The following is a 54,392-nucleotide window of genomic DNA, read 5'->3' on the forward strand; positions in this document are numbered from 1 at the left end:
ACTGGCGCCAATGCCTGAGCTCGCGCCGCCCGCATAGCGGGTGCGGGACATTCATGATCACGAGCCGCGTCAGCGGGCGGACCTGCTGGATGGCGAATTGCCACGCCACCAGCGCACCCCAGTCGTGCGCCAGCAAGATCACTTCCTTCGCGCCGCTGACATCGATCAGGGCAGCCACATCGGCAGTCAAATTGTCGAGCCGATAGTCCTTCTTGCGCTTTGGTCGGCTGGTGCCGCCATATCCGCGCATATTGGGCGCCCACACCCGATAGCCCAGCTGCGCGAGCATCGGCATCTGGTGGCGCCAGCTGTAATGCAGTTCGGGAAAGCCGTGGAGGCACAGCGCCAGCCGTTCGCCCTGCCCCGCTTCGGCGACTTCGAAAGTGAGCCCGTTCGCTTCGATCCATTTGATCGAGATCCCGCTATCCGGCGCGGGTTGCCAGCTTGCCTGCCTGTCCATCTTGCCAGCTTAGCAAGCTGCGCGCAGCTGTGCTATGTAAGTTGCAATTGGAAATGGGAGAGAACGAGATGTCGGCATTCGATCTGATCATTCGCGGCGGCACTATCGTCGACGGCAGCGGCGCGGAGCGCTTCGTCGGTGACATTGCAGTGAAGGACGGCCTGATCGCGCAAGTTGGCGAAGTGCGCGGCGATGCGGCTGAGGAAATCGATGCCACGGGCATGATCGTGACCCCCGGCTTCGTCGACGTCCACACCCATTACGATGGCCAGGCCACGTGGGACCAGGAAATGGCCCCTTCGAGCTGGCACGGCGTGACCACCGTCATCATGGGCAATTGCGGCGTCGGCTTCGCCCCTGCCGCCCCGGACAAGCATGAATGGCTGATCGGGCTGATGGAAGGCGTCGAGGATATTCCCGGCACCGCGCTCGCCGAAGGGCTGAAGTGGAACTGGGAAACCTTCCCGGAATATCTTGATGCGCTCGACGAATTGCCGCGCACGGTCGATGTCGGCACCCATGTCCCGCATGGCGCGGTGCGCGCCTATGTGCTGGGTGATCGCGAGCGCCCCGGCGCAATCCCGACGGAGGATGACATCGCCAAGATGGCCGAAATCGTCGAGGACGGCGTGCGTGCCGGCGCGCTCGGTTTCTCGACCAGCCGCACTGTCCTCCACCGCGATATCGACGGCGAAGTGGTGCCCGGCACCACTGCCACTGCCGAAGAGCTGGTCGAAATCGGCCGCGCCATGGGCCGCGTTGGCTATGGCGTGTTCGAAATGGCTAGCGACATGCGCCGCGAATGGGACGAGTTCGGTTGGATGGGCAAGATGAGCCGCGAAACCGGCCTGCCGGTGACTTTCGCCGCGCTCCAGTCGATCGCCAAGGAAATGCCGCTCGACGAGCAGATCGAATGCATGCGGGCCGAGAATGACAATGGCGCGAACATCGTCGCGCAAATCGCGCTGCGCGGAAACGGCATCGTGATGGCATGGCAGGGAACGGTCCATCCGTTCCGCCTGCGCCCGAGCTATAAGGCCATCGCCGACCTGCCTTGGGAAGAGCAGAAGGCAAAGCTGCTCGATCCGGCATTCAAGGCGCAACTGCTCTCGGAAGAGAATGATTTCTCCGAGGTCAACCAGGACATTATCGGGCTGATCATGGTCGTCTGCGGCGGCTGGCCGATGCAGTTCGAAATGGATCCGGATTTCAACTACGAACCGACTGCGGACGAAAGCATCGCCGCGCGCGCGACAGCAGCGGGCGTTTCGGGCGACGAATACGCCTATGACCTGCTTTGCCGCGACGATGGCAAGGGCTTTATCTACCTGCCGATCCTCAACTATGCCGACGGCAATCTGGACTTCCTCGAAACGCTCCAGCAGTCGGACGACACGGTCAATTCGCTGAGCGACGGCGGGGCGCATTGCGGCACGATCTGCGACGCGGCTTCGCCCACCTTCATGCTCCAGCACTGGGTGCGCGACCGCAAGCGCGGGACGATCACCCTTGAGAATGCGATCAAGCGCCAGTGCAGCGATACCGCGCGGCTCTATGGCCTCGACGATCGCGGCGTGATCGCACCGGGCTATCTCGCCGATCTCAACGTGATCGACATGGATCGGCTCAAGCTCGGCAAGCCCTGGCTCGCGTTCGACCTGCCTGCGGGCGGCAAGCGCCTGCTGCAGAAAGCGGAAGGCTATGTCGCTACGATCAAGAACGGCAAGGTCACTTTCCGCGAAGGCCAGTGGACCGGCGAAGCGCCCGGCGGGCTGATCCGCGGGCCGCAGCGCGCAGAACTGGCCGAGGCCGCCGAATGAAGGCAATCCGCACGGGCGCGACGCCCTCGACGCTTGAAGCGCTTGAACTGGTCGAGCTGGGCGATGCGGCAGAACCCGGCCCAGGCGAGATCAAGGTCGCGCTCAAGGCCAGCTCGCTCAACTATCACGACTATGCCGTGGTGGTCGGGATGATTCCGGCGGCGCTGGGGCGCATCCCGATGTCCGACGGTGCCGGCGAAGTCGTGGCGGTTGGCGCGGGAGTGACCGAGTACAAGGTCGGCGACGCGGTCGTCAGCACCTTTTTCCCCGACTGGCTGGATGGAGCGCCGCCACAGACCGCCTTTACCCGCGTTCCCGGCGACGGGATTGACGGATATGCGCGGCAAGCGGTTACCACCCCCACCCACTGGTTCACCCGTGTTCCCAAGGGTTACAGCCATGCGGAGGCCTCTACGCTCACTTGCGCGGGGCTAACCGCGTGGCGCGCGCTGTTCGTCGACAATGCGATCAAGCCCGGCGACACCGTGCTGGTGCAAGGCAGCGGCGGCGTTTCGATCTTCGCCCTGCAATTCGCCAAGGCGGCCGGGGCGACGGTGATCGCAACCAGCTCGTCCGGCGAGAAGCTCGAAAGGCTGAAGGACCTCGGGGCGGATCACCTGATCAATTACAAGGAAATCCAGGCCTGGGGCGTCAAGGCGCTGGAACTGACCGGTGGCAAGGGCGTCGACTGCGTTGTCGAAATCGGCGGAGCGGGCACGCTCGACCAGTCGATGGTGGCAACCCGGGTGGGTGGCCATGTCGCATTGATCGGCGTGCTGGCGGGCTTCGCCGGTCCGGTGCAGACCGCCCTGCTCATGGCCAAGAACCTGCGCGTGCAGGGGCTGACCGTGGGAAGCCGGGCACAGCAGCTGGACATGATCGCGGGCATCGAAGCCAACGGAATCAGGCCGGTGATTTCTGATCACTTCCCGCTTGAGCGCCTTGCCGATGCTTTCCGCCACCAGGCGGCGAACAAGCATTTCGGCAAGATCTGCGTCGATATCTAGGGTTCGATCACGATCCCCTTGGCGGGATCGACCTGGCCCCCAACCATCTCGAGATAGGTCCGGCGTGCCGCTTCAAGCCCCCGGTGCCGTTCGACCGCGACCGACCCTGCAACGCTTGAAAGGAAGCCGTGCCAGGCCGCGGCCATGCGTTTGCCCGCCTCTTGCGGCCCCAGTTCCTTGAACAGCGCCACCGCGTGATCCGGCGCGAAGAACAGCGTCGGGGGCGGCCCCGGCAGATCGGTCTGCGAGCCGATCCCGCCGCCGCGCTCGTCGATATGGGTCACGCCGACGAGGCAGGAGTATTTGAGGCTGTCGCCAAGATATTCGTGGATTTGCCGGAGCAATCCCGCATTGCCCGCGAAATCGACCGAGACGCTGGGCGCCTTTGCGATCGAGCCAAGATCGCCATAGGCCACGACTTCGTCATAGAGCCCGGTGCCCTTCACGAAGTCGACATTGCCTGCCGAGGTCAGCCCGATGCGCTTGATCCCCGGCGAACTCTGCCTGGCAACGCTGGCAAGCCCCATCGCGGTCTTCGACGAGGCGCTGGTGAGAATCACTTGCGAAGCGCCGAACCAGTCCTGCCCGCGCATGAAATACTCGATCAGGAAGCCGGTCTTGAACAGCGGGCCGAAAATCATCCGCTCGGCTTCATGCGCCGGATCATGCTCGGGATCGGCCGCAAGCCGCGCATACTGGTTATAGATCGGGCTCATCGGCTGGCGATAATCGGTCATGTCGGTGAAGCCGCCGGCCGAGATTTTGCCGGGGATCACATCGAGCTGAGTCCCCATCGGCAGATAGCCATAGACGCGCTCACCCATCGCGATGTCGGGGCAATTGCTCTCGACAACCCGCGCATGCCCCCACATCGGCACAATGCCGAGGCCTGAGGGGGCCGGGAAGAAGTTCCAATATCCCACCATCTCGCCCACCACCGCATAGGTGATGTTGTTCGAAGTGACGGAGAAACTCTCGACCGCGAGCCGCACTGCGCCATCGGCGAGCGGCCCCGGCTCGATCGAGGCCATTTCGGCCTTGCTCAAATCATCGCGGCGGACATGAACTTGCTGAACGGTCATCGGCGGCTCTCCCTTGAAAGCTGCCTAGCACTGCAATCACGGCAATGCCATCCGGCCAGGCCGGATGGTTCAGACCCGCATCGGCATCAGCACATAGAGCGCCGGGCTCTTCTCGTCCTTGCGGATCAGCGTCGGCGCACCGGCATCGGCAAGGTGCAATTCCACCGTGTCGCTGTCGATCTGGCTGAGGATGTCCTTGAGGTAATTGGCGTTGAAGCCGATCTCGAGGTCGCCCGAATTGTAATCCGCCGCCAGCTCTTCGGCTGCCGTACCATTGTCGGGCGAAGTGACCGAAAGCGTCACCTTGTCCGCTTCCAGGCTCATCTTCACCGCGCGGGTCTTCTCAGTGGCGATCGTCGCCACGCGGTCCACGCCTTCATAGAAGCTCTTGGGATCGAGTTTGAGCAGCTTGTCATTGGCGGTCGGGATCACACGGCTGTAATCGGGGAAGGTCCCGTCGATCAGCTTGCTGGTGAGCACCACGCCGCCTTCGCCGCCCAGCGTGAAGCGGATCTTGCTGGCCGAAAGGTCGACCTGGACGTTCCCATCCATCGATTCTTCCAGCAGCTTGCGCAGTTCGGCCACGGCCTTGCGGGGCACGATTACGTCAGGCATGCCCTCTGCGCCATCGGGGCGCGGCAGGGTGAAGCGCGCAAGGCGGTGCCCGTCGGTCGCGGCAGCCTTCAGCACCGGCGTGTCGTCATCGGTCACATGCAGGAAGATGCCGTTGAGATAGTAACGAGTTTCCTCGGTCGAAATCGCAAAGCGCGTGCGGTCGATCAGTTCGGCGAACTGCTTGGCAGGCAATTCGAAGCTGGTCGGCAGGTCGCCTTCCACGATCACCGGGAAATCGTCACGCGGCAAGGTCGGCAGCTTGAAGCGGCTGCGCCCGGCCTTCACGTCCATGCGATTGTCTGCGGTCTCGAGGCTGACCTGGCTGCCTTCGGGAAGCTTGCGGGCAATGTCGAACAGCAGGTGCGCCGACACTGTGATGGCGCCCGGCTGCTCAACCGATGCGGCCGCCATGTTCTCGACCACCTGAAGGTCGAGGTCGGTCGCCATGACCCGCAGCATGCCGCCGTCGCTGGCTTCGATCAGCACGTTGGAGAGGATCGGAATGGTGTTGCGCCGCTCCACCACCGACTGAACGTGTGACAGGCAGCGCAGCAGCGTCGCGCGTTCGATTGTGGCCTTCATAGGTCCTTCTCAATCCCCTTTGGTGCGCGCTCGGGGCCGGAATCGCCCCACAGCGCCGGAATGTGGCTTTAGACCTTAGCGCAAGCGGCAGGAGCGGCAAGTTCGGGCCCGTCCCTTCCCCGATTCCTTGGGGAAAACGCAGCAATTTTCGCCATGCAGCTTGCCCCAGCGGGTCAGAGCATCGCCATGCCGCCGTTCACATGCAGCGTCGCACCGGTGATGTAGCTGGCTTCGCGGCTAGCAAGGAATGCAACAGCGGCGCCGATATCTTCGCCTTCGCCCATGCGGCCCATCGGGATGCGCGCGTTGAGCGCGTCCTTCTGCGCATCGGGCAATTGGTCGGTCATTGCGGTGCGAATGAAGCCCGGCGCCACGCAATTGGCGGTGATTCCGCGGCTCGCCACTTCCTGTGCGAAGCTCTTGGTCATGCCGACGATGCCCGCCTTGGCGGCGGCATAGTTCATCTGGCCCGGATTGCCGGTCGCGCCCACCACGCTGGTGATCGAGATAATCCGGCCGAAACGGTTCTTCATCATCGGGCGAGCCGCCGCGCGCATCAGGCGGAAGGTCGATTCGAGGTTGATGCGGATCACATCGTCCCACTCTTCGTCCTTCATGCGCATCGCAAGATTGTCGCGCGTGATGCCGGCATTGTTGATGAGGATGTCGATGCCGCCCAGCGTATCGACCGTGGCGGGGATCAGTTCCTCGACCTGAGTGGTGTTGGAAAGATCGCAAGTGATCTCGACATGCGCGCCATTGTCATGCGCGAAACTGTCGTTCAGCTCCTCGCGGAACGCCCGCAGCTTGGCGCTATTCGAGCCCGAAATCGCGAGCCGCGCCCCTTGGGCCGCCAATGCCTTGCTGATCGCCGAGCCGATCCCGCCACTCGCGCCGGTGACCAGCGCATTCATCCCCTTGAGTGAGAACATCAGCCGATCTCCTTCGCGAAATTCTCGATATCTTCCATGGTCACTAGGCTGGTCGTGCTCGCTTCGGGCGCGATGCGCCCCACCATCGGGCACAGCACCTTGCCACCCAGCTCTACGAAATGTTCGATGCCATCGCCGAACATCGCCAGCACGCTTTCGCGCCAGCGCACCCGCCCGGTGACCTGTTCGACCAGCAGGCGCTGCTCCTCGGCCGGATCGGTCACACGTGCGGCGGTGACATTGGCATAGACCGGCAGGGCAAATTGCCCCGGTGGCGTTGCTGCCAGCGCTTCGGCCATGCGATCGGCCGCGGGCTGCATCAGCGAGCAATGGAACGGGGCCGACACAGGCAGCAGCACGCCGCGCTTGATGCCATGATCCTTCACCAGTTCGACGGCGCGCTCGATCGCGCTCCTCTGGCCCGAGATCACCACCTGTGACGGGTCATTGTCATTGGCGACTTCGCAGACTTCGCCTTGCGCCGCTGCCGCAGCCAGCGCGCTCGCCTTGTCGATATCGGCACCGAGCAGCGCCGCCATGGCACCCTCGCCCACCGGCACCGCCGCCTGCATCGCCTGTCCGCGCAGCTTCAGCAGGCGTGCGGTGTCGGCCAGCGAGAAAGCGCCGACCGCGCAAAGCGCCGAATATTCGCCCAGCGAATGCCCCGCGACGCATGTGCCCTTTGCCGCGAGCGAAACGCCGAAATCCTCTTCCAGAACGCGCAAAGTGGCGATGGCATTGGCCATGATCGCAGGCTGGGCGTTCTCGGTCAGGGTCAGCTGGTCTTCAGGCCCATCGCGCATGATCGCCGAAAGCTTCTGCGACAGTGCATCGTCGACTTCCTGGAACACCGCGCGCGCGGCGGCGCTGGCATCGGTCAATTCGGCCCCCATGCCGACTTTCTGGCTACCTTGCCCCGGAAAGATGAATGCCCGCATATTGTTTCCCATTAGTTTGCCTTGCCACCCGCGCCCTCCACCCTTCCGACCGGTGCCTGCCGGGATATCATCCGGGCGGAAGGGTGGAGGGAGCGGGTGGAATTGTCCCGAAAATTATGACTCGCGGTTAGCCAGCGGTCGACGGACTCGCAAGGCCGAAGGGAACAATCCTGTTCTCTGGCGTGTGGCCGATCTCGGCCCGGCCGAGGTAAGGAATGCCGGCGCGCGCGCACCAGAACTTCGCGATATCCTCCACCGACTGGCCGAATTCACGGTCGTTCTCGGGCACATCGGTGACACTGCCGAGTCGCAGGCCCGCGACGCGCGGCAGCACATTGGCGAGGTGGAAGAACAGCCGGTCGACCGAATAGATGTGCTCGCTGACTTCCTCCACCATCACGATATGGCCGGAAAGGTCTGGCATGAGCGGCGTGTTCGCAATCATCGCCAGCGTGATGAGGTTGAACGCCACGGCGGGCGTCTTGCCATCGAGGCTGGGCTCGAGCCCGCTGCCATCGCCCGAAAACCAGCGCAACACACGGCGCAATGCCTCGCGCCCGCGCTCGGAGCGTGCGCTGACCGGCATCGAACCATGCACCGGCTGGCCGATGCCATTGCGGTAAAGTGCGGCGAGCAGGTATCCGATGTCGGAATAGCCGACATAGGTTTTCGACCGCGCAACATGGTTCATGCGCGCGACCGCAGCTTCGGCGATCCGGTTCGAGCCATAGCCGCCCTTGGCGAACCAAATGGCGTCGAAGGCGGGATCGTTGGCAAGTTCCACAAGCGCTTCCAGCCGCTGAATATCGGTCCCGGCGAAGTGCCCCGCATTCATGAAGCACTGATCGTGGAAGGTGATGCTGTGTTCGGGGAACTCGTCAGCCACGAGCTGTTGCGCGGCATCGGCCTGCTCGCGCGTGATCGGGGTGGCGGGGGCGCAGACGGCAATACGTGTCATGGCCCCAATTAGCCGCCTTGTGCTCCAACGCACAACTCAATACCGAGCGCGCATGAGCGAATTCCCCACCTATGACGAATTGCTGGTCCGTCCGTTCTTCTTTTGCGGCATCGGCGGATCGGGCATGCTGCCGCTTGCGCAGATCCTGGCCGGGCGCGGCGCAAGCGTCAGCGGGTCGGACCGCTCGAACGACCAGGGCCGCACGCCGGAGAAGTTCGCCGCGCTTAAAGCGCAGGGCTTTACCCTGTTCCCGCAGGACGGCAGCGGGATCACCTCGAAGGACCAGATCCTCGTCGCTTCCGCTGCAGTCGAAGAGACCGTGCCCGAGATGGTTCGTGCGAAGGAGCTCGGTTGCCTAAAGCTCACCCGCGCAGAGCTGAATTCGATCCTGTTCAACACCAGCGGCGCGGGAATCGCCATCGCCGGAACCAGCGGCAAATCGACCGTTACCGGCATGCTGGGCTGGATCATGCAATATGCGGGCCGCGAGCCCACAATCATGAACGGCGCGGTGATGAAGAACTTCGTCACGCCGGATCGCCCGATCGCCAGCGCCGTGGTCGGTTCGCGCAGCATCTTCGTCAGCGAAGTGGATGAAAGCGACGGCTCGATCGCGCTTTATCGCCCGGCGGTGGGCGTGCTGCTGAATGTCAGCCTCGATCACAAGAGCATGGACGAATTGCGCCAGCTGTTCGCCGACTACCTTGGGCGCAGCCGGCTTGCCGCGATCAATGCCGACGATGCAGAGGCCCTGGCCCTGCTCCCCAACGCAAAAGAAGTCGTGACCTTCGGGATCGAGCAGCCAAAGGCGCAGATCGGGATCGTTCCGGGAAGCATTGCCAACGGGCCGGTTCGGCAGGCCGCCACGGTGATCGACCGGCACGATGGCAGCGAGCACGCGCTGGTGCTGGGCATGCCGGGCAGGCACAATCTTTCGAACGCGCTCGCGGCGATTGCGGGCGCGGCTTGTGCTGGTGTGCCGGTGAGCGTCGCCGTGGAGGCGCTGGCGAGCTTTGCGGGGCTTGCGCGACGTTTCGACATCGTCGGGACTTCGCCGGGCGGCATCAGTGTGATCGACGATTTCGGCCATAATCCGGAAAAATGCGCCGCGACGCTGCGCACTCTCAAGGCATCACCCGACCGGGTGATCGCTTTCTTCCAGCCGCATGGTTACGGGCCGCTGAGGCAAATGGGCCATGAACTGGCGGCAACCTTTGCCTGCGAACTGGGCGCAGACGACATTACAATCATGTGCGATCCGGTCTATTTCGGCGGCACGGTCGACCGCAGCGAAGGGACCGAACGGATCATCGCCATGATCGCCGAGGCTGGCGGCAAGGCGGAATACATCCCTTCGCGCGAGGATTGCGGCGACCGGATCGTTGAACTGGCTCAGCCGGGCGACAGGATCGTGGTGATGGGCGCGCGCGATGACACTCTGACGGGTTTTGCGAAGTCCATCCTGGACAGGCTTGCCTAACTAGCCTTCCGCCTTCAGCGCCTTGAAGCCTGCATCCTCACGCGCCACGGCTCGCTTGTACGCTTCGCGCCCGGTCAGCCGCGCGCGATAGGCCTTGAGGCTATCGGGCACGCCCTCGTCCAGCCCCACGCTCTCCGCCAATATCAGCGCAAAGCCGCAGCAGATATCCGCGACGGTAAAGCGATCTGCGCAGAGGAACTCGCGATCCTCCAGCCTTTGCTCCAGCTTGACCAGCCGCTTCCAGAACCACTTGGCATAGGCATGCCCGGCTTCCTCCAGCCCGCGTTCCTTCTCGAACAGGGCGAAGCGCATATAAACCGTCTGCGGGAAAGTGATCGTGGCATCGGCGTGGTAGGTGAAGTCGCAATAGGCCGCATAGTCCGGCTCTCCCGGTGCAATTACCAACTCGCTCGGCCCGTTCTTCGACGCAAGGTAATGCGCGATGGCGCAGCTTTCGGTCATCCGCGCGCCACCGTCTTCTGGGCCATCGACCAGCATGGGCACAGTGCCAAGCGGGTTCAGCTCGAGATATTCGGGCGCGAGGTAGCGCGGCGGGAACGGCAATATCTTGAGATCGATATCGACCCCGGCTTCCTCCGCCGCCCAGGTGACGCGCAAGCCGCGCGAACGAGCGCAGGTGTAAAGGATCGGGCGTGCGCTCATCTCAATGTGCCTCCGCATGCGCGCCGAGCTTCAGCACATGGTGCAGCACGAACACGATCACCCCGCCCAATACCAGGCCGAACAGGGCGGAAATGCCCGCATAGCTCGCCCAGCCCAGCACGCCGGACAAAGCGCCTGTCGCCTGCTCTACCGCATGCTGCACGCCGTGCGCCCATTCGGCCGGAGCGTGGAGGCCGATCTCCTCAAGCCCGTGCAGGATGATCCCGCCGCCGACCCACAGCATCGCCACAGTGCCAATCGCCGAAAGCGCGACCAGCAGGCGCGGCATGGCGTGGAGCAGCATGCGCCCGACGCGCTTCGCCAGCCCGTTATTGCGTTCGGCAAGGTGCAGCCCGACATCGTCCATCTTCACGATCAGCGCGACCGCGCCATAGACCGCGAAAGTAATCGCGATGCCCACCGCCGCGAGCGCAGCGGCACGGACCCAGAAACTGTCCGAAATCGTCGCAATCTCGTTCAGCGAGATCGCCATGATCTCCGCGGAAAGGATCATGTCGGTGCGGATCGCGCCGTTGATCCGGTCTTTCTCGAACTCGGCCAGATCTTCGATCGGATCCTGCAGCGTCTGCCCGTGCTTGGGCTCGCCAAACTTCTCCAGCACCTTCTCCGCGCCTTCATAGCTCAAATAGCAACCCCCCAGCATCAGCAGGAAGATGATCGCCTGCGGCAGCAGCCAGCTGAGCAACAGCGCACCCGGCAGCAGGATCAGCAGCTTGTTCCTGAGGCTGCCCTTGGTGATGTTCCAGATGATCGGCAGTTCGCGCGCGGGGCTGAGACCGGTGACATAGCCCGGAGTAACCGCGGCATCGTCGATCACGACACCCGCCGCCTTGGTGCCGGCCTTGCCGGCTGCCACGCTCACATCGTCGATCGATGCGGCTGCGGCGCGCGCGATTACCGACACATCGTCAAGCAGGGCCATCAATCCGCCGGGCACCGCGCATCTCCATTGCTGTTCTTAGCCCAGCACTGCCCTTGCCCGCAGCGCCACGCAAGCCCCGCATTGGCCTTGCATTATGCGCCAATCCCGCTATGTGCGCGCATCCCTTGCGCCGGAACACCTGCAATTGGGGTACGAAGAAAGCCGGAGGGGCCCCCACGATCCGCGCGGAACGGCCAGCGATCGGCAGGAAGTGAAAGGACCAAGCACATGCCGCTTTACGAGCATGTATTCTTGGCGCGTCAGGACCTTAGCCAGGCCCAGGTTGACGCGCTCGCGGCGCAAGCCACCGAAATCATCGAATCCAACAGCGGCAAGGTCACCAAGACCGAGACCTGGGGTCTCAAGTCGCTCGCGTACAAGATCGATCGCAATCGCAAGGCGCATTTCGTGCTGCTCAACATCGAAGCCCCCGGCTCGGTGGTCGAAGAGCTCGAACGCCAGACCCGTATCAACGAAGACGTCATCCGCTATATGACGATCCGCGTCGACGAGCACGAAGACGGCCCGTCGGTGATGATGCGCAAGCAGGATCGCGAGCGCAAGCGTCGCACTGACCGTGAGGAGCGTGACTGATGGCCCGCCCGTTTTTCCGCCGCCGCAAGTCGTGCCCGTTCGCAGCCAAGAACGCGCCGCAGATCGACTATAAGGACGTACGTCTGCTGCAGGGCTTCATGTCCGAACGCGGCAAGATCGTACCGTCGCGTATCACCGCAGTTTCGGCCAAGAAGCAGCGCGACCTCGCCAAGGCGATCAAGCGCGCACGCCACATCGGCCTGCTGCCCTACATCGTGAAGTAAGAGGAGAAGAGACATGGATATCATCCTCCTCGAACGTATCGAGAAGCTGGGCACGATCGGCGACGTCGTAACCGTCAAGGACGGCTACGCCCGCAACTTCCTGCTCCCGCAGAAGAAGGCGCTGCGCGCCAACGAAGCGAACAAGAAGGTGTTCGAAGCCAATCGCGAACGTCTCGAAGCCGAAAACGCCGAGAAGCGCGTTGTGGCCGAGAAGCAGGGCGAAAAGGTCGCTGGCGCCGAAGTGGTGCTGATCCGCGCTTCGTCGAACGCCGGCCAGCTTTACGGCTCGGTCAGCGTACGCGACATCGTTACCGGCCTTGCAGACAAGGGCCACACGATCGACAAGAAGCAGGTGATCCTGGGCAGCCCGATCAAGACGATCGGCATGCACGACGTCACCATCGCGCTGCACCCCGAGGTTCACGTGACGGTGAAGGCCAATGTCGCGCGCAGCGACGACGAAGCCGAACTGCAGAGCCAGGGCGTCGACGTGCTCGCGCAGATGTTCGAAGACGAACAGCGCGAGATCGAGGAAGCCGCTGCGGAAACCCGCATCGAGCCGAACCTCGAACCCGGCGAAATCCCGGCCGAACTGCTTGAAGAGCGCAGCGAAGACGAAGCCTGAGGCTCTTCTTCAGGCTAACGCCAGAAACAAGGGGCGCGACCGCAAAGTCGCGCCCTTTCTCGTTCAGCCCTGCTCGCTATTCCGGCTTGCGCCTGAAATCGAGAACCTGCAGCTCCATCGACGTAATCGGGGCACGCTGCACCCTGCCCGCCACTGTGCCGCGCTCGCAAGTCCACTCGAAAGTGCCTTCCATCGCCGAAATCGGGCTGATGGCAGCCGAAGTGTCGCATGAGCCGACGTCGCTCTTGAGCGCGGCGAGGTCCGCCCGGCGATCGGCGATGTCCCGGTCAAGCGCCACATTCACTGCCAGCGGCGCAGACTCAGGCTCGCCGCTTTCCCACGCCGTGCGCGCAAAGCCATAGGCCGTCGCAAGACCGGGCGAGACGGCGATCGCGCGATCCGGAGCGAGCCCGTTGTTGCGCAGCAGGTGCAGCGCCTGCCGCACACCGCCCGAATTGCTGAAATAGGTGCGCGCGTTGAATGAAAACATGCCGATCCCCGCTTCGGGCATGAACTGCATGGTCGAACCATAGCCCGGATAGCCGCCATTGTGCTGCACCACCCGGCCAAGGTCGCAATCGTCGAAAACCACCAGTCCCATGCCATAACCCTGCCCTATCCGGCACGGCGGCCCCAGCTCTGCTGGCCTCATCATGCCCTGCCGCATGGTCACCCATTTGACCATCTCGCGCACCGATGAACGACGCAGCGGCCCCGTTTCGGGAGCGTCAGAAGGCGGCCATGCTGAAAGCAGGAACGCCATCCATTTGGAATAGTCGTTCGCGGTCGTTTCGACCCCGCCCATCGCCCCGAACGCGCCATCGGGCATGTCGGGCTCGCGACGGAACCCGTTGTTTTCCCAGCGATAGCCGATGGCGCGGCTTTCCTTCGGGCTTTGCAGCACGTCATAGCCGGTGCTGGCCATGCCCAGCGGCAGCATGATCTCTTCGCGGATATAGTCCTGATAGCGGCGCCCCGAAACATTGCTCACGATCCGGCCAAGCAGGGCGAAGCCATAGTTCGAATATTCGTAGCGGATGCCGGGCGTGGTCGCGAAGTCCATGCCGCTCGCGATCATCTGGCTGAACGCCTCTTCGGGGAGATATTGCTGGCGGTCACCCCACGGATTGTCCTCCACCAGCCCGCCCGAGTGATGCAACAGGTCGCCAATGGTAATCTCCGGGGCGTCGGCGGTGGGTTTCAGCCAATGCGCCATCTCCGGAACATATTTCACCGCAGGATCGCTCAAGGCGAACTTGCCTTCGTCGCGCAGCTTCAGGATCGCCGCCGCAGTGAACGCCTTCGACATCGAAGCGATGCGGAAACGGGTGTCTGCCGTGATCGGATCGACCGGCGCCGTGCCGATGTCACGATCGCCCATGGACCTGAACAGCACGAGTTCGCCATCCTTGACGATCCCGTAAACCAGCCCCGGAATATGGGCGTCCTGCTTGGCCTGGGCGAAGATCGCATCGATCTGCGGTGCAAGATCGTCGATCGAACCGGCCCGGGCCTTATCTTCCGCATGTGCCGGCGCGAGCCCGGCGCAAGCCAATGCAACCAGTCCCGTAACCGCGATAACCCTGCGTGCCATCCATTCCTCCCTGCTCGATCCAAACCGCAGCTTTGATCGCGCCATGCGCGCCCGTTGGCAAGGACTGCCGCATGCCCTGTCCTTGAATTGTTGCGCGAAATCGTTAGACGCCGCTCATGCAGACCTTTTCCAGAATCATTGAAGAAATTTCCGCGATCTACGACACCGCGGTGGCTACGCTGCGCGAAGACGTGCTCGAATATGCTCGCTCAGGCGCAATTCCGCCAGATCGCAAGCGCAATGACGGCAGCTATGCCTATCCCGAACTGCGGGTCCATTATTCGGGCAAGGGCTCGCCCAGCGATCGCACGCGCGCTTTCGGGCGGCTCGAGGAGCAAGGCGTCTATGCCACCACCATCACCCGCCCGGCGCTGTTCGAAGAATATCTGAAGGAACAGCTTGAGCTGATCACGCGCGACTACGATGTGCGGCTCGAAGTCTCACCGTCGCGCCAGGAAATCCCCTTCCCCTATGTGCTGGACGGTGAAGCGGGCGCGCTGATGGCGGGCATTGCCCCGCAGGAGCTTGCGAAGCATTTCCCCTCGACCGATCTGGCACTGATCGGGGACGAACTGGCCGACGGGAGCGACCTCAGGCCCAACCTTCCCATGCCGCTCTCGCTGTTCGACGGGCTGCGGACCGATTATTCGCTGGCGCGCCTCGCGCACTATACCGGCACACGGCCTGAGGACTTCCAGGACTTCATCCTGTTCACCAACTATCACCGCTATGTCGATGAATTCGTTGACTGGGGGGCACGGCAGGTAGGCAGCGACGGCTATCTCTCGCTGACCGGCGCAGGCGGCCTCGACATCAGCGAACGGACGACTGACGGGCGAGCGCAATTGTCGGACACGGCATGGCGCAAGCACCAGATGCCCGCCTATCACCTCACCCGCGCGGACAAGAGCGGGATCACGCTGGTCAATATCGGCGTGGGCCCTTCGAACGCCAAGACGATCTGCGACCATCTGGCCGTGCTGCGCCCGCATTCATGGCTGATGATCGGCCACTGCGGCGGCTTGCGCTCGACCCAGCGGATCGGCGACTTCGTGCTCGCCCACGCCTATTTGCGCGACGATCATGTGCTCGATGGTGTGTTGCCGCCGGAAATCCCGATCCCGCCGATCGCCGAAGTGCAGCAGGCGCTGGCTGGCGCTGCCGAGGAAGTTTCGGGAACGCAGGGCGCCAATTTGAAACAGCGCATGCGCACCGGCACCGTCGTCACCACTGACGACCGCAATTGGGAATTGCTCTATTCGCTCAGCGCCAAGCGTTTCTCGCAGAGCCGCGCAATCGCGATCGACATGGAAAGCGCGACCATCGCAGCGCAAGGGTATCGCTTCCGCGTCCCTTACGGCACGCTGCTGTGCGTAAGCGACAAGCCGCTCCATGGCGAGATCAAGCTGCCGGGGCAGGCGAACCAGTTCTATGAGGAAGCCATCGCCGCTCACCTCCAGATGGGGATCGTCGCTTGCAGGAAACTGCGCGACGAGGGTGACAGGCTGCATTCGCGCAAGCTGCGCGCCTTTAACGAGCCGCCGTTCAGATGACCGACCACACCTCGCATTCGCGCTCCGTTGCGGGCCGCGTCGCCATCGTCACCGGCGCAGCCAGTGGCATGGGTAAGGCAACCGCCAAGCTTCTTGCCAGCGAAGGCGCGAAAGTGGCGGTGACCGACCTCGACCTTGCCGCCTGCGAAGCGGTGGCGCGCGAATGCGGGCTCAACGCACGGCCTTACGCCCTCGACGTGTCCGATGCCGAAGCGATCAAGCGCGTGGTCGCACAGGTCGCGCAGGATTTCGGCGCGATCGATATCCTCGTCAACAATGCGGGTGTCTCGAGCTTCTGCGCGCTGGATGACGAGGCTTATGAAGACATCTGGCACCGCGCGCTGGCGGTGATGCTGACCGCGCAGCAGCGCATGGTCCGCGCTGCCCTGCCCTGGCTGCGCCAGAGCGACGCCGCGCGCATCGTCAACATCGCCTCGACCGAAGGCCTTGGCGCCACGCCGGGCGACACGCCCTATGTCGCCGCCAAAACGGGGGTGACGGGGCTCACGCGCGGATTGGCGGTCGATCTCGGCCCCGAGGGCATCACCGTCAATTGCATCTGCCCCGGCCCGATCCGCACTGCGATGACCGACAAGGTGCCAGAGGAGCACAAGGCGATCTTCGCCAAGCGCCGCACCGCGCTGAAGCGCTATGGCGAGCCCGAAGAAGTGGCGCACATCACCCTGTCGCTGGTGCTGCCCGCCGCGAGCTATATCACCGGCGCAGTGATCCCTGTCGATGGCGGGTTGATGGCGCGCAACGCGTAGTGGCGGGAATCGGGTGGAACGCGGGCACGGGCGTAAAGTGCCTCAGCCGCGCCGAACCTTGCGGAAACGCCCCAGTTTGTCCCGCCGGTAGTCGAGCCTCTGCGTGGGCTTGTTCAGCCATCGGAAGAAACGCCTGAAAACGGACTGGCCGCCCTGCATGCGATCATTCTGGGCCTGCTCGTCTGCGAAATCGGCACTCAGCCAATACACGAGCGCGCAAATGCCGAGGGCGCCGACAATCGGCACCAGCCCAATCACGATCAGGAATACTGTGAGCATGGCTCGGCCCCCACCTCGATCACATAAGTCTAGCCGATTTGGGGCAAAGCATCAAAACTCGGCAAACGCGGCCAGCCATCACTGCCGGCAAGGCGCACCCTCATACTCGGTGCGATTGAGCTGGTACTCCTTGCCGTTCCAGCGGATGATCGGGAAGCAGAAGCCTGGACCACCAACCTCGATATCGGGCCAACCCTCCACCCCTTTTGTCTCAAGGAACCTGGGAATTCCGATGCGCTCGTCCAGAATGCGCCAGCTACCATCCTTTCGCCGGGAGACGAGAGTGTAGCCATAACCCGTCATCCCGAAACAATAGGATCCGCCCTCGGTTACAAGCGCGTCGACAAGGCCATCGTCGTTGAAATCTCCACGTTCCATGATTGCGCCGGGCATATAGCTCATCGTTCCCGGATCGCCGCACTTGCGCCATGCTCCGTCGGAAAGCTCGAAGCCCGCCGCCTTGAATATTTCGTCATCGGCGACTGTTGCAGCCATCTCGCTCGATTTGCCTTGCGGGCTTTCCTGGGCACAGGCAACTTGCGGGAGCGCAAGCGCGGCGAGGAGCAACTGGGCGAGGCGCATGGGCTTCCTCCAATTTCCTTGTGTGGAAGCCGGAAATTACACCTGAACGACCGGCAAGACAATTCTTGCCCGGCAAGCGCGCCGCCAGCTGCCATTCCGATTTTCCTACAGCGCCGCCTTCTGGCAAAAGCACCACGCTCTTTGCCATCGCTGTATCGTCGCTCAAGCCAGACTTCCGGAAGGATCCGCGAGGAAGGTTTTTCTACCTAAGACACTGTCGCATGTGTCGCAATGGCCGGGCGAAAGCCCCGCAAACTGGCTATCCCTTGCCCTTGGTCTTGGTCTTCCCGGCCCTTGCGTTCTCTTCGATGAACTTGATGATCATCCCGGCCACGTCCTTGCCGGTCGCCACTTCGATCCCTTCGAGGCCGGGCGAGGAGTTGACCTCCATGATCACCGGGCCGTGGTTCGACCGCAGCATGTCTACCCCGCAGACGTTGAGGCCCATCCAGCGCGCCGCGCGCACTGCGGTCGAGCGTTCCTCCGGCGTGATCTTGATCACTTCGGCGCTGCCGCCGCGATGCAGGTTCGAACGGAACTCGTCGGGCGCGCCGCTGCGCTTCATCGCTGCCACCACCTTGCCGCCGACCACCAGCGCGCGAATGTCAGTGCCGCCGGCTTCCTTGATGAACTCCTGCACCAATATGTTCACATTGGCGCCGCGGAAGGCTTCGATCACCGATTTGGCGCTGGACATCGTCTCGGCCAGCACAACGCCGATGCCCTGCGTACCTTCGAGCAGCTTGATCACCACCGGCGGGCCTTTCACCGCCCGGATGATCTCCTCCGCCTGCTTGGGATCGTTGGCATAGGCTGTGAGCGGAAGCCCGATGCCATGCTTGGCCAGGATCTGCATCGAGCGCAGCTTGTCGCGGCTGCGCCCGATCGCCACGCTTTCGTTGAGCGGCCACACCCCGCCCATCTCGAACTGGCGCAGCACCGCCAGCCCGTAATGCGTGATCGAAGCGCCGATACGCGGAATGACCGCGTCGTAACGCGCCAGCGTCTCGCCATTATAGGTCACCGTGGGGCGATGGCTGGCGATGTTCACCGTGCAGCGCAAAGTGTTGAGCACATCGATAGTATGGCCGCGTGCTTCCGCCGCCTCGACCAGCCGCTTGTGCGAATAGAGCCCGGGATTGCGGGCCAGCATGGCGATCTTCATCTGTCTATCCTTGGCTCTTCAACAGCTTGCGCTCTTGCCGGGTAGATTGGAGATAGGACCGGCCCGGATCGACCAGGAAGCGGCTCTTCAGCGCCGTCCGGCCGATCAGGATCGGGAATTTCATGTCGGACCGGTCAGCCAGGCTGAACTCGGCCCGGAAAGCATATTCGCCCAGCACCAGCCGCGTCCGGATGATGAAGCGATCCTGCGCTTCGCCGTTCGAACTGGTGATGATGCGCCGGTCGGCCCTTGGCACTTCGCAGGTTACCGCCTCGTTACGGCCCTGCCCCAGATCGAGCAGGAAGCGGACCCAGCGCTGTCCGTCGCGGTCGAACCGCTCGATATCGGTCGCATGGAGCGAGGATGTGCGCGCGCCGGTGTCGATCTTGGCCGGGATGCGCACGGAAGCGAGGTCGGGCAAGCCGACCATTTCCCGCCAACCGACCAGTGCCGGAGGTGCCTTGGCTGTCGCCACTCAGCGTGCGCCCAGAATGGCCATGCCGTCGCCACCCTCGCCAGTCGAAAGCCGGCGCAGCACCTTGCCGCTGGCAAAATCGACTTCGGCGACGGTGTCGGTGCCGGTTTCGGCGGCGTAGATGCGCTTGCCGTCATCCGACCAGATGATCGTGACTTGCTGGCGAGTTTGGGCCTCTGCAGCGCCGGATACGGCGATTCTGCGGACAAGCGTGGCGGTCCGCGTGTCAATCACCGTCAGTCCGCCATCCTCGAGATCGCCGGTCACCGCGAAATCGCCCTGCGGGCGCACTGCGATGCGCAGCGGGAAGCGACCGGTCGCAACCTCGTGGCGAACTTCCATCGTTACGGGATCGAGCGCGAAAGCCTTGTCGGACTCGCGCGCGGAAACCCACAGGGTCGATCCATCTGGCGCGAGGGAAATCCCTTCGGGTTCTTCGCCGACGGTCACCGAGATCGGCGCACGGCGGGTGAGCAGGTCAACGCGCGTGACCGTCTTCGAACCGAGGTCAGTGGTCCAGGCTGTGCGTCCGTCAGGAGCGACCGCAAGCATGTGGCTGCCCCGCTTGCCGGTTCCGAACTCGAAAGTCTCGCCCTTGCCCAGCGGATCGCGGATCCAGAAGACCGACTGCCGCCCCTCGGCGGTCGAATAGAGGTCGCCATTGGCATGCCACACGATCCCGTGCGGGCGGGCATTCTCGCCCAGATCTATGCTGGCGACCCGGCCAAGGTCGGAAGTGCGGAATATGTCGACCGTCGTGCCGCCATAGCAGGCAAGCGCGACATGCAGGCCATCGGACGAGGTCGCCAGTTCATGCGGGTTGGCGCAGCTTTCGACGCGCTTGGTCTCTGCGCCGCTGGCAAGGTCGATCAGCGACAGCGAATTGCCGCGCTTGTTGGCAACGAACAATGTGCCATGCGTGGCGCTTGCGCCCCTCGCCGCACCATTGGTCCCGCCATTCGTGGACGCGCAGGCGGACAGCGCAAGGGTTGCACAGGCAATGCCGATCATTCGCTTCACGCATTCTCTCCCGGTCGTATCGCGTCGGTATTTGCGCCGCCTTACTGCAAGCTTGGCCACGCGCCAAAGGGCTTTCGCCAGAGAGCAATATAATTTCATCTGAAACCGGAACAGATCATGCGAAGCTTCGCTTCCGCAACAAGCGAAGAGCTCCATTGACGACCAAGATGAAAATTCTGGCGGTTCGGGCTTACCGACACGCGTACCGATAGGGTTCGGCAAAGGGCCGCTCTTCGCGCTGTGTCAACGACCGCAAAGACGCCCCCGCCGCAGCGCTTGCGGCGGGGGTTTTCTATTGGCGCGGGCGCTTACCAGCCCTTCGGCTTGCCCTTGTTCTGCTTGTCGAGCCACTTCATCAGCGGCGCGAAATATTCCATCATCGCCTTGCCGCTGATCTGCCGCTCGCCGGTGAAGGCTTCGAGGGCATCAGGCCAGGGCTTGGACGCGCCCATTTCGAGCATGGCATTGAGGTTCTTGCCGACTTCCTCATTGCCGTAGAAGCTGCAACGGTGGAGCGGGCCCTTCCAGCCCGCCTGGTCGCAGGCCGCTTTGTAGAACTGGAACTGCAGGATCCGCGCGAGGAAATAGCGCGTGTAGGGAACATTGCCCGGCACGTGATATTTCGCGCCCGGATCGAAGGCATCCGGGCCGCGCTCGACCGGGGGCACGATCCCCTGGTAGTCGCGGCGCAGCTTGGTCCAAGCTTCGTTATAGTCGCCCGGCTGCACAGAGCCGTCGAACAGGCTCCAGCGATAGCGGTCCACCAGCAGGCCGAACGGCAGGAAGGCTACCTTGTCCATCGCCTGGCGGAGGAGCAGGCCGATATCCTTGTCGGCGCTCGGCACGTCGCTCTTGTCGAGCATTCCGATCTGCACGAGGTATTCGGGCGTGATCGAGAGCGCGATCATGTCGCCGATCGCTTCGTGGAAGCCGTCATTCGCACCGTTGAGGTAGAGGTAGTCCTGCTTGTTATAGGCGCGCTGGTAGTAATTGTGGCCAAGCTCGTGGTGGATGGTGATGAAGTCATCTGCCTTGGGCTTGATGCACATCTTGATCCGCAGGTCCTCGACATTGTCGATGTCCCAAGCGCTGGCGTGGCAGATGACTTCGCGGTCGCGCGGTTTCACGAACTGGCTGCGCTCCCAGAAGGTTTCCGGCAGCGGAGCAAAGCCGAGCGAGGAGAAGAACTGTTCGCCCACGCGCACCATGTCGGTTTCGCTCAGGCCCTTCTTCTCGATCAAATCGGTCAGGTCATAGCCGATATCGCCCGCACCTTCAGGCGCCACGAGCGGGTAGATATTGCCCCATTCCTGCGCCCACATATTGCCCAACAGGTCGGCGCGGATCGGGCCCTTGGCGGGCTGGACCGCCTCGCCATACTTCTCGTTCAGCTTCGAACGGACATAGGTGTGCAGCGCCACGTAAAGCGGCTTCACTTCCTGCCACATCCGCTCGGTCTCGGCGGCGAACTGGTCAGGGTCCATGTCGTAGTTCGAACGCCACATCGCGCCCAGATCTGCAAAGCCGAGGTCCTTCGCGCCGTCATTGGCGATCGAGATCATGCGGGTGTAGTCATCGCGCATCGGCGCACCGACATTGTCGTGCCAGCTGGCCCACATCTCGGCCAGCTCGGCCGGAGTGCGGTCGAGATTGCCCATTTCGGCTTCGATGTCGGAGCCGTTGATTTCCTGGCTGTTGAGCGTGCCGCGGCCCTTGCCGTACATCGAGCCCAGCTTGGTGGCGATTTCGTTCAGTTCGGTCGCCGCGCCTTCACGCACCGGGGCGGGCATGACGATGCCGTTGCGCAGGATGTCGAGCTTGCGCGCAACTTCCGGATCGAGCCCTTCGACGCGGGCATAGCGCGCCGCTTCATTGGCATAGGCAACCGACTTTTCGGTGGCGATCGCGCCGTATTTGGCTGCCAGCGTATCGCTGTCATGGTTGATGTAGGTCGCGTTGATCCACGACACATGGCCGAACTCGACCGAGAAGCCGAACAGGTCCTTTTCGACCATTGCGATCCATGCAGCCGCGCCTTCGGGCGTCAGCGGATAGGCATCGGCAGCGGCAGCCGGCGGCGCTGTGCCCGCATCGTCTGCCAGAACGGGAGTGGTGGTGGCAGCCAGCGAAATCGCCAGCGCCGAAAGCGCGACCTTCGAAAATGTCATGGATGCGTCCCTAGAATGTCAGCAAGAATTTTTGCAGCGAAGCGACTGGCTGCGTGGCAGCGGTTAATCAAGCGGTGCTGAGAGATTTTCGACGAACAGCGATCGAAGGCGGATCAACCGAGCAGGAACTCCGCGATCGCCTCGCCCAGTTCGGGCTTGGTGGCAGAGATCAGGTGATTGCCCGGCGTCTCGACATAGGTCGCGTTGGGCAGCAAATCCGCGAGATCGCGTGCCGAGCCATTGTCGCGGTCTTCATCACCGCACACCACCAATGTCGGCATGGCCACATTGGCAAGCAAGTCGAGCGAAAGGTCGGGCATTGTGTCGAGCAGCATCCGAGCTGCAACCCGGTCGACGCCCTGCGATTTGAGAAACTGGCGCGAGTAATAGGCTGGATCGCCCGGCCCGATCGTATCGAACTCGTCGATCACGCGGCGGAAATGGCTCGCGCGCTTCTGCCACTCGCCTAGGCCGGCAGTGCCCATCCCCCCGACAATGAGGCGCTGAGGCGCAAGCACGCCTTTCGCCACAGCATGGAGCGAAGTGCGCGCACCCAGCGAAAATCCGCCCAGGTCGTATTCTTCGAGACCCAAATGCTCGACCAGCGCCACGACATCGCGCACCAGCACGTTGGTCGGGTATTTCGCCGGATCGGTCGGGCTCTCGCTTTGGCCATGCACACGGAAATCGAGCATGATCGCTTCGAATCCCGCATCGGCGATCCGACGGGCGTGGCCCCATTTGATCCAGTTCATCTCAGCGCTGGAAAACAGGCCGTGGAGCAGCACGACCGGGCGGCCCTCGCCGCAGCGATGCACCGCCAGCCGCGTACCGTCGAAGCTGGCGAAGAACTCGGTCCTGACCTCGCTCACCGTTCGGCCAGCCCCTTCTGCTCCATGCGCCATTTGGCCATTTCGATCCGGTCTTGCCCGAAGAACGGCTCTCCTTCGAAGACGAGCGTAGGGACGCCCCAATGGCCTGCAGCGGTGAGCGCGTCCTGGTTGGCGGCGATTTCGGCATCCAGCGCGTCGGCCTCGGCGGCCACTTCGGCATCCAGTTCCGCCAGGTCAAGCCCGGCTCGGCTGACCGCCTCCGCGAGCTGCTCACCTTCATGCCAATCGTCAACTGCGCCTGACCAGATGACCTTCGAAACCTCGTCGGCAAATGCAAGGCCCTTGCCTCGCTTCTGCGCGGCCTGACCCATCCGCGTCAGCCGATGAATGTAAGGCTGATCTTCCGACACCTTGCGCGTCATCATGTCCTGCACAACCGGATCAGGTCGCGGCCAACGATAGGGAATGCCAAGCATTTGCGCCGAACGCGCCGCATCAATGAAGATGTAGCGTCCTTGCAGCGCATTGGTGAACAATATGTCCGGGTCGCGAATCGCAATCGGATAGACCGGCCTCAGTGCGATATCGACCGTGTGCGTTTCCGCGAGTTCCCGATATCGTCCGATGGCCAGGTAGCTGTAGGGCGAACGGAAGCTGAAATAGAGATCTGCGAGGAGTGCCATGCAGCCAAGCTAGTCGCGATTTCTCCGGACCGCCAGAGCTTGGTTGCATATACTAAGCTTGCTTATTATATGCTCACGTATGATTCCCGAGCTAGGTTACCGAATGTCCGACAACTCGCGCCTTTTGCGACGACTCTTCGACGAGCGCGTGCGCGACCTTGGCCTGACCGCGGCGCAGGCCCGCTTGCTCCTGTCGCTCGACCTTTTCCCCGACCAGAACCAAGGCTTCCATGCCGACCGGCTGGAAATCGAGCCGATCACCCTCACCCGCATCGCCGACCGCATGGAAGAGGCAGGCTGGCTCGAACGACGCAGCGATCCGGCCGACCGTCGTGCGCGCATCCTCCACCTGACCGGCAAGAGCCGTGACATCGTCGACAAGCTACAATCGACGGTCGAGCATTTGTTCGAGGATACCTTGCGCGGATTGAGCGCGACCGAACGCGATAATTTGGGCAAACTGCTCGACCGGATCGGCGACAACCTGGCGCGCGCACGAGAGCAGGAGCCGGTCCATGGCTGATGTCGACGCCCAGTTCGAGACCTCGGCTGGCACCGAGCCGCCCGCCGCGAACGAAGTGAACGCGCGCCCGGGCCGCAACTGGCGGCGGCTTGCGCTGATGCTCTCGGTTCCGTTGCTGCTGCTCGTCGGCGCGGGAATCTACTGGATCGGCCTGATCGGCAAGGTTTCGACCGACAATGCCTATGTCCAGGCGGATAAGGTCTCCGTCAGCGCCGAAGTCGGTGGCCGAATAGTCGAGACTTACGTCAAGGAAGGCGATGTGGTGACAGCGGGGCAATTGCTGTTCCGGATCGATCCCGAGCCCTACCAGCTGGCGCTTGACGAAGCACAGGCCGACCTTGCGCTTGCACAAGCCAATGTGATTGCGCTGTCCAACTCCAGCGATTTCGCCGGGGTCGATATTTCGGCAGCGCGCGAGGACATCGCCTTTGCCCAATCGCGGTTTGAGCGTGTCAGCGCCCTGCGCGACAGGGGCTTCAGCACCAAGGCCGATTTCGAAGCCGCCGAACATGCCGTCACGCAGGCACGCGAAGGGCTGCGCCAGGCAGAAGCGAAACAGCGCGAAGCCCGCGCCAAGCTTGCCACCGCGCCCGCAGTGCCCGGCGAAAACCCGCAGGTTGCCCGCGCCCGCGCCCGGATTGCCGACGCCGAGCTGGCGCTGCGCCGCACTGAAGTGCGTGCACCTGCCGCCGGCCAGATTGCACAGGCCGATCGCCTGCTCGTCGGCCAACAGGTGGTCGCAAACCTGCCTGTCGTTACGCTGGTCAAATCCGACGCCAGCTATGTCGAGGCCAATTTCAAGGAAACCGACCTAACCGACATGCACGAAGGCCAGCGCGCCAAGATCACGCTTGATGCCTATCCGGGCGTCGAACTTCGGGGCAAAGTCACTTCGATCGGCGCGGGCACCGGGTCCGAATTCTCGGTCCTGCCAGCGCAGAATGCCACCGGCAATTGGGTCAAGGTAACCCAGCGCGTGCCGGTGAAGATCGAGATCGAAGGAAAAAGCCCACGGCGGCTGATCGCGGGGCTTTCCGCCGACGTCACGGTCTATACTGCCGACCGCGACGAATAGGCATGGCAAGCGCGGCACAGCCGGCTGGAGGTGCAACCGGCCACCTGCATGAGAGCGACGAACCGCACCTGCACGCCGACAATTACTGGCTACTGATTGTCGGGATCATGGCGGCCTCGCTGCTGCAAATCCTCGACACGACCATCGCCAATGTCGCCATCCCGCACATGCAGGCCTCGCTTGGCGCGACAATCGACAGCGTCACCTGGGTGCTGACGAGTTACATCATCGCTTCGGCAGTGGCACTGCCAATCACCGGCTGGCTGGCCGATCGGATCGGCGCCCGGAGACTGTTCATCGGCTCGGTTGCAGGCTTTATCTTCACATCGATGCTGTGCGGCATGGCGCAGAATCTCGAAGAAATGGTCATCTTCCGCGCGATGCAGGGGGTGGCAGGGGCGTTCATAGCTCCGCTCAGCCAGGCCTTCATGCTCGATATCTCGCGCCCCAGTAAGCAGGCCCAGGTGATGGCAATCTGGAGCATGGGGATCATGATCGGCCCGATCCTCGGCCCGATCCTGGGCGGGTGGCTGACCGAGAGCGCCAACTGGAGGTGGGTGTTCTATGTCAATTTGCCTATCGGGATCCTCTCGATCGCCGCGCTGATAGCCTACCTCCCCCAGCCGGAGCAGCGACGCCGGCCGTTCGACCTGACGGGCTTCATACTCTTGGCGATCGCTCTGTCAGGGCTTCAGCTGATGCTTGACCGTGGCGGTCATCTCGACTGGTTCGAGTCGACCGAAATCTGGATCTACGCGCTGCTAGCGCTCTGTGCCGGATGGATGGTGGTGATCCACCTTGCCACCACAAAGCATCCCATGTTCGACGTCGCTCTGTTCCGCGACCGGAATTTCTTCTTCGCGCTGCTGTTCATGCTTGTGATCGGCGTGGTGATGTTCGCCACCATGGCGCTGCTTCCGCCGATGCTTCAGAATCTCTTCGGCTACGGCGTGATCGATACCGGCATTGTATTGATGCCGCGCGGCATAGGAATCCTGCTCAGTATGCAGGTTTCGAGCTGGTTGATGCGCCAGGGTTGGGATGCCCGGCCCGTGGTCGCGACAGGCTTCCTGATTTGCGGCTTGTCACTTTGGCAAATGGCGCACTGGTCGCTCGCGGTTGACCAGTTCCACATCATCGCGACCGGCCTGACCCAAGGCCTTGGCATGGGCCTGGTATTCATCCCGCTTCAGGTGAGCGCCTTCGCCACGCTCGCGCCGCGCCTGCGCACCGAAGGGTCGAGCCTGCTCAACCTGTTCCGGTCGCTTGGGGCCTCGGTTGGCATTGCCCTCATGACCGTGCTGCTGGGCAGTAACATCCAGACAAGCCACAGCGTCCTTGCCGGGCATATCACCGCGGCGACGGGCAGCGTGATCGACGTCTCGACCATCGACCGGTTCCAGGCGCTGGGCGAAATGGCGCTGCGCATCATGGATGCCGAAGTGAACCGGCAGGCTGCGATGATCGCTTATATCAACGATTTCTGGCTGATGATGTGGATCACAATTGCCGCAGCGCCGCTCGCCTTCTTCATGCGCAGCAATCCGCACATGCCGAGCAAGCTTCCTCCACCCAGCGAATAGGCTAGATTAGCCCTTCTTGAGGTGCCGACGACCGAGCAATTCGGCGATCTGGACCGCATTGAGCGCCGCGCCCTTCCTGAGGTTGTCAGACACGCACCACAGGTTGAGCCCGTTCTCCACGGTCGGATCGTCACGCACGCGGCTGATATAGGTCGCGCCATCGCCCACGCATTCGATCGGGGTGATGTAGCCACCGTCCTCGCGCTTATCGACCAGCATCACGCCCGGCGCTTCACGCAGGATCTCCTGCGCTTCGGCTGCTGAAAGTTCCTTTTCGAACTCGATGGATACCGCTTCGGAATGGCCGACGAAAACCGGCACGCGAACGCAAGTAGCGGTGAGCTTGATCTTCGGATCGAGGATCTTCTTGGTCTCGACCGTCATCTTCCATTCTTCCTTGGTATAGCCATCGTCGAGGAAGACATCGATATGCGGGATCAGGTTGAAGGCGATCTGCTTGGTGAACTTCTTCGCTTCCACCGGATCGCCGACGAAGATCGCGCGGCTCTGTTCGAACAGCTCGTCCATCCCGGCCTTGCCCGCGCCCGAAACCGACTGATAGGTCGATACGACCACGCGCTTGATCGTCGCGGCATCGTGGAGCGGCTTCAACGCCACCACCAGCTGCGCGGTCGAGCAGTTGGGATTGGCGATGATGTTCTTCTTCGAATAGCCGTCGATCGCATCCGGGTTCACCTCGGGCACGATCAACGGCACGTCGGGATCCATCCGCCAGTTCGAGCTGTTGTCGATCACCACGCAACCCTGCGCCGCAGCCTTGGGCGCATATTCCTTGGCCGGGCCGCCGCCTGCAGAGAACAGCGCGATATCGTAGCCGGTGAAGTCGAAATGTTCGATGTTCTTGCATTTGAGCATGCGGCCTGTGTCACCGAATTCCACTTCGGTCCCGGTGGAGCGCGACGAAGCGACCGCTGCGACTTCGTCACAGGGGAACTCGCGCTCGGCAAGGATCTGCATCATCTCGCGACCGACATTTCCGGTCGCGCCGACAACGGCAACACGATAGCCCATCAAACCAGCCTTTCTCACGGCGTCGGGGACGCCTCGGAGCCGGCCAGTTAGCCGCCCTGAGCCTTCAGCGCAACGTCATACGAAGCCGGCAAGGTAGAGCACCAGCATCACGGCTCCGCCAAGCGAACCGGCAAGCCCAACTATCGCAATCCAGCGGTCGCCAGCGCGGCAGTGGATCGCCAGCCCGTTCACCAGGGCGAATACCATGAGAAATACGAAACTCGCGGACTCAACGAGGCCCGAAATGGTCCCGAACAGAACAAAGATCGCCGCCACGCCCGAGATCACCAGCGTGCCAAACCAAGGGACGTCGCGCTCTCCGCGCCGGGCGAAAAGTTCAGGCAATTCCCCGTCTCGCGCAGCGCTTTCGGCAAGGCGCGCGGTCGCAAACACCGTGGCGTTGATCGCAGAGCTCGCAGAGAAAGTCGCGGCAATCGACACGGCGATGAAACCGAACGTGCCGAGCGCATCGCGGCCGGCAATTGCGAGTGCGATCTCCTCCTGCTCGACGATGGACTTTGCGCCCGCCAGCATCGTCGCCCCAAGCGCCACCAGCACATAGGTAGCCATGGTCACAAGGATGGCGGCAGGCATCGCAATATGGATCGTACGCGGTGCGTCGCGCATTTCCTCATAATCGTAACTCAGCAGCTGGAAGCCCTCATAAGCCATGAAGACCACGCCCATGCCGACCAATGCCGCACCCAGGCCCAGCGGCTGAGCGGTGTCGAGCACGAGCCTCTCCGGCGCCCAATGCCACAGGCCAAGCCCGGCAAGCCCCAACAGGATGACCAGCTTGCCCCACACTGCGACCTCTTCGAGCAAGGTAGCCTGCACCGCGCCTAGTAAATTGACCCCGGCCAGAACCACGATTGCCGCAATCGCCGCGAACAATGCCACCCATTGCGGCGCGCCGAAGGCATTGGCGGCATAGGCTCCGAAGGTCACGGCATAGACCGATACAGTCAGCGTATATCCGGCGATGAGTATCCACACGACCGCCAGTGCCAGCCGGTTCCAGCCGAGATAGCGCAGATAGGCATAGGAGCCGCCCGATTTGCCGATCTTTCGCGTCATGGCCGAATAGCTGTGACCCGAAGCAAGCGCGACGATCCCGCCGAGCAGGAAGCTCAACCAGGCCCATTCGCCCGCAACCGCGATCACCACTCCCAGCGTCGAGAAAATCCCGCCGCCGATCATACCCCCGACCGCCATGGCCCAGGCGCCTGCCGGGCCAAGTGCATGTCGATGTTCGTGGCTCTTTTGGCTCATGTCACTCCGGCGGCGTTACGCCATGTCGCTCAAGGAAATTGAAGATCGTGTTCCACAGATGCGGCGAAACCTGCTCACCCGCGACGCGGTGAGTGTAGCCGGGATAGAGCATCATTTCGAACGGCACATTGCTGCCTTGCAGCTTGGCAATCAGTTCCGACGAGTGCTCGAACACGACGTTATCATCCGCCATGCCGTGGATCAGCAGCAGAGGATCGCTCATCTTCGTCGCATCCTCCATCGCATTGGCCTTGGTATAGGCTTCCGGCACATATCTGGGATCGCCCATGAACCGCTCGGTATAGTGGGTGTCGTAGAGTTCCCACTTGGTCACTGGCGCGCCGGAAATCCCCGCTGCATAGGTGCCAGGCTCGGCCTGCAACCGCTTGAGCGTCATATAGCCGCCATAGGACCAGCCGTAGATCGCGATCTTGTCCGGATCGACGAAATCGAGCGTCTTGAGGAACTCGGTGCCCTTGGCTTGGTCCACAACTTCGACCCCGCCCATGGCATGGTAGAGCGGCTGCTCGAATTCGACCCCGCGATTGGCCGAGCCGCGATTGTCGAGCACGAACCAGATGTAGCCCTTATCGACCACCGCTTGCGCCAATGCGCCTTCCCATGCCCGGTCGACCATTTGAGGGCCCGGCCCGCCATAATGCATCACGAATACGGGGTATTTTTTGCCCGCTTCCATCTCGGGCTTGAGCATCATCCAGTGCAGCGGCGTGCCGTCATCTGCAGCAACCGTGCCGAACTCGGGCGCAGCATGGCCCGCGAGGAAAGGCGCATAGGGATGGTTAGCGTCCAGCGCGTTTTCCTCGACCCAAGCGATGCGGTTGCCTGCAGTATCGGCCAGATAGGTCTGTGCCGGTTGCACCGGCGAAGAACGCGTCACCAGCAGCGATTGCGCTTTCTTGTCCATGACCGAGGCATTGACATAGCCCGGCTCGGTTAGCCGCTGCCATTCACCGGGCTTGGCCAAGTCCAGCGCATAGACATGCCGTTCGAGCACGCCATCGGCATTGCCTTCGAAATAGACCCGGCCAAGCGCTTCATCGACCCCAGCGAGGCGGGTGATGACCCACTCCCCGCTGGTCAGCTGAGTCCATTCGCCATCCTTGAAGTGGTAGAGATGGCCGAAGCCGTCGCGCTCGCTCCACCAGATGAGCGAGCCATCCTCAAGGAAGCGATAGTCATTGCCGAGATTGATCCAGTAGTTCTCGCGCGCGGCATTCTCGGTAAACCACACCTCGCTCTCGCCGGTCTCCGGATCGACCCTGAGCATGTCCAGCACACTCTGCTCGCGGTTTTGCCGCTGGACATAGATCGCGCTGCCATCGGGCGCCCAATCGACCCGGGCAACATAGATGTCGGTGTCAGGCCCCAGATCGACCTTCACGCGATGCTTCCCGTCGGGATCCATCACATACAGCGCGACAATCGCATTGTCCGTGCCTGCCGCCGGATAGCGCTGTTCAAACACCTTGGTCCCCGTTGCGCCAATCGCGGCGCGGGTCACAATCCCGACCGGGCTTTCATCGGTCCGCTGGACCACGATCCGGCTTTCGTCCGGCGACCACCAGAAGCCGTCCATCCGCGCCATTTCCTCTTGCGCGACGAATTCGGCTTCACCCCAGCGGATTGTATCCGCTTCTCTGGGAGTGATGGGCTTGGCCTCATGCCCGATCTTGCCAACCCAAAGCTGGCGGTCGCGCACGAACGAGATGAAACTGCCCTCGCCGCTCAGCGTCGGGTTGAGCTCGGTTTCCTCAGTATCGGTGAGCCGCTGGACAGTGCCGTCGAGTCCCGCGAGGTAGAGGTCACCATCGAGCGGCACCAGAACCGACTTGCCGTCGCTGGCCCATTGATAGCTGATGATGCCGCGCAAATTGCCGACGCGCATCCGCTCGCGCTGCATCTTCTCGTCTTCGCTCAGCTCGCGGCCCGAACCGAGCTTCGCCGAATCGACCAGCATGGTCCACTCGCCGCTCTCGCGGTCGAATCCCCACAGATCGTAGCGGTCGCGCTCGTCCTCGCGGTTGCGCAGCAAGGTCAGGTAGCGCCCGTCGGGCGAAAGCTTGGGCTGGCGCGGGCTTGGCCCATCGAGCGACGGCGAAGCAAAGACGCGCTCGAATGTGAGCTGGGGCGCGTCGCTCATTGCAGCGTCCTCTGCGTGGATGGGAGTTGAAAGCGAAAGCAGGGCGGCGGCGGTTGAAAGAAGAAGGCTGCGCATGACAATGACGAATTTCCCGAATTGATTGCGACCAAAGAAAAAGGGCGCCTCGGCATATCGCCGAGACGCCCTTCGTCAAAACTTTTTAGGCGAACGCCTTAAGCGTCGGCCTTCACATTTTCGCGACGCTCGGCAATGCGAGCGCTCTTGCCGGTGCGGCCACGCAGGTAATAGAGCTTGGCGCGACGCACCACGCCGCGGCGAACCACGGTGATGCTGTCGACGATCGGCGAGTAGAGCGGGAACACGCGTTCCACGCCTTCGCCGAAGCTCATCTTGCGGACGGTGAAGTTCGAGCCCATGCCGCGGTTCGAGCGGGCAATTACAACACCTTCGTAATTCTGGATACGTTCGCGGTTGCCTTCGACAACCTTCACGCCAACGCGCACGGTGTCACCGGCACGGAATTCGGGAATGGCCTTGCCAGCCTTGGCAATTTCTTCCGCTTCGATCTGCTGGATCAGGTTCACTGGTCCAAGTCCTTCTTCTTTCGCCGCGCGCCAGAGGCAGGCTGGGCCCGAGCGCCACTATAGCGCTCCCAAAGGTCCGGCCTGCGTAACCGAGTATCGTCTTCGCTACGCGACTTGCGCCATGCAGCGATTTTCGCATGATCCCCTGATCGCAGCACTTCGGGGATCGTGCGCCCTTCCCATTCCTGAGGTCGGGTATATTGCGGATATTCCAGCAGCCCTTCCTCGAAGGACTCCTCGTGCCCGCTATCGGGCGCGCCCATTACGCCGGGAAGCAGGCGAATGCAAGCGTCAAGTATTGCGATGGCCGCCGTCTCTCCGCCCGAGAGAACGATGTCGGCGAGCGATATCTGCTCGATATCCGGCCGCGCTTCGAACAGCCGCTCATCAAAGCCCTCGAACCGGCCGCAAATGATGGTAGCACCGGGACCCGACGCGATCTCGCGAATGCGCTCCTGCGTAATCGGCTTTCCGCGCGGGGTCATGGCGAGGATCGGGATCGCTCCGCTCCTCGTTCGTGCTGAGCTCGTCGAAGTATGAACGGATTGCCGCGCAATCACACTATCCAGCGCCGCCGCCATCACATCGGCCTTCAGCACCATCCCTGCCCCGCCGCCCGCAGGTGTATCGTCAACTGTGCGGTGCTTGTCAGTCGCGAAATCGCGAGGGTTCACGGTCGCGCACGACCAGTCCCCGCGCTCGAGCGCTTTGCCCGCAAGCGACACGCCCAGCGGCCCTGGAAACATCTCCGGATAGAGCGTGAGGATAGTGGCGACGAACGTCATTCGACAAAATCCGCCGATATCACAAGCCTTTCACCATTCCATTCGGGCACGGCGGCCTCGATCATCGGCACCATGAAGGTCTTGGGGCCCTTCTCGGGCGCGGGGAGCTTCTCGATCTCGATGATGTCGGTGGCACCAAAATTGTGAACCGCAATCGTGCGCCCCACCGGTTCGCCTGCATCGGTGACCACCGGCAGGCCGATGATATCGGCGTGGTAAAACTCGCCTTCGTCCAGTGACGGGAGCTGGTCGCGCTCGACGGTAAGTGCAGTGCCGCGCAATTTCTCGGCATCGCCGCGCCCCGATACCTCGGCAAATCGGGCGATCGCACCACCCTTGTTGTCAGGGCGGATCTTCCTGAGGGTCAGCGTACCCCCATTGAAGCTGGTGAAACGGGAAAGCGCATCAGCGCCTTCTCCGAACAGCTTCAGGCGGACCTCGCCCGTCACACCGTGCGCGCCGGTGATGGCCGCAAGCGTGACGGGCTTGTCCGACATGGAAAGGCTTACTCGGCCTTTTCTTCGGCGGTTTCTTCAGCCGGAGCTTCTTCGGCTGCTGCTTCTTCGGCCGGAGCCTCTTCAGCGGCAGCTTCCTCAGCCGGGGCTTCCTCAGCGGCAACTTCTTCAGCCGGAGCTTCTTCAGCAGCGGCTTCTTCCGTCACGGCTTCGGCTTCAACGGCTTCAGCTTCTGCGGTTGCGGCGGCTTCTTCAGCCTCGGCCAGCTTGGCGGCCTTTTCCTCGGCGCGTTCCTTGGCGGCATCGCCCGGTTCGCCCTTCTTCGGGTTGTTGCGCGGCGCACGCTCGAGGATGCCAGCGGCATCGAGGAAGCGGTGGACGCGGTCGGTCGGCTGGGCGCCAACCGAAAGCCAGTGGCGCGCACGGTCTTCGTTGAGCTTCACACGCTCGCCGCTGTCCTTGGGCATCATCGGATTGTAGGTGCCGATCTGCTCCAGATACTTGCCGTCACGCGGGCTGCGCGTGTCCGACACGACGATGCGGTAGTAAGGGCGCTTCTTCGCGCCACCGCGCGAGAGACGGATTGCAACTGCCATTGTATATTACCTTTCCAGTCTAATTTCTTGAAATCACTTCTTGTTCAATAAATCGCGAATTTCGGGCGGGAGCGTGTCCGGATCGACCGTGGGCCCCTTCGGACCGCCCAGGCCGGGCATTCCTGCACCGGGGCCGCCGAGCCCGGGCATTGCCGTACCGAGACCGCCGCCACCGAACAGGGCGCCAAGGCCCTTGAGCCCGCCCATCTTCTTGATCTGTTTCATCGCGCGGGACATTTCCTGGTGCATCTTCAGCACCTTGTTCACTTCCTGCACTTCGGTTCCGCTGCCCGCCGCAACGCGCTTCTTGCGTTTGGCGTTCAGCAATTCGGGGCGCGCACGTTCCTTCGGTGTCATCGAGCCGATGATCGCATCCATATGGACCAGGACCTTGTCGTCCATGCCGCTTGCAGCGAGCGCGGCCTTGGCCTTCTTCATGCCCGGCATCATGCCCGCGAGCATGCCCAGTCCGCCCATGCTCTGCATCTGGCGCAGCTGGGTGCGAAGGTCGTTGAGGTCGAACTGGCCCTTTGCCATGCGCTTGGCGAGCGCTTCGGCATCCTCTTCCTTGATCGTAGCCGCAGCCTTCTCGACCAGGCTAACGACATCGCCCATGCCCAGGATCCGGCCCGCAACACGCTTCGGATCGAATGCCTCGATCGCGTCGAGCTTTTCGCCCGTGCCTGCGAACTTGATCGGCTTGCCGGTGACGTGCCGCATCGAAAGCGCTGCACCGCCGCGGGCATCGCCGTCCATGCGGGTCAGGACCACGCCGGTCAGCGGCACTTCGCCGCTGAAGCTTTGGGCCACGTTGACCGCGTCCTGGCCAGTGAGGCTGTCGACGACCAGCAGCACTTCCTTCGGCGCCGAAACGCCAGCGACTGCCTTCATTTCGGCCATCAGCGCTTCGTCGACATGCAATCGGCCTGCAGTGTCGAGCAGCAGGACATCTACCGCCTGGAGCCGTGCAGCTTCCATTGCGCGGCGGGCGATATCGACCGGCTGCTGGCCTGGCACGATCGGCAGCGTTGCGACTTCGACCTGCTCGCCCAGCACCTTGAGCTGTTCCTGCGCGGCGGGCCGCTGCACGTCGAGCGACGCCATCAGCGCCTTCTTGCCGTGCTTTTCCTTCAACAGCTTGCCGAGCTTGGCAGTGGTGGTGGTCTTGCCCGAGCCCTGAAGGCCGACCATCATGATCACGACCGGCGGCTTGGCGTCGAGTTGCAGGCCCTCCACCTCGGCACCGCCGAGCATCTCGACCAGTTCGTCATTGACGATCTTGACGACCTGCTGGCCCGGCGTGATCGAGCGCAACACGTCCTGGCCCACGGCCTTTTCGGTGACGTTGTCGATGAACCGTCGGGCAACCGGCAGGGCAACATCGGCTTCAAGCAGCGCAACGCGCACTTCGCGCATCGCATCGCGCACGTCCTGTTCGGACAGCGCGCCTCGCCCGCGCAAGCGGTCGAACACATTGCCAAGGCGATCTGACAGATTGTCAAACATGCCTGCCCGTCACTCCTTCCGCCGGCCAAAACCGGCTAAACGCGAAAAACGCCGGCGGACGAAACCTCGTCGGCCAGCGTGCGGAATTGTTTATCTGGTCGCTTCCCGAACCGAAAAAGTGGTGCCCACTTCTTCTGGGAAACTCCCGGATCGAAATCCGACTTTGTTCAGTCTCGAGTGGTGGAGCCTAGCGGGATCGAACCGCTGACCTCTACAATGCCATTGTAGCGCTCTCCCAGCTGAGCTAAGGCCCCGAGCACTCGATATATGCAGGCGTTCCAGCCTGCGGGAAGCGCCCTTTATAAAGCGCGCCTCCCTAATGCAACATCAAAATCAGTTACGACGATATCAGCTATCGTCTTCGTCGTCGTCGCCTGCACCCGTGCTCACGCCCAGGTCGTCGTCGCCGCCAAGGTCGACGTCATTGTCCGGCGAATCATCGTCTTCGTCGATGTTCTCCAGATCCTCCAGATCGTCGTCGCCGCCCAGATCGGCGTCGGCATCGGCTTCTTTCTTCTTCTCTTCTTCCTCGAACGGAATCGGCTGCTTCGGCTTCAGCACCGGCTCAGGATACCATTCTTCGCCACATTCGATGCAGGCGACGGGCTCGGACTTGCCCAGATCGTAGAAGCGTTCCCCGCATTTGGGGCAGGAACGCTTGGTGCCCCATTCTGGCTTTGCCATGATTTCGTATTCCTTCGGTCGGGCCCGGTTTGGACGGTCGCGGGCCACGCAAAAAATTCTCTTTCTTGATGGGTAGCAAATCAGCCCGAATCAAGAGCGCGGCGCGCCTTGCCATAGGGGCATGGCGCTGTCAAAAGCCGCGCACATTCATTCTGCTCCAGACTTACCGGATCAAAGCTTGACCAGCCATCGTTTCCAGCCTCAGGGCCCGCTCTCCGGCCGCTTGCGCGTGCCCGGCGACAAGTCGATCAGCCACCGCTCGATCATGTTCGGCGCACTTGCCGTGGGCGAGACTCGCGTGACGGGCCTGCTCGAAGGCGAAGACGTGATGGCCACCGCCGCGGCGATGCGCGCGATGGGTGCCACGATCACAAAGCAGGGCGACGAATGGCGCATCCACGGCGTTGGCGTGGGCGGATTGCTCCAGCCCACCGGCGCGCTCGACATGGGCAATAGCGGCACTTCGACCCGCCTGCTGATGGGCCTCGTGGCGAGCCATGGCATCACGGCGGCCTTCACCGGCGACGCCAGCCTGTCGAAGCGCCCGATGGGCCGGGTGATCGAGCCGCTGAGCCGGATGGGTGCGAGTTTCGAGGCGAGCCCGGGCGGAACCTTGCCGCTGCTGATGCGCGGAGCCCAGCCTGCAGTCCCGATCGAATATCGCCTGCCTGTCGCCAGCGCGCAGGTGAAAAGCGCGGTGCTGCTGGCGGGGCTCAACACGCCCGGAATCACCACCGTAATCGAACCCGTGCCGACCCGCGACCATTCCGAACGGATGCTACGCGGTTTCGGCGCGGAACTGGATGTCGAAGAGATCGGTGGCGAGCGCATTATTCGCATTCACGGCGAAGCGGAACTGAAGCCACAGCAGGTCGTGGTGCCAGGCGACCCCTCTTCGGCCGCCTTCTTCATCGTTGCCGCGCTGATCACTGAAGGCAGCGACCTTGTGATCGAAAACATCGGATTGAACCCGACCCGGGCCGGCCTGATCGAAGTGCTGCGCCAAATGGGCGGCAACATCGAGGAACTGGACCGGCGCGAAGTGGGCGGTGAGCCTGTGGCGGATCTTCGTGTGAAGCACTCAGCGCTAACGGGCATTGAAGTCGATCCGGCAATCACACCTTCGATGATCGACGAATTCCCCGTGTTGTTCGTGGCAGCCGCATTGGCAGAAGGGACGACCTTGACCAGTGGTCTCGACGAGCTGCGTGTGAAGGAATCCGATCGCCTCTCCGCCATGGCCGCTGCTCTCACGCTGGCCGGCGCAAGGGTCACGGAATGCGAGGATGGACTGGTTATCGAAGGCACCGGCGGCGAACCCTTGGCGGGCACTGGCGAAGAGCCTGTTACGACCCATCTCGATCACCGCATCGCGATGAGCATGGCTGTTGCCGGGCTGGCGAGCCGTGACGGGGTCGAGGTCGACGACACATCCCCCATCGCAACCAGTTTCCCCAATTTCATGGTGATGCTTGAGGGGGCGTCGCAATGATCATTGCAGTCGATGGCCCCACCGCCTCAGGCAAAGGCACGATCGCCAAGGCGCTTGCTGCGCATTTCGGCTTGCCGCATCTCGACACCGGCCTGCTCTACCGCGCGGTCGGCTACCAATGCGGCGAAAGCGGCGGCAATCCTGACGATCCCTCCGATGCCTTGGCCGCATGCGGCTTTCCCGACAGCCTGCTCGACAACCCCGAATTGCGTTCAGAAGCGACCGGCGGCTTCGCCAGCCGCGTCTCGACCCATCCTGAAGTGCGGAAGGCGCTTTACGAACGCCAGCGAGCATTCGCCACGCAGCCCGGCGGCGCAGTGCTTGACGGGCGCGACATCGGCACGGTGATCGCGCCTGAAGCCGAAGTGAAGCTGTTCGTCACCGCCAGCGTGCAGGAACGCGCTCGTCGGCGCTGGCTGGAGATGCAGGATCGGGAGATCGAATTACCGCTCTCCGCAATCGAGCGCGACATTATCGAGCGAGACGCACGCGACATCAATCGCAAAGACGCCCCGCTTCGTGCAGCGCCGGATGCGCTTGTAATCGACACCACCAGCATGGGCCGCGATCGAGCGATCGCAGCCGCTATCGAAGCGGTCGAGCAAGCGTTGGGGCGAAAAGCGTGAGCGAGGCGCACTATCGCAGGGGTCTCGTCGCTCTCACCCTGCTATGGGTCATCGCGCTGATTGCCTCTGGGTGGCAGCCCTACGATCGTGCAACCTGGTTGATGGAAGTCGCCCCTGCACTGATTGCCCTGCCGATCCTGTGGGCGAGCGCCCGACAATTGTCGCTCACCGGTCTGGCGCTCTCGTTGATCGCGCTCCACGGGCTCGTGCTGATGCTCGGCGGCGCCTACACCTATGCGCGGGTGCCGATCGGCTTCACCGTGCAGGAATGGTTCGACCTTGCCCGCAATCCCTATGACCGGTTCGGTCATCTGATGCAGGGCTTTGTGCCCGCGATTGTGCTGCGCGAACTGCTTGTCCGGATTGGCGGACTGAAGCGCGGCTGGTTGCTGGCCCTGCTCGTCATGGCTTGCTGCCTCGCCGTAAGCGCAAGTTACGAGCTGATCGAATTCGGCGCTGCAATGGCCCTGGGTCAAGGCGCCGACGAGTTCCTCGGCACTCAGGGAGACCCATGGGATACGCAGTGGGACATGCTGATGTGCCTCGTTGGGGCCGCGGCGGCGCTGGCTCTGCTCACCCGCATTCACAATCGCCAGATCGACCGGCTGGGATGCCCCGCCTGACACGACCGCGAGCTGGCCGCATTTCCCTTGCTTTTGCGCCTGCTTTCCCCTAGGCGCCCGCCCGTCCCGGACATCCCCGGATTGAAAGGACCTTCGCGACGGCGTCCGGCCACGCGGAGATGTCGGCCTCTTGCCCCGCCAGCCTGCGCAATGGTGCACAGGAAGCGGTAAAAGACCCCGGAAAAACCGGTGGCCGGTAGCAAACATGTGAACAGGATACCCTGAACTATGGCAACTTCTGCCAATCCCACTCGCGCCGATTTCGAGGCGCTGCTTAACGAACAGCTCGGCGGCGCCGGCGAAGAAGGCTTCGAAGGCCGCGTCGTCAAGGGCACCGTTACCGCCATCGAAAACGGCATGGCGATGATCGATGTTGGCCTGAAGAGCGAAGGCCGCATCCCCCTCAAGGAATTTGCACGCGGCGAAGACGAGCATGGCCTGACGGTCGGCTCGGAAGTCGAAGTGTTCGTGGATCGCGTCGAAAACGCTGACGGCGAAGCGATGCTGAGCCGCGACCGCGCCCGCCGCGAAGCCGCCTGGGACAAGCTGGAAAGCGAATTCGGCGAAGGCAAGCGCGTCGATGGCCGTATCTTCGGCCGCGTGAAGGGTGGCTTCACCGTCGATCTCGACGGCGCCGTGGCTTTCCTGCCCGGCTCGCAGGTCGACATCCGCCCTGTCCGCGACGTCACTCCGCTGATGGACGTGCCGCAGCCCTTTCAGATCCTCAAGATGGACCGTCGCCGCGGCAACATCGTCGTTTCGCGTCGCGCGGTGCTGGAAGAAACCCGCGCCGAACAGCGCAGCGAACTGATCGACAAGCTCACCGAAGGCCAGGTGATCGACGGCGTTGTGAAGAACATCACCGACTACGGTGCCTTCGTCGACCTCGGCGGCATCGACGGCCTGCTTCATGTCACCGACATGAGCTACAAGCGCGTCAACCACCCGAGCGAAGTCATCAATATTGGTGACGTCGTGACCGTGCAGATCGTTCGCATCAACGAAGATACGCAGCGCATTAGCCTGGGCATGAAGCAGCTCGAAAGCGATCCGTGGGATGGCGTGGCGGCGAAGTATCCGGTGGGCCTGAAGCTCAGCGGCACCGTCACCAACATCACCGAATACGGCGCATTCGTCGAACTCGAAGCGGGCATCGAAGGCCTGGTCCACGTGTCCGAAATGAGCTGGACCAAGAAGAACGTCCACCCGGGCAAGATCGTTTCGACCTCGCAGGAAGTCGAAGTGATGGTGCTGGAAGTCGACAGCGACAAGCGCCGCATTTCGCTCGGCCTCAAGCAGGCCCAGCGCAACCCGTGGGAAGAATTCGCCGAGAAGCACCCGGTTGGCAGCGAAGTCGAAGGCGAAGTCAAGAACGCCACCGAATTCGGCCTGTTCATCGGCCTCGATGGCGATGTGGATGGCATGGTCCACATGTCGGACATCGCTTGGGGCATCTCGGGCGAAGACGCGCTGGCGCTTCACCGCAAGGGTGAAATGGTCAAGGCTGTCGTGCTCGATGTCGACGTCGACAAGGAACGCATCAGCCTGGGCATGAAGCAGCTCGAAAAGGGCGCTCCTTCGGCTGCTGGCGCAGACTCGGGCTCGCTCCGCAAGAACCAGACCGTCACCGTCACCGTGCTCGAAGTGCGCGACGGCGGCCTTGAAGTCCAGGTTGGCGACGATGGCGCGACCGGCTTCATCAAGCGTTCGGACCTCGGCCGCGATCGCGACGAGCAGCGCCCTGACCGCTTCCAGGTTGGCTCGAAGGTCGACGCCATGGTGACCGGCTTCGACCGTTCGAAGAAGCCGAACTTCTCGATCAAGGCGCGTCAGATCGCTGAAGAGAAGGAAGCGGTGGCACAGTTCGGTTCGTCGGACTCGGGTGCATCGCTCGGCGACATCCTGGGCGAAGCGCTCAAGAAGAAGGATTGATTGCTTTGGGGGGCGTGGATCATCCGATCCACGCCTTCCGGCCTAACCGGCCGACGCGCAGTTGCGCTTTGACTGCCGTGGAAAGTGCGCGACCACCGAGCGACTAGCGAGGCGCAAGGGCGACCGCCCGCCCGCAGGCCCGCCAGGGCCGAGGAAAGCCAAGGCTGCGGAGGCAGCCGCCGGCGCTTGAGGCGCCATTGGGAACTCCGGGCCTTTCCTATTGGGCTTGCCGTCCCTAAGTTGGCTGAATGCTACAGATCTATCAGTTCCCCTGCCTGTCCGACAATTACGGATACCTCGTCCATGACCCTGCCAGCGGCGAGACCGCTGCAATCGATACTCCTGACGGCAACGAGTATTTGCGCCAGGCCGAGGCGAAGGGATGGCGGATCACCCAGATCTGGAACACGCATTGGCATCCCGACCATGCTGGCGGCAACGCGGCGATCGTCGAAGCGACCGGCGCCAAAATTATCGCGCCGCAAGAGGTCGAGCGAATCTCACCGATCGACCGTGTGGTGTCGCAAGACGACACGGTACAGCTGGGTGATTTCACCGCCAAAGTGATCGACGTGAGCGGCCACACCAATGGCCATATCGCCTACTACCTGCCCGCAGCCGGCGTCGCTTTCGTAGGCGATAGCGTGTTCGCCCTCGGCTGTGGCCGCATGTTCGAAGGTGAGCCCAAGCAGTTCTGGGGCAGCCTTGAACGGATCAAGGCGCTGCCGCCCGAAACCACGCTCTATTGCGCGCATGAATATACCCAGTCGAACGCCAAGTTCGCGCTGCATGCCGATCCTGAAAATGCCGCGCTGCAGGATTATGCGGCGGAGATCGACGCAAAGCGCGCGAAGGGCGAATGGACCGTGCCGATGGGGCTTGCGCGAGAACTCGCCACCAATCCCTTCCTGCGCGCCGACGATCCCGCCATGCAGGCCCGCTGGGGCGGATCCAGCGCAAGCGAGACCTTTGCAGCGCTTCGTGCAGCGAAGGACAATTTCTGAGATGGCGATCCGGGGGTATCACGCCCATATCTATTTCGATCCGGCGCAGCTGGATGCGGCCCGCGCCTTCGCACAAGCCGCGCACGAACGGTTCAAGGTACCGGTCGGGCATTTTCATACCGATCCGGTCGGCCCTCACCCGCGTGGCTCGTGCCAATTGTCGCTGCGGCCCGAACAATTCGCGCAGTTCGCTGCATGGGCCCCGGAAGCGAGAGGCGATTTGACGATCTTCGCTCACGGGCTGAGCGGCGACGATTGGGCCGACCACTCGCGTTACGTGATCTGGTTCGGCCAATCCGAAGATCTCGACCTTTCGGTTCTGTCCTGAAATGCAGGCACTGCGCGTCGAAAACCTGTCGGATGATTTGTCAGGCGTAAGCCTTGTCGACATGGCTGTGCCCGAGCGGGCGGAAGGCGAAGTGCTCATCCGCGTGCGCGCCGCTTCGCTCAACTTCCCCGACCTGCTGATGACGCAGGGCAAATACCAGTTCAAGCCCGAGCCGCCATTCACCAGCGGGCTCGAACTGGCAGGCGAAGTGGTCGAGGCCGATCCCGAGAGCGGCTTCAAGCCCGGCGACCAAGTAATCGGCGGCAACAAGACTGGGGCTTTCGCCGAAGTCATCAGCCTCCCCGCTCGTGCGCTGAGCCCTCTTCCCGCCGGCCTGAACTTTGCAGAAGGTGCATCGATGGGTGCGGCCTATGTCACGGCCTATACCGGCCTCGTCGAATTGTGCGGCTTGGCACCGGGCCAATGGGTGCTGGTCACAGGAGCGAGCGGCGGCGTGGGCCTCGCGGCAGCGGACCTTGCCCGGGCGCTGGGCGCGAAGGTGATTGCCGCAACCGGCGTCGATTCAAAACGCAGTCGGATCAAGGACCTCTGCCATCCCGATGCTGTTATCGTGAGCGAAGGCCGCTTCCGCGAGCAGGTGGCGGAAATCGCCAGCGGCAAATTGTGCGACATCGTGTTCGACCCGGTGGGCGGCGACGTGTTCGACGAATGCACGCGCTGCGTCGCTTTCGGCGGCAAGCTTGTGGTGGTGGGCTTCACCTCGGGCCGGATCGCAGAGATCGCGACCAACATTCCCCTGATCAAAGGCTTCTCGATCGTGGGCCTGCGCGCTGGCGAATATGCCCGTCATTTCCCCGCGCGAGGCGCCGCCATTCGTTCAGCCGTGGCCGAGCTCGCAGAGGCAGGCCGGATAAGCCCGGCCATCGATCGTGTCCTGCCACTTTCGCGCTGGCGCGAAGGCTTCGAGGCGATGGCCGATCGTGAACTGGTGGGCAAGGTGGTGTTCGAGCCGGGCAGTTAGCCCATCAACACGAAACCGAGGAAAGCCACCAAGCCAGCGGCACCACTTCCAATCGTCAGGCGCCGGTACGGCTTGACCTGAAGCCCCAATATCACGCCGCTTGCGACAAGAACGAAAAGCACGAACGCAAGGAATGTCGCGTAGACCTTGAAGATCGTGCTGCCCTTGGCTTTGTGCAGCTGCACCAGCCAGCGATGAAGCGACGCCTCCTTGATCGTGACTTCCACCATGCGCGGATCGTCCGTGGCCTTGACGCTCGCCTCGCTACGTGCACCCGTCCAAGAGAGAGAGAGATCAGCCCCTTCGCCGCTGACATTCGCCTCGCCGCTCGGCGCAGGAAGGCCGCGCTTTGCCAGTTCGGCAAGCGCGATGCCTTCGAGTTCGCGCTGATCCGCAGCAAGCGGCTGGTCGAGCACAACGCTAACCGTCTCTTCATGCCACTCCCCTTTGCTGCCCCATGTGTAGAGCGCCCCGGTCGCGAGAAACATGAGCATGGCGGGGAACATGAAACCGGCCAGGATAAGGTGTAGTTTGGTCAGGAAGATTCGATTCACGTGCTTGGAATCCTTGATTTCGTATTTGCGAGTGCCTCGCATTAGCGGGTTTTGAGTTCCTGCCAAGCCCCTTTCCCAAACAAAAAAGGCGGCCCGTAAGGACCGCCCCCCTTTGCCATTTCGGGACTGGCCCGATCAGATCGAGGCGATGACCTCGTCCGCAAGCTTGCGGTCGGCATCGGCACCATGCTTGTCGGCAATCAGCTTCCGCGCAGCACTTGCCGCAGCAGCGACTGCAGCCGCCTTGACCTGGTCGATCGCTTCGCGCTCGGCAGCGGAGATCTTGTCTTCCGCCATGCGCTTGCGGCGTTCGACCATCAGCTTGCTGTCTGCTTCGGCCTTTTCGAGGATCGCGTCCGCGTCACGCTGAGCGTTTTCCATCATGGCTTCCGCATGCTTTTCAGCTTCGGTCATCTTCGCGGTGTATTCGTCGCGCAGTGCTTCGGCTTGGGCGCGCAGTTCCTTGGCTTCGTCAAGCTGCTCGCGGATCGCCTGGATCTTGGCGTCGAGACCGCCGGTGATGAGGCCGGGTACCTTCTTCCACACGATGATGCCGATCAAGATCAGCATCGCCACCGAGACCCACTGGTAGTCTTGCAACCACAGTGCTTCGGGCCCGGCGTGACCGCCTTCTTCGGCAGCTCCGGCAAGGATCGAAAGGATGTCAGCCATGAGCCAGCGCCTCCTTCACGGCAGCCTTGGCTGCAGCAGCATCAACCTTGGCACCGGCGAGCCGGGCCACGATGTCCTGCGCCGCTTCGGCAGCAACAGTTTCGACTTCGGACATTGCCGCCGAACGCGCCTCGGCGATGCGGGTTTCGGCTTCGGCGAGCTTGGTGTCGAGCCGCTTCTGCGCTGCAGCCACCTTTTTCTCGGTTTTGGCCGCAGCATCCGCCTTGGCCTTGGCGATCACCGCCTGAGCCGTGGCATGGTTGGCGTTTTCACGCTGGCGCCAGACTTCTTCCTGCTCGTTCGCAGTGTCACGCGCAGCCTGTGCGGCCGCGAGATCGTCTGCGATCTGCTTGTCGCGCATCGCCACGGTATCCATCACCTTGGGCACCATTCCGCGCCCGATGACGAAAAAGGTGAAGCCGAAGAAAATCAGCAGCCAGAAGACCTGGCTGGCATAGGTATCGGCAAGCTGCGCTATCTGAGGCATGCGTCGGGTCCGAAGTTCAAATCAGCAAAGACATTGCCCGGCCGGCCTTTCGGCCGACCGGATAATGCAAAACGTCGTTAGGCGACGAAGATCAGGATCATCGCGACGACGAAGGCCAGCAGGCCCAGAAGTTCCGCTGCGGCGAAGCCGATGAACAGGCGGCCCTGCTGGCCGTCGGCTGCGCCCGGGTTGCGCAGTGCCGATTCAAGGAACGAACCGAACACGTTGCCCACGCCGATGGCGGCCATGCCGGCACCGATCGCTGCGAGGCCAGCACCGACGAGCTTGGCTGCTTCTGCTTCCATTTGAAAAACTCCTTTAGGTAGAAACTGTTGAATGAACGGATGAGATTAGTGAAGGTTCTCTGCGTCGTTGATGTAAAGCGACGTCAGCAGAGCAAAAACATAAGCCTGGATGCCTGCAACCAGGATCTCCAGCGCGCTGATCGCGACCATCAGCACCAGGCTGGGCACGCCGATGAAGCCGCCGAACATCGCGCCCGCATTGACGCTGTCGATCACGAAGCTGGCGAGCACCTTGAGGAGAACGTGGCCGGCCATCATCGCCACAAACAGTCGCAGCGCGAGGCTGAAGGGACGCACGAGGAACGAGATCAGCTCGATCACAGGGATCAGCCAGATCAGCCACAGCGGCGTACCGTGCGGCACGAACAGGCTGAAGAAATGCAGGCCATGCTTCCAGAAGCCGACTGCAAGGACGATCGAGAAGCTCAGGATCGCCAGTACGCCGGTAACGGTGAAGTGGCTGGTGAAAGTGAACGGGTGCAGGCCGAAAATGCCGATCGGCAGCAGGCCCAGCAGGTTCGCAAACAAGATGAACATGAACAGGCTGAAGATATAGGGCACATATTTGCGCCCTTCCTTGCCTACGTTCGCTTCGAGCATATCGTCGATGAAGCCGGTGAAGGTTTCCACCATCATCTGCCAGCGGCCGGGCACCAGTTGGCGCTTCATGCCACCGGCGACGAAAGCCCAAAGCAGCACCGTGGCAATCAGCATCCACAGCGCCGAGTTGGTGAAAGCGATGTTGTAACCGGCCAGTTCCCATCCGCCAGAGCCGAACATCGGCTCAATGGCGAATTGCTTCATCGGGTCGACCTTGCCTTCTGCGGCTGTCACGATCGTTCTTGTCCCTAACGCTCTAAACTCGACCCGCCGCTATTGATCCGCAGGCGGATCGTCCGGGCGCGTGTTGGCTGCACGAATGATGTTCCTGAAGGCGACGATGATCCCAAGGAACAACATCACCAACAGACCCCAGGGCGCTGTCCCGGCAAAGCGATCGATCACCCAGCCGATAACAAAGCCTCCGAAAATCCCGCCGATGAGGTCCGCAAGTGCCCGGTTGCCGCTGCGATAATTCGCATCAACGCCCTTCACTTGCGGCCGGTTGCGCTCTTCTTCACGCTCGCGTGCGGCCTTGAGCCGCTCTTCGAGCGCGTCGATACGCGCATCCTCAGCAATGGGTTCTCGTGCGGACTTATCGTCGCTCATGCCAGCCTCCATGTGGTGGAACGCGCAGCACGGGCAGATGTGCCCGCCGAGGGCGCCGCCCCCTTAGGCGGCGGCTATAGCCGAGTCAACCGGTGGATGGGGTGTATTCGGCGCAATTTGCCGCACTGCGGCAAACACTCGGTCAGGGGCAGCGAGAGTCCCGTTGCGGCGGGGCCGAGGTACGGGTTTCCCATGCGCCGCCGGGAGCCTGGTATTTTTCCCCGGGCACGGTTTTCATGATCAACTGGCAACCGGCGGAAAAGGCATATTCTTCAAGCGTTACATTGTTCTGCTGCGCCTGCTCGGCATAGACCGCTCGCCGCTTGATATTGATGTCATTGACGAGGCGACGAAGGTCCGCGTTTTCAGCAGTAACGATGCCGATATAGCCGTCCATCTTCTCGCCGATCTGGCCTGCGCTGCGGGCGGCGGCATAGGCCGGATCGCGCTGCGCAAGCACCGGCGAGGCGAATGCGCCCAAAGCCAGTGCAACAGCGGCGCCCGATAATGCAATGTTGCGCAATTTCATCATCTCACTCAGCCTTCCCATCAGAAGATATCCGCATTCTCTTCGATCGTCGCAGCCGCATCTTCGGCCAGGCGATAGATCACTTCCTGCCGGATATTGATGTTGAGCTCGATCACGATGGGCTTGTCGGGCGCAGCGACATTGATGCACCCGGCCAGCCCTGCGGCGATCAAACCCGCCATCCCGGCCCTCGCCCACCTGATGCCAATTTCGTGCCCGTCTTGCATGGCACAGGCTTTGGCATTGCCGGAAGGCTTGGTCAATTTGCGTAGAGTCATGGCTTGGGCTCGCTTTCCTGGCGCTGAATGGCCGGTTCATCGGAATTTTCATTTTCTGGCGGGGATGCAGGTTCCTCGGTCCCGCGCGCGGGCGCAAACCGCCCGTCTGCCACACTGAGCAGGCCAAGGTCGCGCGGATCGCGGATGAATGCGGGGTCGTACATGCCGTGCAGGCTGGTCAGCAGTTCGTAGAATGCGGCGCGGATATTGACGTTGAAGCGGATCGGCAGCTTGGCGATCTGCTTCGTCACGAAATTGCTGCTCGCGCCCTCGCCCTGCCGGATGCCGTCGAACAGCAGCTTGGTCACGATCTCGCCGGTCAGCGGCCCATTCATCTCGACCATCATCTGGTTGAAATCGAGCGAGCGCAGCGACTGGAAGGCGAAATTGGCAATCGCCCCCATGTCTTCATAGGTCAGGTCACCCACGTAAGAGAGATTGCCGCCGGGCGGTCGCGAAATCAGCAACCCGTTCTTGATCTCTCCATTGCCCATCTCGTCGAACACAAGCGGTACCGTACCGTCGAAAGTGCCGGTAGCGTTGATATTGCCCAGCTCCATCGCAGCCACGAATTGAGCGGCATCAGCACCCATTATTTCGATCACGTAGCTGCGTTCCTCACTGACCGCGAGGTTGAGCTCGGTGGGGCGCAGCTCCATCGTCCCGCCGAAGAAAGGCCAGCGCCCACCCTTGATCGAGACATGGGTGGCGTCTCGCAATGCAAAATCGAAAGTGCCATCGAACACTTCGACCCCGGGATTGATCGAACCGATGGAAAGCCGCTGCGTACCGTCCGTTGTAAGGTTCAGCAGGTCGACGAAGGTGACGGTGCCCTTCACCTGGCTAACCGGGCCGAAGGCCGCGGCGAAATCGAAGTCATCGCTGGAAAAGGCGCCGCTGCTCGTGATGTTCTGCGCATCCCAATCGATGCGACCACTGCCGGTAATGGTGCCATCGGCGAGCGCGATCACACCGCTGGCAAGAATTGTCAGATCGTCCGGCTGGAGCGCATCGTCGAAGACCAGCCCCGGCACCTCGAGATCGGCGTAGCCTCTCTCTGTCCCAAGATCGTGGCGGAGAGAAAATTCGGTGACCACCCTATCGCTCTCCGGGTTGCGCAAGACGGCCGCAGCGGTGATCGCGTCGCCTTCAAGCCGCAGCTTCGCATCGCGCGCGCGCAAGGGATAGAAGCGCGGATCCTTCCCGCTTTCCGGCCGGTCGCGCAGTTCGAAGCTGGCATCTCCCAGCTCGAGCACGCCATCGGCATATTGCCAGCCGGATTGGCCCGACATGATGTCGAGCGGAACTGCGGCCAACCCGCCTTCGATGCCGCTTACGGTGCCGCCGATGCTTTCGCCTAGGACGCCGGTGATCTCTCGCATCGCGAGACGACTGGTCGCTCCGGCTGGTCCGAGCGTGACTTCCACCCGATTGGCGAGCAGCCCATCTTCCGTCGTGAAGTGGATCTCGCCGCTGGCGATCTTGGCCGAGCTATCGCCAAGCATGCCGGCAAGTTCGAACCCGTCGCTGCGCACCGCAATGACCGTATTGGCTGGCCCGCTCGTCAGGATCGCTGGTCGGCCTGCTGGGCAAATCGACAATCCGTTCCGGTCGAGCGAAAGGTTGGCCAGATTGAGCCGGGCAAAGCGAAATTCGGTGCATTGCGGCCAGAGCGCCACTCCGCGTCTCGCCGACCAGTGCCCTGCAAGCGGCACTTCCAGTTCTTCGACGCGCCCGCCGGGAATGGCGCCGCTCGCTACCACCTTGCCTGCAATACCCCAGTTCCCGCCCTGCCCCTGCGCCAGCACCAGTTGCGGCACCGCTATGCTGCTGTCGTCGCTGCCATAACGCGCCATTTGCAGCCGCAGCGCAGTGGAGCCGCGCGGCGTTCGCTCCATCCGCCCGACAATCTGCGGCAGGCCGTCCCCGCCGGTCGCGAAATTGCCCGCCAGTCGCATGCCGTCATCAGTGCGTGTTGTGAGTTGCGCCTGCGAGAGCGCCAGCAGGCTGGTACCAGCTCGATCGCGCAGCCGGGCAGTCGGCACCACCAGCGAATAGCCATCGTCGCTGCTGCGGAACGTCACTTCGGCCGAGAACTGGCTGCCCGGCATGGCAGTGCGGAGCCCATCCTCGAGCTGCGCCAGCAAGGGCGCCGCCAGCGTACCTTCGCCAGCTTGGCGAACTTCCGTAAGCGCAGTTTCGGTGTCAGCTCCCAAACTCAATTCGCGCCCATCGAGCTTGGCATCAAGGCCAACCCGACCGTCCTCTGCCCGAAACCGCAGCGCGCCTTCTGCCGCCAATGACTCCAAGTGCAAGCTCGGATGCCTCACTTCATTGGCAGACAGGTCGTAGCGCGCATTGGCGATCCCTTTGCGCCAATCGAATTTGGCCGAACCGCGAACGCTGTCGATAGCTGCGCCATAGGCAGCCCAAGCATCGCCAGAGATTCTTGCGTTGCCACTCAGTCCGGCCAGATCGCGATCGGCCGTGAGTTCGGTTGCAAGGTCAAGCGTTGCGAGGCCGAAATCTCCCTCGGTGCAGGAAATTTCCTGCAAGCGCATCGGACCCTCGAATCCCGGTTGCCCCTTCGAGACCGAAATCTGGCCTCCAAGGAGAGCACCCTTGAGCCCACAATCTCCAGCGGCGAGCGCCGGCGCCGCAACCGCAATGCGCCCTTTGAAACCATCGTTGAGCGGGCCAGACCCGTCCGCACTTGCGCCAATCGCTCCATAGTCCGTCAAAAGGCGCGCGCGCGCATCGACGAGGTTCAATTTCCAGTCCGGAAGCTCAAAAGGCTGCTCGCTTTCCTGCTCAAGCAGCGGATCGAGCGCGCCGAGGCGCAACTTGCCGTCGCGATAGGTAGCGCGCAGCCGGGGCCGCACCACGGTAACCGAGCCAATCCCGGCGCCCCACCAGCGCACGATCGGCACCAGCTCGATCCGCTCCACCGACAGGTCGGGCCGCGCCGGGTCACCGATCACGACATTGGTCAGAACTTGCTTCGTCGGTCCGATCGATTCGATGTCGTAGGTCGCCTCGATTCCCAGCTGATGCAGCTGCGAAGCGATCAGATTGTCGGCAATTTTTTCGCGCGAGCGCCAGGCCACGATGCTGGTGGCAACAATGACGACAAGCAGTACGAGCAGCACCCGCCATCGCCTGCGGCGCGGCCAGTACCGGCGCGTTGTCGGGGCCTGTTCGGGAGGATCTTCGGCGTCCGCCATCAGGGCACACTCTTGCGCGTTTCGCCTTGCGAAGGCAATGCTGTCATCATTGGGTCGTAGCGGAGACATTCTTGCCGCAAGCTGAAGAAAATTCGAAGAAAGATTCGCCGGATCACGCGGGTGCGGGGCATCGCGCGAGGCTGCGCGAGCGGCTGCTCAACGGTGGGGCCGAAGCGCTGGCCGATTACGAAGTGCTCGAATATTTGCTGTTCGCCGCCATCCGGCAGGGTGATACCAAGCCGGTCGCCAAGGCTCTTATCAAGCGCTTCGGATCGCTCGCTGGTGTGCTCAACGCCGACCCGGGCGCGCTGCAGCGGGTCGAAGGGATCGGGCTGACCAGTGCAGCCGCGCTCAAGACCGTGGCGCTGGCGGCGCGGCGCATGGCGCGCAGCGAAGTGCGCGACAAGCCGGTGCTGGGCAGTTGGCAGGCTCTGCTCGACTATCTCGCGATCGACATGGCCCACCTTACGGTCGAACGCGTGCGCGTGCTCTATCTCGACACGCGCAACCGGCTGATCGACGATCACCATGTGGGCGACGGCTCGATCGACGAAGCCGCGATCCACCCGCGCGAAGTGATCCGCCGCGCACTCGATATCGGCGCCAGCGCGCTCATCCTGGTCCACAACCACCCGAGCGGTTGCCCCGAGCCAAGCCGGGCCGACATCCAGATCACCAATCGCATCGCCGAGGCCGGCCGCCTTTTGGGCGTTACAGTGCACGATCATGTGATCATCGGCCGGGAAGGCCATGTCTCGCTGCGCTCGAAAGGGCTGATCTAATCCGCGCGACGCGCCAGGGGTTGATCTGGTCGGGCAGCGCGCCTAGCCGCCCCACAAGCCTGTCCTGACCTTGCGAATCCGGAGTTGTCCATGGTCCCCCGTTATGCCCGCCCCGCGATGACTGCGATCTGGGAGCCGGAAGCGCGCTATCGCATCTGGTTCGAGATCGAAGCGCATGCGACACAGAAGCTGGCCGAGCTGGGCGTGGTCCCAATGAGCGGCGCAAAGGCGCTATGGGACTGGTGGGCGACCAACCCCGCGATCGACGTCGCGGCGATCGACGCCAAGGAAGCCGTGCTCAAGCATGACGTGATCGCCTTCCTCGACTGGGTGGCCGAACAGGTCGGCCCGGAAGCGCGCTTCATGCATCAGGGCATGACCAGCAGCGACGTGCTCGACACCACTCTGGCGGTGCAATTGGAGCGCGCGACCGACATCCTGCTTGCCGACATGGACGATCTGCTGGCCGCGATCCGGCGCCGCGCCGAAGAGCACAAATACACGCCCACTATCGGGCGAAGCCACGGCATCCATGCCGAACCGACCACTTTCGGCCTCAAGCTGGCGCAGGCCTATGCCGAATTCGACCGTTGCCGTGCGCGGCTGGTCGCTGCGCGGGCGGAGATAGCCACCTGCGCCATTTCGGGTGCGGTCGGCACCTTCGCCAATATCGATCCCGCGGTAGAAGAATATGTCGCCGCGCAGCTCGGGCTCGCAGTCGAGCCGGTCAGCACGCAGGTGATCCCGCGCGATCGCCACGCAATGTATTTCTCGACGCTGGCAGTGATCGCCAGCTCGATCGAGCGGCTTGCGGTCGAAATCCGCCACCTGCAACGCACCGAGGTGCTGGAGGCCGAGGAATATTTCTCGCCGGGGCAGAAGGGGTCGTCGGCCATGCCGCACAAGCGCAACCCGATCCTCACCGAGAATTTGACGGGCCAGGCCCGCATGATCCGCGCCTATGCGATGCCCGCGCTCGAAAACGTGGCGCTGTGGCATGAACGCGATATCTCGCACTCTTCGGTCGAGCGCTTCATCGGGCCCGACGCAACGATCACGCTCGACTTCGCGCTCGCCCGGCTCACCGGCGTGGTCGACAAGCTGCTGGTCTATCCCGAGCGGATGCAGAAGAACCTCGATCGGATGGGCGGCCTCGTCCATTCGCAGCGTGTGCTGCTGGCGCTGACCCAGGCAGGGATCACCCGCGACAATGCCTATCGCCTGGTCCAGCGCAACGCCATGAAGGTGTGGGAATCGGATGGTGCACTGTCGCTGCTCGACCTGCTCAAGGCCGATGAGGAAGTCGCCGCCGGGCTTTCTCCCGAAGAGCTGGAAGAGAAGTTCGACCTCGCTTACCACTTCAAGCAGGTCGATACGATTTTCGCGCGGGTCTTTGGCTAGACTCGCCCGCCAAATGCCTTAGTCTCGGACCCGGGCGTAACCAACCGAGGGGAAAAGAACATGCAGATCCTGCGCACGGTCATCTGGGTACTGATCCTGTTCGGATTGCTGGTGTTTTCCTTCTTCAACTGGGACCCGGTTGAAGTGATCCTATGGGACAATCTGGTGCTCGAAACCAAGGTTCCGGTGCTGGTGATTGTCGCTTTCCTGCTCGGCCTCTTGCCCATGTGGCTCTACCACCGCGGCGCCAAGTGGAACCTCAACCGGCGGATCACCTCGCTTGAAAATGCCGTTCGCTCGAACGCATTGAGCGGCCGGCACCAGCCCACGGCATCGCCAAGCCCTGTGGCAGGCGACAGCCTTTCACCATCTTCTGACGAGCAACCATGACAAACCCCGTTTACCTCGCGCTCGATGTACCGAAGATCGACGCAGCCAAGGCGCTGCTGAACAAGGTCAAATCGCATATCGGCGGGGTCAAGCTGGGGCTCGAATTCTTTTGCGCGCACGGCCATGCCGGGGTCCATGAGATCGCACATATGGGCCTGCCGATCTTCCTCGACCTGAAGCTGCATGACATCCCCAACACCGTGGCGGGCGCCATGCAGGCGATCCATGTGCTAGAACCGGCCATCGTGACGATCCATGCCAGCGGCGGGCGCGCCATGATGGAAGACGCCAAGGCCGCCGCGGCCGACGGATGCAAGGTCGTGGCCGTTACCATGCTCACCAGCCTTGACGAGCGAGACATGGCGCGCACCGGCATCGGCGGCAGCGCGCATGACCAGGTGATGCGCCTTGCCGAGCTCGCGCATGACGCGGGGCTCGACGGAATCGTGTGCTCGGGCCATGAAGTGAAGGCAGTCCACAAGCAGTGGAAGGACGGCTTCTTCGTGGTTCCCGGCCTGCGCCCCGGCGGCAAGGCAACTGGCGACCAGAAGCGCGTCGTCACCCCGCGCCAGGCACGTGACGACGGCGCCAGCGTGCTGGTTATCGGCCGACCGATCAGCCGCGCAGACGATCCGCTCACTGCTGCCCGCGCGATCGAGGCGACGCTCTAGTTCAGCCATGAGTGTCCAGATCAAGATTTGCGGGCTGTCGACGCCCGAGACGGTGGATGCCGCTATCGCTGCGGGCGCCACGCATTTCGGCCTCGTCCATTACGAACCGAGCCCGCGCCATGTTTCGCTCGAACAGGCTGCTGCTTTGCGCGCGCATGCCGCTGGTCGCGCCAAGGCAGTGCTGCTGCTGGTCAATGCGGATCCGCAGCTGACCGCGCGGGCGATCGGAACGGTCAGGCCGGATATCGTCCAGTTCCACGGCGGCGAAACACCGGAATGGTGCGCGCTTGTCCGCGAGAAGGCCCGGATCAAGGTATGGAAGGCGCTCGGCATGCGGGACGTCGGAACGCTGGAACACAGCGCCGACTTTATCGGCAAGGTTGACCGCTTGCTGTTCGATTCGCCCGCGAAGGCGCTGCCCGGCGGTACGGGCGAAACCTTTGCCTGGGGCCTGCTGCATGGGCACAGGCACGTGATCGACTGGGGCCTTGCTGGCGGACTTAGCCCTGCCAATGTCGCCGAAGCGATCAGGCAGACCGGCGCTCCGCTGGTCGATACCTCATCGGGCGTCGAAAGCGCTCCCGGCATCAAAGATGCGGGCTTGATTCGCGCCTTCTGCGAAGCGGCCACCAGCGCCTGAATCG

Annotated in this window: 58 protein-coding genes and 1 tRNA gene (1 of these 59 only partly in view); 23 read left to right on the top strand and 36 right to left on the bottom strand. The window is 62.8% G+C overall.

What is annotated here, in order from left to right:
* Window positions 1-460: the 5' portion of an alpha/beta fold hydrolase gene (locus ACUJ47_RS04410; RefSeq protein WP_445537230.1), read on the bottom strand. It extends 431 nt beyond the left edge of the window; the window shows 460 of its 891 coding nt (coding positions 1-460); its start codon is at window positions 458-460; the stop codon falls past the left edge of the window.
* 68 nt (window positions 461-528) lie between these two features.
* Here ACUJ47_RS04410 and ACUJ47_RS04415 point away from each other — a divergent pair, with 68 nt between their 5' ends.
* Together ACUJ47_RS04415 and ACUJ47_RS04420 are read left to right on the top strand one after the other, a co-directional pair.
* Window positions 529-2,280: an N-acyl-D-amino-acid deacylase family protein gene (locus ACUJ47_RS04415; RefSeq protein ID WP_445537231.1), complete on the top strand. Its 1,752-nt coding sequence runs from the start codon at window positions 529-531 to the stop codon at window positions 2,278-2,280.
* On the top strand, window positions 2,277-3,287 hold the full coding sequence (locus tag ACUJ47_RS04420) for a zinc-dependent alcohol dehydrogenase family protein (RefSeq protein ID WP_445537232.1): 1,011 nt from the start codon (window positions 2,277-2,279) through the stop codon (window positions 3,285-3,287). Before ACUJ47_RS04415 ends, ACUJ47_RS04420 begins: the two co-directional genes overlap by 4 nt.
* On the opposite strand, the gene ACUJ47_RS04425 is transcribed toward ACUJ47_RS04420, so the two are convergent.
* The 5 genes from ACUJ47_RS04425 to ACUJ47_RS04445 form a co-directional block, all read right to left on the bottom strand.
* On the bottom strand, window positions 3,284-4,369 hold the full coding sequence (locus ACUJ47_RS04425) for a DUF2855 family protein (RefSeq protein WP_445537233.1): 1,086 nt from the start codon (window positions 4,367-4,369) through the stop codon (window positions 3,284-3,286). The genes ACUJ47_RS04420 and ACUJ47_RS04425 overlap by 4 nt on opposite strands.
* A gap of 69 nt (window positions 4,370-4,438) precedes the next feature.
* Window positions 4,439-5,566 carry a DNA polymerase III subunit beta gene (dnaN, locus tag ACUJ47_RS04430; RefSeq protein WP_445537234.1) on the bottom strand — a complete coding sequence of 376 codons (1,128 nt, stop codon included), beginning with the start codon at window positions 5,564-5,566 and terminating at the stop codon, window positions 4,439-4,441.
* 173 nt (window positions 5,567-5,739) lie between these two features.
* Window positions 5,740-6,498: a 3-oxoacyl-[acyl-carrier-protein] reductase gene (gene fabG, locus ACUJ47_RS04435; protein WP_445537235.1), complete on the bottom strand. Its 759-nt coding sequence runs from the start codon at window positions 6,496-6,498 to the stop codon at window positions 5,740-5,742.
* Window positions 6,498-7,436: an ACP S-malonyltransferase gene (fabD, locus tag ACUJ47_RS04440; protein ID WP_445537236.1), complete on the bottom strand. Its 939-nt coding sequence runs from the start codon at window positions 7,434-7,436 to the stop codon at window positions 6,498-6,500. Before fabD ends, fabG begins: the two co-directional genes overlap by 1 nt.
* Before the next feature lie 127 nt (window positions 7,437-7,563).
* Window positions 7,564-8,394, bottom strand: a complete 831-nt coding sequence (locus ACUJ47_RS04445; protein WP_445537237.1) for an LD-carboxypeptidase — start codon at window positions 8,392-8,394, stop codon at window positions 7,564-7,566.
* 52 nt (window positions 8,395-8,446) lie between these two features.
* Here ACUJ47_RS04445 and ACUJ47_RS04450 point away from each other — a divergent pair, with 52 nt between their 5' ends.
* Window positions 8,447-9,874 carry a glutamate ligase domain-containing protein gene (locus ACUJ47_RS04450; protein WP_445537238.1) on the top strand — a complete coding sequence of 476 codons (1,428 nt, stop codon included), beginning with the start codon at window positions 8,447-8,449 and terminating at the stop codon, window positions 9,872-9,874.
* Here ACUJ47_RS04450 and ACUJ47_RS04455 read toward each other — a convergent pair whose 3' ends face one another.
* Window positions 9,875-10,537, bottom strand: a complete 663-nt coding sequence (locus ACUJ47_RS04455; RefSeq protein WP_445537239.1) for a glutathione S-transferase family protein — start codon at window positions 10,535-10,537, stop codon at window positions 9,875-9,877.
* 1 nt (window position 10,538) lies between these two features.
* Window positions 10,539-11,495 carry a DUF808 domain-containing protein gene (locus ACUJ47_RS04460; RefSeq protein ID WP_445537240.1) on the bottom strand — a complete coding sequence of 319 codons (957 nt, stop codon included), beginning with the start codon at window positions 11,493-11,495 and terminating at the stop codon, window positions 10,539-10,541.
* A gap of 213 nt (window positions 11,496-11,708) precedes the next feature.
* Here ACUJ47_RS04460 and rpsF point away from each other — a divergent pair, with 213 nt between their 5' ends.
* From rpsF to rplI, 3 genes are read left to right on the top strand one after another with little or no spacing between them, the layout of a single operon-like run.
* Window positions 11,709-12,074: a 30S ribosomal protein S6 gene (rpsF, locus tag ACUJ47_RS04465; RefSeq protein WP_354143334.1), complete on the top strand. Its 366-nt coding sequence runs from the start codon at window positions 11,709-11,711 to the stop codon at window positions 12,072-12,074.
* Complete coding sequence (gene rpsR / locus ACUJ47_RS04470) at window positions 12,074-12,298, top strand: 30S ribosomal protein S18 (RefSeq protein ID WP_445537241.1); 225 nt, start codon at window positions 12,074-12,076, stop codon at window positions 12,296-12,298. Before rpsF ends, rpsR begins: the two co-directional genes overlap by 1 nt.
* 13 nt (window positions 12,299-12,311) lie before the next feature.
* On the top strand, window positions 12,312-12,923 hold the full coding sequence (gene rplI / locus ACUJ47_RS04475) for a 50S ribosomal protein L9 (protein ID WP_445537242.1): 612 nt from the start codon (window positions 12,312-12,314) through the stop codon (window positions 12,921-12,923).
* Window positions 12,924-12,999: 76 nt separating this feature from the next.
* On the opposite strand, the gene ACUJ47_RS04480 is transcribed toward rplI, so the two are convergent.
* Entirely contained in the window at window positions 13,000-14,517 is a 1,518-nt protein-coding gene (locus ACUJ47_RS04480; RefSeq protein ID WP_445537243.1) for a serine hydrolase domain-containing protein, read from the bottom strand.
* A 116-nt stretch (window positions 14,518-14,633) separates the two neighbouring features.
* Between ACUJ47_RS04480 and ACUJ47_RS04485 the strand changes: the two genes are divergently transcribed.
* Together ACUJ47_RS04485 and ACUJ47_RS04490 are read left to right on the top strand one after the other, a co-directional pair.
* A complete protein-coding gene (locus ACUJ47_RS04485) occupies window positions 14,634-16,070 on the top strand; it encodes an AMP nucleosidase (RefSeq protein WP_445537244.1) in 1,437 nt (478 codons plus the stop codon).
* Window positions 16,067-16,837 (top strand): SDR family NAD(P)-dependent oxidoreductase, encoded by a 771-nt coding sequence (locus ACUJ47_RS04490; protein ID WP_445537245.1) that lies wholly within the window; start codon window positions 16,067-16,069, stop codon window positions 16,835-16,837. Before ACUJ47_RS04485 ends, ACUJ47_RS04490 begins: the two co-directional genes overlap by 4 nt.
* A 42-nt stretch (window positions 16,838-16,879) precedes the next feature.
* Here ACUJ47_RS04490 and ACUJ47_RS04495 read toward each other — a convergent pair whose 3' ends face one another.
* The 8 genes from ACUJ47_RS04495 to ACUJ47_RS04530 all read right to left on the bottom strand — a co-directional run bounded on the left by ACUJ47_RS04495 (window position 16,880) and on the right by ACUJ47_RS04530 (window position 24,042).
* Window positions 16,880-17,116 (bottom strand): hypothetical protein, encoded by a 237-nt coding sequence (locus tag ACUJ47_RS04495; RefSeq protein WP_445537246.1) that lies wholly within the window; start codon window positions 17,114-17,116, stop codon window positions 16,880-16,882.
* Window positions 17,117-17,194: 78 nt separating this feature from the next.
* Window positions 17,195-17,698, bottom strand: coding sequence for a hypothetical protein (locus tag ACUJ47_RS04500; protein WP_445537247.1), 504 nt, complete (start codon window positions 17,696-17,698; stop codon window positions 17,195-17,197).
* 259 nt (window positions 17,699-17,957) lie between these two features.
* Window positions 17,958-18,863, bottom strand: a complete 906-nt coding sequence (rimK, locus tag ACUJ47_RS04505) for a 30S ribosomal protein S6--L-glutamate ligase (protein WP_445537248.1) — start codon at window positions 18,861-18,863, stop codon at window positions 17,958-17,960.
* A 4-nt stretch (window positions 18,864-18,867) separates the two neighbouring features.
* Window positions 18,868-19,338: an ATP-dependent zinc protease family protein gene (locus tag ACUJ47_RS04510; protein ID WP_445537249.1), complete on the bottom strand. Its 471-nt coding sequence runs from the start codon at window positions 19,336-19,338 to the stop codon at window positions 18,868-18,870.
* On the bottom strand, window positions 19,339-20,349 hold the full coding sequence (locus ACUJ47_RS04515; RefSeq protein ID WP_445538858.1) for a YncE family protein: 1,011 nt from the start codon (window positions 20,347-20,349) through the stop codon (window positions 19,339-19,341).
* Window positions 20,350-20,666: 317 nt separating this feature from the next.
* A complete protein-coding gene (locus tag ACUJ47_RS04520; protein ID WP_445537250.1) occupies window positions 20,667-22,526 on the bottom strand; it encodes a M2 family metallopeptidase in 1,860 nt (619 codons plus the stop codon).
* Window positions 22,527-22,639: 113 nt separating this feature from the next.
* Entirely contained in the window at window positions 22,640-23,431 is a 792-nt protein-coding gene (locus ACUJ47_RS04525) for an alpha/beta fold hydrolase (protein ID WP_445537251.1), read from the bottom strand.
* A complete protein-coding gene (locus ACUJ47_RS04530; RefSeq protein ID WP_445537252.1) occupies window positions 23,395-24,042 on the bottom strand; it encodes a 2-hydroxychromene-2-carboxylate isomerase in 648 nt (215 codons plus the stop codon). Before ACUJ47_RS04530 ends, ACUJ47_RS04525 begins: the two co-directional genes overlap by 37 nt.
* Before the next feature lie 103 nt (window positions 24,043-24,145).
* Between ACUJ47_RS04530 and ACUJ47_RS04535 the strand changes: the two genes are divergently transcribed.
* Genes ACUJ47_RS04535 through ACUJ47_RS04545 form a run of 3 tightly spaced genes read left to right on the top strand, consistent with a single transcriptional unit; the run spans window position 24,146 to window position 27,223 of the window.
* On the top strand, window positions 24,146-24,565 hold the full coding sequence (locus ACUJ47_RS04535) for a MarR family winged helix-turn-helix transcriptional regulator (RefSeq protein ID WP_445537253.1): 420 nt from the start codon (window positions 24,146-24,148) through the stop codon (window positions 24,563-24,565).
* The gene (locus ACUJ47_RS04540; protein WP_445537254.1) at window positions 24,558-25,640 is read left to right on the top strand and encodes an HlyD family secretion protein; all 1,083 of its coding nucleotides are present in this window, start codon (window positions 24,558-24,560) and stop codon (window positions 25,638-25,640) included. The genes ACUJ47_RS04535 and ACUJ47_RS04540 overlap by 8 nt, the downstream gene beginning before the upstream one ends.
* 2 nt (window positions 25,641-25,642) lie before the next feature.
* A complete protein-coding gene (locus ACUJ47_RS04545; RefSeq protein ID WP_445537255.1) occupies window positions 25,643-27,223 on the top strand; it encodes a DHA2 family efflux MFS transporter permease subunit in 1,581 nt (526 codons plus the stop codon).
* A gap of 6 nt (window positions 27,224-27,229) precedes the next feature.
* Here the strand turns inward: ACUJ47_RS04545 and ACUJ47_RS04550 are convergent, their stop codons facing one another.
* The 10 genes from ACUJ47_RS04550 to ACUJ47_RS04595 form a co-directional block, all read right to left on the bottom strand.
* Window positions 27,230-28,255, bottom strand: a complete 1,026-nt coding sequence (locus tag ACUJ47_RS04550) for an aspartate-semialdehyde dehydrogenase (RefSeq protein ID WP_445537256.1) — start codon at window positions 28,253-28,255, stop codon at window positions 27,230-27,232.
* A gap of 75 nt (window positions 28,256-28,330) precedes the next feature.
* Window positions 28,331-29,527: an APC family permease gene (locus ACUJ47_RS04555; protein ID WP_445537257.1), complete on the bottom strand. Its 1,197-nt coding sequence runs from the start codon at window positions 29,525-29,527 to the stop codon at window positions 28,331-28,333.
* 1 nt (window position 29,528) lies between these two features.
* Window positions 29,529-31,763: a DPP IV N-terminal domain-containing protein gene (locus tag ACUJ47_RS04560; RefSeq protein WP_445537258.1), complete on the bottom strand. Its 2,235-nt coding sequence runs from the start codon at window positions 31,761-31,763 to the stop codon at window positions 29,529-29,531.
* A gap of 98 nt (window positions 31,764-31,861) precedes the next feature.
* Window positions 31,862-32,233, bottom strand: a complete 372-nt coding sequence (gene rplS, locus ACUJ47_RS04565; RefSeq protein ID WP_445537259.1) for a 50S ribosomal protein L19 — start codon at window positions 32,231-32,233, stop codon at window positions 31,862-31,864.
* Complete coding sequence (gene trmD / locus ACUJ47_RS04570) at window positions 32,230-33,018, bottom strand: tRNA (guanosine(37)-N1)-methyltransferase TrmD (RefSeq protein WP_445537260.1); 789 nt, start codon at window positions 33,016-33,018, stop codon at window positions 32,230-32,232. Before trmD ends, rplS begins: the two co-directional genes overlap by 4 nt.
* Entirely contained in the window at window positions 33,015-33,515 is a 501-nt protein-coding gene (rimM, locus tag ACUJ47_RS04575) for a ribosome maturation factor RimM (RefSeq protein WP_445537261.1), read from the bottom strand. The genes trmD and rimM overlap by 4 nt, the downstream gene beginning before the upstream one ends.
* Before the next feature lie 8 nt (window positions 33,516-33,523).
* Window positions 33,524-34,069, bottom strand: a complete 546-nt coding sequence (gene rpsP, locus ACUJ47_RS04580) for a 30S ribosomal protein S16 (RefSeq protein WP_445537262.1) — start codon at window positions 34,067-34,069, stop codon at window positions 33,524-33,526.
* Window positions 34,070-34,102: 33 nt separating this feature from the next.
* Window positions 34,103-35,575, bottom strand: a complete 1,473-nt coding sequence (gene ffh, locus ACUJ47_RS04585) for a signal recognition particle protein (protein WP_445537263.1) — start codon at window positions 35,573-35,575, stop codon at window positions 34,103-34,105.
* Window positions 35,576-35,753: 178 nt separating this feature from the next.
* Window positions 35,754-35,829 (bottom strand) — tRNA-Ala (locus tag ACUJ47_RS04590).
* 94 nt (window positions 35,830-35,923) lie between these two features.
* Entirely contained in the window at window positions 35,924-36,259 is a 336-nt protein-coding gene (locus ACUJ47_RS04595; RefSeq protein ID WP_354143307.1) for a TIGR02300 family protein, read from the bottom strand.
* A gap of 121 nt (window positions 36,260-36,380) precedes the next feature.
* Here ACUJ47_RS04595 and aroA point away from each other — a divergent pair, with 121 nt between their 5' ends.
* The 7 genes from aroA (at window position 36,381) to ACUJ47_RS04630 (ending at window position 43,246) form a co-directional block, all read left to right on the top strand.
* Window positions 36,381-37,751 (top strand): 3-phosphoshikimate 1-carboxyvinyltransferase, encoded by a 1,371-nt coding sequence (gene aroA, locus ACUJ47_RS04600; RefSeq protein WP_445537264.1) that lies wholly within the window; start codon window positions 36,381-36,383, stop codon window positions 37,749-37,751.
* Window positions 37,748-38,377, top strand: coding sequence for a (d)CMP kinase (locus ACUJ47_RS04605; RefSeq protein ID WP_445537265.1), 630 nt, complete (start codon window positions 37,748-37,750; stop codon window positions 38,375-38,377). The genes aroA and ACUJ47_RS04605 overlap by 4 nt, the downstream gene beginning before the upstream one ends.
* A complete protein-coding gene (locus ACUJ47_RS04610) occupies window positions 38,374-39,000 on the top strand; it encodes a DUF2238 domain-containing protein (protein WP_445537266.1) in 627 nt (208 codons plus the stop codon). The genes ACUJ47_RS04605 and ACUJ47_RS04610 overlap by 4 nt, the downstream gene beginning before the upstream one ends.
* A gap of 228 nt (window positions 39,001-39,228) precedes the next feature.
* Window positions 39,229-40,932, top strand: coding sequence for a 30S ribosomal protein S1 (gene rpsA / locus ACUJ47_RS04615; protein WP_445537267.1), 1,704 nt, complete (start codon window positions 39,229-39,231; stop codon window positions 40,930-40,932).
* Between the two features lie 248 nt (window positions 40,933-41,180).
* The gene (gene gloB, locus ACUJ47_RS04620; RefSeq protein ID WP_445537268.1) at window positions 41,181-41,936 is read left to right on the top strand and encodes a hydroxyacylglutathione hydrolase; all 756 of its coding nucleotides are present in this window, start codon (window positions 41,181-41,183) and stop codon (window positions 41,934-41,936) included.
* A 1-nt stretch (window position 41,937) separates the two neighbouring features.
* A complete protein-coding gene (locus ACUJ47_RS04625; protein ID WP_445537269.1) occupies window positions 41,938-42,264 on the top strand; it encodes a DOPA 4,5-dioxygenase family protein in 327 nt (108 codons plus the stop codon).
* A 1-nt stretch (window position 42,265) separates the two neighbouring features.
* On the top strand, window positions 42,266-43,246 hold the full coding sequence (locus ACUJ47_RS04630; protein ID WP_445537270.1) for an NADPH:quinone oxidoreductase family protein: 981 nt from the start codon (window positions 42,266-42,268) through the stop codon (window positions 43,244-43,246).
* On the opposite strand, the gene ACUJ47_RS04635 is transcribed toward ACUJ47_RS04630, so the two are convergent.
* From ACUJ47_RS04635 to ACUJ47_RS04675, 9 genes are all read right to left on the bottom strand, one after another.
* On the bottom strand, window positions 43,243-43,800 hold the full coding sequence (locus ACUJ47_RS04635; protein ID WP_445537271.1) for a PepSY domain-containing protein: 558 nt from the start codon (window positions 43,798-43,800) through the stop codon (window positions 43,243-43,245). The genes ACUJ47_RS04630 and ACUJ47_RS04635 overlap by 4 nt on opposite strands.
* A gap of 135 nt (window positions 43,801-43,935) precedes the next feature.
* On the bottom strand, window positions 43,936-44,472 hold the full coding sequence (locus ACUJ47_RS04640) for a F0F1 ATP synthase subunit B family protein (RefSeq protein ID WP_445537272.1): 537 nt from the start codon (window positions 44,470-44,472) through the stop codon (window positions 43,936-43,938).
* The gene (locus tag ACUJ47_RS04645; RefSeq protein WP_445537273.1) at window positions 44,465-44,959 is read right to left on the bottom strand and encodes a F0F1 ATP synthase subunit B family protein; all 495 of its coding nucleotides are present in this window, start codon (window positions 44,957-44,959) and stop codon (window positions 44,465-44,467) included. Before ACUJ47_RS04645 ends, ACUJ47_RS04640 begins: the two co-directional genes overlap by 8 nt.
* Window positions 44,960-45,036: 77 nt before the next feature.
* The gene (locus ACUJ47_RS04650) at window positions 45,037-45,264 is read right to left on the bottom strand and encodes a F0F1 ATP synthase subunit C (protein ID WP_027442220.1); all 228 of its coding nucleotides are present in this window, start codon (window positions 45,262-45,264) and stop codon (window positions 45,037-45,039) included.
* A gap of 45 nt (window positions 45,265-45,309) precedes the next feature.
* Window positions 45,310-46,068, bottom strand: coding sequence for a F0F1 ATP synthase subunit A (locus ACUJ47_RS04655; protein WP_445538859.1), 759 nt, complete (start codon window positions 46,066-46,068; stop codon window positions 45,310-45,312).
* Window positions 46,069-46,137: 69 nt separating this feature from the next.
* On the bottom strand, window positions 46,138-46,473 hold the full coding sequence (locus ACUJ47_RS04660; protein WP_445537274.1) for an AtpZ/AtpI family protein: 336 nt from the start codon (window positions 46,471-46,473) through the stop codon (window positions 46,138-46,140).
* A 142-nt stretch (window positions 46,474-46,615) separates the two neighbouring features.
* The gene (locus tag ACUJ47_RS04665) at window positions 46,616-47,005 is read right to left on the bottom strand and encodes a YdbL family protein (RefSeq protein ID WP_445537275.1); all 390 of its coding nucleotides are present in this window, start codon (window positions 47,003-47,005) and stop codon (window positions 46,616-46,618) included.
* Window positions 47,006-47,022: 17 nt separating this feature from the next.
* Entirely contained in the window at window positions 47,023-47,184 is a 162-nt protein-coding gene (locus ACUJ47_RS04670; RefSeq protein WP_354143296.1) for a YnbE family lipoprotein, read from the bottom strand.
* A 92-nt stretch (window positions 47,185-47,276) separates the two neighbouring features.
* Entirely contained in the window at window positions 47,277-50,504 is a 3,228-nt protein-coding gene (locus ACUJ47_RS04675; RefSeq protein ID WP_445537276.1) for an intermembrane phospholipid transport protein YdbH family protein, read from the bottom strand.
* A 71-nt stretch (window positions 50,505-50,575) separates the two neighbouring features.
* On the opposite strand from ACUJ47_RS04675, the gene radC reads away from it, so the two are divergent.
* The 5 genes from radC (at window position 50,576) to ACUJ47_RS04700 (ending at window position 54,388) form a co-directional block, all read left to right on the top strand.
* Complete coding sequence (gene radC / locus ACUJ47_RS04680) at window positions 50,576-51,286, top strand: RadC family protein (protein ID WP_445537277.1); 711 nt, start codon at window positions 50,576-50,578, stop codon at window positions 51,284-51,286.
* Window positions 51,287-51,376: 90 nt separating this feature from the next.
* Window positions 51,377-52,687 carry an adenylosuccinate lyase gene (gene purB, locus ACUJ47_RS04685; protein ID WP_445538860.1) on the top strand — a complete coding sequence of 437 codons (1,311 nt, stop codon included), beginning with the start codon at window positions 51,377-51,379 and terminating at the stop codon, window positions 52,685-52,687.
* Window positions 52,688-52,747: 60 nt separating this feature from the next.
* Window positions 52,748-53,077, top strand: coding sequence for a DUF1049 domain-containing protein (locus tag ACUJ47_RS04690; protein WP_445537278.1), 330 nt, complete (start codon window positions 52,748-52,750; stop codon window positions 53,075-53,077).
* On the top strand, window positions 53,074-53,748 hold the full coding sequence (gene pyrF / locus ACUJ47_RS04695) for an orotidine-5'-phosphate decarboxylase (RefSeq protein ID WP_445537279.1): 675 nt from the start codon (window positions 53,074-53,076) through the stop codon (window positions 53,746-53,748). Before ACUJ47_RS04690 ends, pyrF begins: the two co-directional genes overlap by 4 nt.
* A 7-nt stretch (window positions 53,749-53,755) precedes the next feature.
* Window positions 53,756-54,388, top strand: coding sequence for a phosphoribosylanthranilate isomerase (locus ACUJ47_RS04700; RefSeq protein WP_445537280.1), 633 nt, complete (start codon window positions 53,756-53,758; stop codon window positions 54,386-54,388).
* Window positions 54,389-54,392: the final 4 nt, after the last annotated feature.

Source organism: Altererythrobacter sp. Z27 (assembly GCF_052683155.1).

Coding starts and splice junctions, on each gene's coding strand:
- ACUJ47_RS04445 (WP_445537237.1), bottom strand. CDS start 8,394: ATGACACGTATTGCCGTCTGCGCCCCCGCCACCCCGATCACGCGCGAG.
- ACUJ47_RS04450 (WP_445537238.1), top strand. CDS start 8,447: ATGAGCGAATTCCCCACCTATGACGAATTGCTGGTCCGTCCGTTCTTC.
- ACUJ47_RS04535 (WP_445537253.1), top strand. CDS start 24,146: ATGTCCGACAACTCGCGCCTTTTGCGACGACTCTTCGACGAGCGCGTG.
- ACUJ47_RS04670 (WP_354143296.1), bottom strand. CDS start 47,184: ATGGCGGGTTTGATCGCCGCAGGGCTGGCCGGGTGCATCAATGTCGCT.
- ACUJ47_RS04555 (WP_445537257.1), bottom strand. CDS start 29,527: ATGAGCCAAAAGAGCCACGAACATCGACATGCACTTGGCCCGGCAGGC.
- rimK (WP_445537248.1), bottom strand. CDS start 18,863: ATGAAGATCGCCATGCTGGCCCGCAATCCCGGGCTCTATTCGCACAAG.
- rpsF (WP_354143334.1), top strand. CDS start 11,709: ATGCCGCTTTACGAGCATGTATTCTTGGCGCGTCAGGACCTTAGCCAG.
- ffh (WP_445537263.1), bottom strand. CDS start 35,575: ATGTTTGACAATCTGTCAGATCGCCTTGGCAATGTGTTCGACCGCTTG.
- ACUJ47_RS04500 (WP_445537247.1), bottom strand. CDS start 17,698: ATGCGCCTCGCCCAGTTGCTCCTCGCCGCGCTTGCGCTCCCGCAAGTT.
- ACUJ47_RS04560 (WP_445537258.1), bottom strand. CDS start 31,763: ATGCGCAGCCTTCTTCTTTCAACCGCCGCCGCCCTGCTTTCGCTTTCA.
- ACUJ47_RS04480 (WP_445537243.1), bottom strand. CDS start 14,517: ATGGCACGCAGGGTTATCGCGGTTACGGGACTGGTTGCATTGGCTTGC.
- ACUJ47_RS04640 (WP_445537272.1), bottom strand. CDS start 44,472: ATGGCTGACATCCTTTCGATCCTTGCCGGAGCTGCCGAAGAAGGCGGT.
- ACUJ47_RS04625 (WP_445537269.1), top strand. CDS start 41,938: ATGGCGATCCGGGGGTATCACGCCCATATCTATTTCGATCCGGCGCAG.
- ACUJ47_RS04420 (WP_445537232.1), top strand. CDS start 2,277: ATGAAGGCAATCCGCACGGGCGCGACGCCCTCGACGCTTGAAGCGCTT.
- rpsR (WP_445537241.1), top strand. CDS start 12,074: ATGGCCCGCCCGTTTTTCCGCCGCCGCAAGTCGTGCCCGTTCGCAGCC.
- gloB (WP_445537268.1), top strand. CDS start 41,181: ATGCTACAGATCTATCAGTTCCCCTGCCTGTCCGACAATTACGGATAC.
- ACUJ47_RS04415 (WP_445537231.1), top strand. CDS start 529: ATGTCGGCATTCGATCTGATCATTCGCGGCGGCACTATCGTCGACGGC.
- ACUJ47_RS04550 (WP_445537256.1), bottom strand. CDS start 28,255: ATGGGCTATCGTGTTGCCGTTGTCGGCGCGACCGGAAATGTCGGTCGC.
- ACUJ47_RS04525 (WP_445537251.1), bottom strand. CDS start 23,431: ATGGCGCATGGAGCAGAAGGGGCTGGCCGAACGGTGAGCGAGGTCAGG.
- rpsA (WP_445537267.1), top strand. CDS start 39,229: ATGGCAACTTCTGCCAATCCCACTCGCGCCGATTTCGAGGCGCTGCTT.
- ACUJ47_RS04650 (WP_027442220.1), bottom strand. CDS start 45,264: ATGGAAGCAGAAGCAGCCAAGCTCGTCGGTGCTGGCCTCGCAGCGATC.
- ACUJ47_RS04540 (WP_445537254.1), top strand. CDS start 24,558: ATGGCTGATGTCGACGCCCAGTTCGAGACCTCGGCTGGCACCGAGCCG.
- ACUJ47_RS04690 (WP_445537278.1), top strand. CDS start 52,748: ATGCAGATCCTGCGCACGGTCATCTGGGTACTGATCCTGTTCGGATTG.
- trmD (WP_445537260.1), bottom strand. CDS start 33,018: ATGACGTTCGTCGCCACTATCCTCACGCTCTATCCGGAGATGTTTCCA.
- ACUJ47_RS04605 (WP_445537265.1), top strand. CDS start 37,748: ATGATCATTGCAGTCGATGGCCCCACCGCCTCAGGCAAAGGCACGATC.
- ACUJ47_RS04425 (WP_445537233.1), bottom strand. CDS start 4,369: ATGACCGTTCAGCAAGTTCATGTCCGCCGCGATGATTTGAGCAAGGCC.
- pyrF (WP_445537279.1), top strand. CDS start 53,074: ATGACAAACCCCGTTTACCTCGCGCTCGATGTACCGAAGATCGACGCA.
- aroA (WP_445537264.1), top strand. CDS start 36,381: ATGGCGCTGTCAAAAGCCGCGCACATTCATTCTGCTCCAGACTTACCG.
- ACUJ47_RS04490 (WP_445537245.1), top strand. CDS start 16,067: ATGACCGACCACACCTCGCATTCGCGCTCCGTTGCGGGCCGCGTCGCC.
- ACUJ47_RS04530 (WP_445537252.1), bottom strand. CDS start 24,042: ATGGCACTCCTCGCAGATCTCTATTTCAGCTTCCGTTCGCCCTACAGC.
- ACUJ47_RS04545 (WP_445537255.1), top strand. CDS start 25,643: ATGGCAAGCGCGGCACAGCCGGCTGGAGGTGCAACCGGCCACCTGCAT.
- ACUJ47_RS04700 (WP_445537280.1), top strand. CDS start 53,756: ATGAGTGTCCAGATCAAGATTTGCGGGCTGTCGACGCCCGAGACGGTG.
- ACUJ47_RS04655 (WP_445538859.1), bottom strand. CDS start 46,068: ATGAAGCAATTCGCCATTGAGCCGATGTTCGGCTCTGGCGGATGGGAA.
- fabD (WP_445537236.1), bottom strand. CDS start 7,436: ATGCGGGCATTCATCTTTCCGGGGCAAGGTAGCCAGAAAGTCGGCATG.
- rimM (WP_445537261.1), bottom strand. CDS start 33,515: ATGTCGGACAAGCCCGTCACGCTTGCGGCCATCACCGGCGCGCACGGT.
- rplI (WP_445537242.1), top strand. CDS start 12,312: ATGGATATCATCCTCCTCGAACGTATCGAGAAGCTGGGCACGATCGGC.
- fabG (WP_445537235.1), bottom strand. CDS start 6,498: ATGTTCTCACTCAAGGGGATGAATGCGCTGGTCACCGGCGCGAGTGGC.
- purB (WP_445538860.1), top strand. CDS start 51,377: ATGGTCCCCCGTTATGCCCGCCCCGCGATGACTGCGATCTGGGAGCCG.
- ACUJ47_RS04660 (WP_445537274.1), bottom strand. CDS start 46,473: ATGAGCGACGATAAGTCCGCACGAGAACCCATTGCTGAGGATGCGCGT.
- ACUJ47_RS04630 (WP_445537270.1), top strand. CDS start 42,266: ATGCAGGCACTGCGCGTCGAAAACCTGTCGGATGATTTGTCAGGCGTA.
- ACUJ47_RS04675 (WP_445537276.1), bottom strand. CDS start 50,504: ATGGCGGACGCCGAAGATCCTCCCGAACAGGCCCCGACAACGCGCCGG.
- rpsP (WP_445537262.1), bottom strand. CDS start 34,069: ATGGCAGTTGCAATCCGTCTCTCGCGCGGTGGCGCGAAGAAGCGCCCT.
- ACUJ47_RS04645 (WP_445537273.1), bottom strand. CDS start 44,959: ATGCCTCAGATAGCGCAGCTTGCCGATACCTATGCCAGCCAGGTCTTC.
- ACUJ47_RS04520 (WP_445537250.1), bottom strand. CDS start 22,526: ATGACATTTTCGAAGGTCGCGCTTTCGGCGCTGGCGATTTCGCTGGCT.
- ACUJ47_RS04595 (WP_354143307.1), bottom strand. CDS start 36,259: ATGGCAAAGCCAGAATGGGGCACCAAGCGTTCCTGCCCCAAATGCGGG.
- dnaN (WP_445537234.1), bottom strand. CDS start 5,566: ATGAAGGCCACAATCGAACGCGCGACGCTGCTGCGCTGCCTGTCACAC.
- ACUJ47_RS04665 (WP_445537275.1), bottom strand. CDS start 47,005: ATGATGAAATTGCGCAACATTGCATTATCGGGCGCCGCTGTTGCACTG.
- ACUJ47_RS04485 (WP_445537244.1), top strand. CDS start 14,634: ATGCAGACCTTTTCCAGAATCATTGAAGAAATTTCCGCGATCTACGAC.
- ACUJ47_RS04495 (WP_445537246.1), bottom strand. CDS start 17,116: ATGCTCACAGTATTCCTGATCGTGATTGGGCTGGTGCCGATTGTCGGC.
- ACUJ47_RS04455 (WP_445537239.1), bottom strand. CDS start 10,537: ATGAGCGCACGCCCGATCCTTTACACCTGCGCTCGTTCGCGCGGCTTG.
- ACUJ47_RS04515 (WP_445538858.1), bottom strand. CDS start 20,349: ATGATCGGCATTGCCTGTGCAACCCTTGCGCTGTCCGCCTGCGCGTCC.